This window comes from Serratia sp. CY43202 (assembly GCF_052168755.1).
GTDB classification, from domain to species: Bacteria; Pseudomonadota; Gammaproteobacteria; order Enterobacterales; family Enterobacteriaceae; genus Serratia; species Serratia bockelmannii.
This window is the reverse complement of record NZ_JBJNMB010000009.1, coordinates 112,154-168,802: the sequence shown is the minus strand read 5'-3', so window position 1 is coordinate 168,802 and position 56,649 is coordinate 112,154. Positions and strand designations below refer to the sequence as shown.

52 protein-coding genes (2 of these 52 only partly in view) are annotated in these 56,649 nt (G+C 60.9%); 41 read left to right on the top strand and 11 right to left on the bottom strand.

Annotated elements, in window-relative coordinates; translation table 11 throughout:
- The 7 genes from ydcS to ACJ8J5_RS19360 form a co-directional block, all read left to right on the top strand.
- Positions 1-354, top strand: the 3' end of a protein-coding gene (ydcS, locus tag ACJ8J5_RS19390) for a putative ABC transporter substrate-binding protein YdcS (protein WP_025303928.1). The gene continues 801 nt to the left of window position 1, outside the view; 354 of the gene's 1,155 nt are visible here — the last part of the coding sequence; its start codon lies off the left edge, out of view; its stop codon occupies positions 352-354.
- Positions 355-407: 53 nt separating this feature from the next.
- Complete coding sequence (locus ACJ8J5_RS19385) at positions 408-1,436, top strand: ABC transporter ATP-binding protein (protein ID WP_015378790.1); 1,029 nt, start codon at positions 408-410, stop codon at positions 1,434-1,436.
- 1 nt (position 1,437) lies between these two features.
- Complete coding sequence (locus ACJ8J5_RS19380; protein WP_033644105.1) at positions 1,438-2,382, top strand: ABC transporter permease; 945 nt, start codon at positions 1,438-1,440, stop codon at positions 2,380-2,382.
- Positions 2,372-3,178, top strand: a complete 807-nt coding sequence (locus tag ACJ8J5_RS19375) for an ABC transporter permease (RefSeq protein WP_004941378.1) — start codon at positions 2,372-2,374, stop codon at positions 3,176-3,178. Before ACJ8J5_RS19380 ends, ACJ8J5_RS19375 begins: the two co-directional genes overlap by 11 nt.
- A 35-nt stretch (positions 3,179-3,213) precedes the next feature.
- Positions 3,214-4,638 (top strand): aminobutyraldehyde dehydrogenase, encoded by a 1,425-nt coding sequence (gene patD / locus ACJ8J5_RS19370; protein WP_197769677.1) that lies wholly within the window; start codon positions 3,214-3,216, stop codon positions 4,636-4,638.
- An 85-nt stretch (positions 4,639-4,723) separates the two neighbouring features.
- Entirely contained in the window at positions 4,724-6,634 is a 1,911-nt protein-coding gene (locus ACJ8J5_RS19365; RefSeq protein ID WP_197811323.1) for an NAD(P)-binding protein, read from the top strand.
- Positions 6,631-7,815: a c-type cytochrome gene (locus ACJ8J5_RS19360; protein ID WP_197811322.1), complete on the top strand. Its 1,185-nt coding sequence runs from the start codon at positions 6,631-6,633 to the stop codon at positions 7,813-7,815. Before ACJ8J5_RS19365 ends, ACJ8J5_RS19360 begins: the two co-directional genes overlap by 4 nt.
- Before the next feature lie 37 nt (positions 7,816-7,852).
- On the opposite strand, the gene hmpA is transcribed toward ACJ8J5_RS19360, so the two are convergent.
- A complete protein-coding gene (gene hmpA, locus ACJ8J5_RS19355; RefSeq protein WP_197769676.1) occupies positions 7,853-9,043 on the bottom strand; it encodes an NO-inducible flavohemoprotein in 1,191 nt (396 codons plus the stop codon).
- 357 nt (positions 9,044-9,400) lie between these two features.
- Here hmpA and glyA point away from each other — a divergent pair, with 357 nt between their 5' ends.
- A complete protein-coding gene (gene glyA / locus ACJ8J5_RS19350) occupies positions 9,401-10,654 on the top strand; it encodes a serine hydroxymethyltransferase (protein ID WP_025303922.1) in 1,254 nt (417 codons plus the stop codon).
- A gap of 156 nt (positions 10,655-10,810) precedes the next feature.
- A complete protein-coding gene (locus tag ACJ8J5_RS19345) occupies positions 10,811-11,956 on the top strand; it encodes a 3-phenylpropionate MFS transporter (RefSeq protein WP_141967200.1) in 1,146 nt (381 codons plus the stop codon).
- Here the strand turns inward: ACJ8J5_RS19345 and csiE are convergent, their stop codons facing one another.
- Positions 11,957-13,222 carry a stationary phase inducible protein CsiE gene (csiE, locus tag ACJ8J5_RS19340; RefSeq protein ID WP_334273983.1) on the bottom strand — a complete coding sequence of 422 codons (1,266 nt, stop codon included), beginning with the start codon at positions 13,220-13,222 and terminating at the stop codon, positions 11,957-11,959.
- Between the two features lie 182 nt (positions 13,223-13,404).
- Here csiE and ACJ8J5_RS19335 point away from each other — a divergent pair, with 182 nt between their 5' ends.
- Together ACJ8J5_RS19335 and ACJ8J5_RS19330 are read left to right on the top strand one after the other, a co-directional pair.
- On the top strand, positions 13,405-14,040 hold the full coding sequence (locus tag ACJ8J5_RS19335; protein ID WP_334273984.1) for a DUF1007 family protein: 636 nt from the start codon (positions 13,405-13,407) through the stop codon (positions 14,038-14,040).
- Positions 14,031-15,053, top strand: a complete 1,023-nt coding sequence (locus ACJ8J5_RS19330; RefSeq protein WP_334273986.1) for a nickel/cobalt transporter — start codon at positions 14,031-14,033, stop codon at positions 15,051-15,053. The genes ACJ8J5_RS19335 and ACJ8J5_RS19330 overlap by 10 nt, the downstream gene beginning before the upstream one ends.
- Positions 15,054-15,109: 56 nt before the next feature.
- Here the strand turns inward: ACJ8J5_RS19330 and suhB are convergent, their stop codons facing one another.
- The gene (gene suhB / locus ACJ8J5_RS19325; protein ID WP_025303917.1) at positions 15,110-15,913 is read right to left on the bottom strand and encodes an inositol-1-monophosphatase; all 804 of its coding nucleotides are present in this window, start codon (positions 15,911-15,913) and stop codon (positions 15,110-15,112) included.
- 119 nt (positions 15,914-16,032) lie between these two features.
- On the opposite strand from suhB, the gene trmJ reads away from it, so the two are divergent.
- From trmJ to ACJ8J5_RS19215, 22 genes are all read left to right on the top strand, one after another.
- Complete coding sequence (gene trmJ, locus ACJ8J5_RS19320) at positions 16,033-16,767, top strand: tRNA (cytosine(32)/uridine(32)-2'-O)-methyltransferase TrmJ (protein ID WP_025303916.1); 735 nt, start codon at positions 16,033-16,035, stop codon at positions 16,765-16,767.
- A 193-nt stretch (positions 16,768-16,960) separates the two neighbouring features.
- Entirely contained in the window at positions 16,961-17,455 is a 495-nt protein-coding gene (gene iscR / locus ACJ8J5_RS19315; protein ID WP_004941404.1) for a Fe-S cluster assembly transcriptional regulator IscR, read from the top strand.
- Positions 17,456-17,509: 54 nt separating this feature from the next.
- A complete protein-coding gene (iscS, locus tag ACJ8J5_RS19310; protein WP_016929764.1) occupies positions 17,510-18,724 on the top strand; it encodes a cysteine desulfurase in 1,215 nt (404 codons plus the stop codon).
- Between the two features lie 24 nt (positions 18,725-18,748).
- Entirely contained in the window at positions 18,749-19,135 is a 387-nt protein-coding gene (gene iscU, locus ACJ8J5_RS19305; protein WP_004941408.1) for a Fe-S cluster assembly scaffold IscU, read from the top strand.
- A 54-nt stretch (positions 19,136-19,189) separates the two neighbouring features.
- Complete coding sequence (gene iscA, locus ACJ8J5_RS19300) at positions 19,190-19,513, top strand: iron-sulfur cluster assembly protein IscA (RefSeq protein ID WP_004941410.1); 324 nt, start codon at positions 19,190-19,192, stop codon at positions 19,511-19,513.
- Positions 19,514-19,575: 62 nt separating this feature from the next.
- Positions 19,576-20,097 (top strand): co-chaperone HscB, encoded by a 522-nt coding sequence (gene hscB, locus ACJ8J5_RS19295; RefSeq protein ID WP_060439408.1) that lies wholly within the window; start codon positions 19,576-19,578, stop codon positions 20,095-20,097.
- Between the two features lie 32 nt (positions 20,098-20,129).
- Positions 20,130-21,980 (top strand): Fe-S protein assembly chaperone HscA, encoded by a 1,851-nt coding sequence (hscA, locus tag ACJ8J5_RS19290; protein WP_025303914.1) that lies wholly within the window; start codon positions 20,130-20,132, stop codon positions 21,978-21,980.
- 2 nt (positions 21,981-21,982) lie between these two features.
- Positions 21,983-22,318 carry an ISC system 2Fe-2S type ferredoxin gene (gene fdx / locus ACJ8J5_RS19285; RefSeq protein WP_004941417.1) on the top strand — a complete coding sequence of 112 codons (336 nt, stop codon included), beginning with the start codon at positions 21,983-21,985 and terminating at the stop codon, positions 22,316-22,318.
- A 32-nt stretch (positions 22,319-22,350) separates the two neighbouring features.
- Positions 22,351-22,551, top strand: a complete 201-nt coding sequence (iscX, locus tag ACJ8J5_RS19280; protein ID WP_006327336.1) for a Fe-S cluster assembly protein IscX — start codon at positions 22,351-22,353, stop codon at positions 22,549-22,551.
- An 83-nt stretch (positions 22,552-22,634) separates the two neighbouring features.
- Positions 22,635-23,930 carry an aminopeptidase PepB gene (gene pepB / locus ACJ8J5_RS19275; RefSeq protein ID WP_025303913.1) on the top strand — a complete coding sequence of 432 codons (1,296 nt, stop codon included), beginning with the start codon at positions 22,635-22,637 and terminating at the stop codon, positions 23,928-23,930.
- An 88-nt stretch (positions 23,931-24,018) separates the two neighbouring features.
- Positions 24,019-24,849 carry an enhanced serine sensitivity protein SseB gene (gene sseB / locus ACJ8J5_RS19270; RefSeq protein WP_265536183.1) on the top strand — a complete coding sequence of 277 codons (831 nt, stop codon included), beginning with the start codon at positions 24,019-24,021 and terminating at the stop codon, positions 24,847-24,849.
- 162 nt (positions 24,850-25,011) lie between these two features.
- Complete coding sequence (gene ndk, locus ACJ8J5_RS19265; protein WP_004941424.1) at positions 25,012-25,437, top strand: nucleoside-diphosphate kinase; 426 nt, start codon at positions 25,012-25,014, stop codon at positions 25,435-25,437.
- A 236-nt stretch (positions 25,438-25,673) separates the two neighbouring features.
- Complete coding sequence (locus ACJ8J5_RS19260; protein WP_004941426.1) at positions 25,674-26,870, top strand: bifunctional tRNA (adenosine(37)-C2)-methyltransferase TrmG/ribosomal RNA large subunit methyltransferase RlmN; 1,197 nt, start codon at positions 25,674-25,676, stop codon at positions 26,868-26,870.
- Between the two features lie 98 nt (positions 26,871-26,968).
- On the top strand, positions 26,969-27,718 hold the full coding sequence (gene pilW / locus ACJ8J5_RS19255) for a type IV pilus biogenesis/stability protein PilW (protein WP_142591384.1): 750 nt from the start codon (positions 26,969-26,971) through the stop codon (positions 27,716-27,718).
- Complete coding sequence (gene rodZ / locus ACJ8J5_RS19250) at positions 27,708-28,682, top strand: cytoskeleton protein RodZ (RefSeq protein ID WP_025303910.1); 975 nt, start codon at positions 27,708-27,710, stop codon at positions 28,680-28,682. Before pilW ends, rodZ begins: the two co-directional genes overlap by 11 nt.
- Before the next feature lie 45 nt (positions 28,683-28,727).
- Entirely contained in the window at positions 28,728-29,849 is a 1,122-nt protein-coding gene (ispG, locus tag ACJ8J5_RS19245; protein WP_197826827.1) for a flavodoxin-dependent (E)-4-hydroxy-3-methylbut-2-enyl-diphosphate synthase, read from the top strand.
- 139 nt (positions 29,850-29,988) lie between these two features.
- Positions 29,989-31,263 carry a histidine--tRNA ligase gene (gene hisS, locus ACJ8J5_RS19240; RefSeq protein WP_025303909.1) on the top strand — a complete coding sequence of 425 codons (1,275 nt, stop codon included), beginning with the start codon at positions 29,989-29,991 and terminating at the stop codon, positions 31,261-31,263.
- A 13-nt stretch (positions 31,264-31,276) separates the two neighbouring features.
- Positions 31,277-31,897 (top strand): YfgM family protein, encoded by a 621-nt coding sequence (locus ACJ8J5_RS19235; protein ID WP_019452355.1) that lies wholly within the window; start codon positions 31,277-31,279, stop codon positions 31,895-31,897.
- Positions 31,898-31,908: 11 nt separating this feature from the next.
- Positions 31,909-33,090 carry an outer membrane protein assembly factor BamB gene (gene bamB / locus ACJ8J5_RS19230; RefSeq protein WP_060424928.1) on the top strand — a complete coding sequence of 394 codons (1,182 nt, stop codon included), beginning with the start codon at positions 31,909-31,911 and terminating at the stop codon, positions 33,088-33,090.
- Between the two features lie 255 nt (positions 33,091-33,345).
- Positions 33,346-34,836 carry a ribosome biogenesis GTPase Der gene (der, locus tag ACJ8J5_RS19225; RefSeq protein ID WP_004941442.1) on the top strand — a complete coding sequence of 497 codons (1,491 nt, stop codon included), beginning with the start codon at positions 33,346-33,348 and terminating at the stop codon, positions 34,834-34,836.
- Positions 34,837-34,935: 99 nt separating this feature from the next.
- Complete coding sequence (locus ACJ8J5_RS19220; protein WP_033648913.1) at positions 34,936-35,892, top strand: AEC family transporter; 957 nt, start codon at positions 34,936-34,938, stop codon at positions 35,890-35,892.
- Positions 35,893-35,905: 13 nt separating this feature from the next.
- Positions 35,906-36,127 (top strand): zinc ribbon domain-containing protein, encoded by a 222-nt coding sequence (locus ACJ8J5_RS19215; protein WP_049296119.1) that lies wholly within the window; start codon positions 35,906-35,908, stop codon positions 36,125-36,127.
- 4 nt (positions 36,128-36,131) lie between these two features.
- Here ACJ8J5_RS19215 and ACJ8J5_RS19210 read toward each other — a convergent pair whose 3' ends face one another.
- The 3 genes from ACJ8J5_RS19210 to ACJ8J5_RS19200 all read right to left on the bottom strand — a co-directional run bounded on the left by ACJ8J5_RS19210 (position 36,132) and on the right by ACJ8J5_RS19200 (position 38,643).
- The gene (locus ACJ8J5_RS19210; RefSeq protein ID WP_016929750.1) at positions 36,132-36,473 is read right to left on the bottom strand and encodes a protealysin inhibitor emfourin; all 342 of its coding nucleotides are present in this window, start codon (positions 36,471-36,473) and stop codon (positions 36,132-36,134) included.
- Complete coding sequence (locus ACJ8J5_RS19205) at positions 36,473-37,498, bottom strand: M4 family metallopeptidase (protein ID WP_025303904.1); 1,026 nt, start codon at positions 37,496-37,498, stop codon at positions 36,473-36,475. The genes ACJ8J5_RS19210 and ACJ8J5_RS19205 overlap by 1 nt, the downstream gene beginning before the upstream one ends.
- Before the next feature lie 62 nt (positions 37,499-37,560).
- On the bottom strand, positions 37,561-38,643 hold the full coding sequence (locus tag ACJ8J5_RS19200; RefSeq protein ID WP_334273995.1) for a LacI family DNA-binding transcriptional regulator: 1,083 nt from the start codon (positions 38,641-38,643) through the stop codon (positions 37,561-37,563).
- A 359-nt stretch (positions 38,644-39,002) separates the two neighbouring features.
- Here ACJ8J5_RS19200 and ACJ8J5_RS19195 point away from each other — a divergent pair, with 359 nt between their 5' ends.
- On the top strand, positions 39,003-40,313 hold the full coding sequence (locus ACJ8J5_RS19195; RefSeq protein WP_099816858.1) for an MFS transporter: 1,311 nt from the start codon (positions 39,003-39,005) through the stop codon (positions 40,311-40,313).
- A gap of 11 nt (positions 40,314-40,324) precedes the next feature.
- On the top strand, positions 40,325-42,691 hold the full coding sequence (locus tag ACJ8J5_RS19190) for a glycoside hydrolase family 31 protein (RefSeq protein ID WP_334273997.1): 2,367 nt from the start codon (positions 40,325-40,327) through the stop codon (positions 42,689-42,691).
- A gap of 5 nt (positions 42,692-42,696) precedes the next feature.
- On the opposite strand, the gene xseA is transcribed toward ACJ8J5_RS19190, so the two are convergent.
- Positions 42,697-44,073 carry an exodeoxyribonuclease VII large subunit gene (gene xseA / locus ACJ8J5_RS19185; RefSeq protein ID WP_043138416.1) on the bottom strand — a complete coding sequence of 459 codons (1,377 nt, stop codon included), beginning with the start codon at positions 44,071-44,073 and terminating at the stop codon, positions 42,697-42,699.
- A 170-nt stretch (positions 44,074-44,243) separates the two neighbouring features.
- Here xseA and guaB point away from each other — a divergent pair, with 170 nt between their 5' ends.
- Both guaB and guaA read left to right on the top strand, forming a co-directional pair.
- Entirely contained in the window at positions 44,244-45,707 is a 1,464-nt protein-coding gene (guaB, locus tag ACJ8J5_RS19180) for an IMP dehydrogenase (RefSeq protein WP_038629838.1), read from the top strand.
- A gap of 102 nt (positions 45,708-45,809) precedes the next feature.
- On the top strand, positions 45,810-47,387 hold the full coding sequence (gene guaA, locus ACJ8J5_RS19175; RefSeq protein WP_043138057.1) for a glutamine-hydrolyzing GMP synthase: 1,578 nt from the start codon (positions 45,810-45,812) through the stop codon (positions 47,385-47,387).
- 271 nt (positions 47,388-47,658) lie between these two features.
- On the opposite strand, the gene ACJ8J5_RS19170 is transcribed toward guaA, so the two are convergent.
- Positions 47,659-48,021 (bottom strand): winged helix-turn-helix transcriptional regulator, encoded by a 363-nt coding sequence (locus tag ACJ8J5_RS19170; protein ID WP_141967233.1) that lies wholly within the window; start codon positions 48,019-48,021, stop codon positions 47,659-47,661.
- Between the two features lie 122 nt (positions 48,022-48,143).
- Here ACJ8J5_RS19170 and ACJ8J5_RS19165 point away from each other — a divergent pair, with 122 nt between their 5' ends.
- Positions 48,144-48,977, top strand: a complete 834-nt coding sequence (locus ACJ8J5_RS19165) for an enoyl-CoA hydratase/isomerase family protein (RefSeq protein ID WP_060434370.1) — start codon at positions 48,144-48,146, stop codon at positions 48,975-48,977.
- A gap of 14 nt (positions 48,978-48,991) precedes the next feature.
- Here ACJ8J5_RS19165 and ACJ8J5_RS19160 read toward each other — a convergent pair whose 3' ends face one another.
- Positions 48,992-50,773, bottom strand: a complete 1,782-nt coding sequence (locus ACJ8J5_RS19160; protein WP_192973975.1) for a hybrid sensor histidine kinase/response regulator — start codon at positions 50,771-50,773, stop codon at positions 48,992-48,994.
- Positions 50,770-51,402 (bottom strand): response regulator transcription factor, encoded by a 633-nt coding sequence (locus tag ACJ8J5_RS19155; RefSeq protein WP_049204885.1) that lies wholly within the window; start codon positions 51,400-51,402, stop codon positions 50,770-50,772. The genes ACJ8J5_RS19160 and ACJ8J5_RS19155 overlap by 4 nt, the downstream gene beginning before the upstream one ends.
- A gap of 175 nt (positions 51,403-51,577) precedes the next feature.
- On the opposite strand from ACJ8J5_RS19155, the gene ACJ8J5_RS19150 reads away from it, so the two are divergent.
- Positions 51,578-51,892 (top strand): hypothetical protein, encoded by a 315-nt coding sequence (locus ACJ8J5_RS19150; protein WP_025303891.1) that lies wholly within the window; start codon positions 51,578-51,580, stop codon positions 51,890-51,892.
- 195 nt (positions 51,893-52,087) lie between these two features.
- Positions 52,088-55,165: an autotransporter outer membrane beta-barrel domain-containing protein gene (locus tag ACJ8J5_RS19145; RefSeq protein WP_334273998.1), complete on the top strand. Its 3,078-nt coding sequence runs from the start codon at positions 52,088-52,090 to the stop codon at positions 55,163-55,165.
- A 141-nt stretch (positions 55,166-55,306) separates the two neighbouring features.
- On the opposite strand, the gene rluF is transcribed toward ACJ8J5_RS19145, so the two are convergent.
- The gene (gene rluF / locus ACJ8J5_RS19140) at positions 55,307-56,176 is read right to left on the bottom strand and encodes a 23S rRNA pseudouridine(2604) synthase RluF (protein WP_025303889.1); all 870 of its coding nucleotides are present in this window, start codon (positions 56,174-56,176) and stop codon (positions 55,307-55,309) included.
- A gap of 274 nt (positions 56,177-56,450) precedes the next feature.
- Here rluF and ACJ8J5_RS19135 point away from each other — a divergent pair, with 274 nt between their 5' ends.
- Positions 56,451-56,649, top strand: the 5' end (the start) of a protein-coding gene (locus ACJ8J5_RS19135) for a type IV secretion protein Rhs (protein WP_072022355.1). 335 nt of this gene lie beyond the right edge of the window; the window shows 199 of its 534 coding nt (coding positions 1-199); it begins with the start codon at positions 56,451-56,453; its stop codon lies off the right edge, out of view.

The window sequence follows — 56,649 nt, the reverse complement described above, 5'->3', positions numbered from 1 at the left end:
AAGGGCGAGGGGCAGCCGATCGCCACCGTGTTCCCGAAAGAGGGCGTGACCGGCTGGGCGGATACCACCATGTTGCACAGCGACGCCAAACACCCGAGCTGCGCCTACCAGTGGATGAACTGGTCGCTGGAGCCGAAGGTGCAGGGCGACGTGGCGGCCTGGTTCGGGTCGGTGCCGGCTTCGCCGGCGGGCTGCAAGGCCAGCGCGCTGCTGGGTGAGAAGGGCTGCGAAACCAACGGCTTCAACCAGTTCGACAAAATCGCCTTCTGGAAAACGCCGCAGGCGCAGGGCGGCAAGTTCGTGCCGTACAGCCGTTGGACCCAGGACTACATCGCCATCATGGGCGGCCGCTAAGCCGCGGGGCGCAGCCCGCTGCGCCCGAATCACATCCGTATGGAGCACAGAAAATGACCATTGCCGTGCAATTCATCGATGTTTCGCGGACTTTCGGCGATGTTCGCGCCGTGGATCGGGTATCCATCGATATTCAGGACGGGGAATTCTTCTCCATGCTCGGGCCGTCCGGCTCGGGCAAAACCACCTGCCTGCGCCTGATCGCCGGCTTTGAACAGCTCACTTCCGGCTCGATTCGCATCCACGGTCAGGAAGCCGCCAACCTACCGCCGTACCAGCGCGACGTGAACACCGTGTTTCAGGATTACGCGCTGTTTCCGCACATGTCGGTGCTGGAAAACGTCGCCTACGGTCTGATGGTGAAGGGCGTCGCCAAACGCGAGCGGCTGGCGCGGGCGCAAGAGGCGCTGGAGAGCGTGGCGCTCGGTTTCGTTGCCGAACGCAAACCGGCGCACTTGTCGGGCGGCCAGCGTCAGCGCGTGGCGTTGGCGCGCGCGCTGGTCAATCGGCCGCGGGTGCTGCTGCTGGACGAGCCGCTCGGCGCGCTGGATCTCAAGCTGCGCGAGCAGATGCAGGGCGAGCTGAAGAAGCTGCAGCGCCAGCTGGGCATCACCTTTATCTTCGTCACCCACGATCAAAGCGAAGCGCTGTCGATGTCCGATCGGGTGGCGGTGTTCAATAACGGCCGCATCGAACAGGTGGATACGCCGCGCGAGCTTTACATGCGGCCGAAGACGCCGTTCGTCGCCGAGTTCGTCGGCACCTCCAACGTGGTACGTAGCGAGCTGGCGCAGCGCCTGCTCGGCGAAAGTCGAACCTTCTCGATCCGGCCGGAACATATCCGCCTGCTGGAGCAAGGCGGCGCGGCGCAGGACGAGATCCAGGTGCAGGGCACGCTGCAGGAAATCCATTACCAGGGCGCGGCCACGCGGTATGAAATCGCGCTGAACGGCGGCGAAAAGCTGCTGGTCAGCCAGGCCAATCCGCAGTGGATCGCCGAAGGGCAACAGCGGCAGATCGGCCAGCCGATCGTCGCCTGCTGGCCGCGCGCGGCGATGGTGCCGCTGCTGGAGGAGAGGTGAGATGGACATGAGCATCGATTCCCCTTCGGCGCGCGGCGGCACCGTGCGCGCGCTGTCGACCTGGCTTTATCGCCGGCCGACGCTGTATCTGCTTTTGCTGCTGGTGCCGCCGCTGCTGTGGTTCGGCGCGGTGTACCTCGGTTCGCTGCTGACGCTGCTGTGGCAAGGATTTTACACCTTCGACGATTTCACCATGGCGGTGACGCCGGATCTGACCTTCGCCAACCTCGCGGCGCTGTTCAACCCGGCCAACTACGACATCATCCTGCGCACGCTGACCATGGCGGTGCTGGTGTCGCTGGCCAGCGCGGCGCTGGCGTTCCCCATCGCCTATTACATGGCGCGTTACACCAGCGGCCGCGTCAAGGCGTTCTTTTACATCGCCGTGATGATGCCGATGTGGGCCAGCTATATCGTCAAAGCCTATGCCTGGACCCTGCTGCTGGCGAAAGACGGCGTGGCGCAGTGGTTCCTGCAGCACCTGGGGCTGGAGCCGCTGTTGGCTTCGTTGCTGACGGTGCCCGGCGTCGGCGGCAACACGCTGTCGACCTCGGGGCTGGGGCGTTTTCTGGTGTTCGTCTATATTTGGCTGCCGTTCATGATCCTGCCGATCCAGGCGGCGCTGGAGCGCCTGCCGCCCTCGCTGCTGCATGCCTCAGCGGATCTGGGCGCGCGACCGGCGCAGACTTTCCGCCACGTTATTTTGCCGCTGGCGGTGCCGGGTATCGCCGCCGGATCGATCTTCACCTTCTCGCTGACGCTGGGCGACTTTATCGTGCCGCAGCTGGTGGGGCCGCCGGGCTATTTCATCGGCAGCATGGTGTACGCCCAGCAGGGCGCGATCGGCAATATGCCGATGGCTGCGGCCTTTACGCTGGTGCCGATCGTCCTGATCGCCATCTACCTTTCCATCGTCAAACGTCTGGGGGCTTTCGATGCACTCTGAACGCGCGCCCTTAGGGCTGAAGCTGGCCGCCTGGGGCGGACTTGTCTTCCTGCATTTCCCGTTGGCGATCATCGCCATCTATGCCTTCAACACCGAGGATGCGGCCTTCAGCTTCCCGCCGAAGGGCTTCACGCTGCACTGGTTTAACGTCGCCGCCGGGCGGCAGGACATCCTCGATGCGGTACTGCTGTCGGCGCAGATCGCCTGCCTGGCGACCGCCATCGCGCTGGTGCTCGGCACCCTGGCGGCGGCGGCGCTGTATCGGCGCGATTTCTTCGGCAAGGACAGCATTTCGCTGCTGCTGCTGCTGCCGATCGCGCTGCCGGGGATCGTCACCGGCCTGGCGCTGCTGGCGGCGTTCAAGGCGCTGAACATCGAGCCGGGCATCCTGACCATCGTCGTCGGCCATGCGACGTTCTGCGTGGTGATCGTGTTCAACAATGTCATCGCCCGGTTCCGCCGCACCTCGTACAGCTTGATCGAAGCGTCGATGGATCTCGGCGCCGACGGCTGGCAAACCTTCCGTTACGTGATCTTGCCGAACCTCGGCTCGGCGCTGCTGGCCGGCGGCATGCTGGCGTTTGCGCTGTCGTTCGACGAAATCATCGTGACCACCTTTACCGCCGGCCACGAGCGCACGCTGCCGCTGTGGCTGCTGAACCAGCTCGGCCGCCCGCGCGACGTGCCGATCACCAACGTGGTGGCGCTGTCGGTGATGCTGTTGACCATGCTGCCGATCCTCGGCGCTTACTACCTGACCAAAGGTGGAGAAAGCGTCGCCGGCAGCGGCAAATAATTTCCTTACCCGACCTCTGATAAAAGGATAACCCTATGCAAAGCCAACTGTTGATTGACGGCCAACTGGTGAATGGCCAGGGCGCGACCCAGCCGGTGTATAACCCGGCGACCGGCGAAGTGATCGCGCAGGTGGCGGAGGCCAGCCCGGAGCAGGTCGATCGCGCGGTGCTGGCGGCGGATGCCGCGTTCGTCGCCTGGGGGCAAACAACGCCGAAGGAGCGCGCCGAGCATCTGCTCAAGCTGGCAGATCTGATCGACGAGCATGCCGAGACCTTCGCCAGGCTGGAGTCGCTCAACTGCGGCAAGCCTTATCACTGCGTATTGAATGACGAACTGCCGGCGGTGGCCGACGTGTTTCGCTTCTTCGCCGGGGCCAGCCGCTGCCTGACCGGCATGGCCGCCGGCGAGTATCTGGCCGGGCATACCTCGATGATCCGCCGCGATCCGCTCGGCGTGGTGGCTTCGATCGCCCCGTGGAACTACCCGCTGATGATGGCGGCCTGGAAACTGGCGCCGGCGCTGGCGGCGGGCAACTGCGTGGTGATCAAGCCGTCGGAGCAAACGCCGCTGACCACTTTCAAACTGGCCGAACTGGCCGCCGGGCTGTTCCCGCCGGGCGTGCTCAACGTGCTGTTCGGCCGCGGCGCCGGCGTCGGCGATCGGCTGACCGGGCATGACAAGGTGCGCATGGTGTCGCTGACCGGCTCGATCGCCACCGGCGAGCACATCATCGCCCACACCGCCGCCGGCATTAAGCGTACCCATATGGAGCTGGGCGGCAAGGCGCCGGTGCTGGTGTTCGACGACGCCGATCTGCAGCAGGTGGTGGACGGCATTCGCGGCTTCGGTTTCTACAACGCCGGGCAGGATTGCACCGCCGCCTGCCGCATCTACGCGCAGAAAAGCATTTATCCCGAGCTGGTGAAGCGGCTGGGCGAGGCGGTGGCCAGCCTGAAGATTGGTGCGCCGGACGACGAGAGCACCGAACTGGGGCCGTTGATTACCGCCCAGCATCTGGAGCGGGTGGCCGGTTTTGTCGAGCGCGCCAAAGCGTTGCCGCACGTGCAGGTGGTGACCGGCGGCGAGAAGGTGAAAGGGCCGGGTTACTATTTCCAGCCGACGCTGTTGGCCGGCGCGCGCCAGGACGATGAGATCGTGCAGCGCGAAGTGTTCGGCCCGGTGGTGACGGTGACGCCGTTTGACGATGAAGAGCAGGTGCTGGCCTGGGCGAATGAATCCAACTACGGGCTGGCGTCGTCCGTGTGGACCCGCGACGTGGGCCGCGCGCATCGCTTAAGCGCCCGGCTGCAATATGGCTGCACTTGGGTGAACACCCACTTCATGCTGGTGAGCGAAATGCCGCACGGCGGCCAGAAACTGTCCGGCTACGGCAAGGATATGTCGATGTACGGGCTGGAGGATTACACCGCCATTCGTCATGTGATGTTCAAACATTGATTTTACAATAATTATCCGCACAATAGCGCGGCCTTCGGGCCGGCCTCGGCCGGCCGATGATAATAAAAATTGAAAGGAAGCCTATATGGGTATCACCCGACGCGATTTTCTCAACGGGGTGGCGATCACCATCGCCGCCGGGTTGACGCCGCTGCAAATCTTGCGCGCGTCGCCGCAAACCGCCAATCAAACCCTGTACTATCCGCCAGCGCTGACCGGGCTGCGGGGCAACCATCCGGGCTCGTTCGAGCATGCGCACCAGCTGGGGCGCGACGGCAAAACCTTTGATTTCGGCAGCGTGCCCGCCGTTGAAGAGTTCGATCTGGTGGTGGTCGGCGCCGGCATCAGCGGGTTGGCGGCCGCCTGTTTCTGGCAGCAGCTGAAAGGCGAGCGGCAGCGCATTCTTTTGATCGACAACCATGACGACTTCGGCGGCCACGCCAAGCGCAACGAATTCAACACCGACGACGGCATGCTGCTCGGCTACGGCGGCAGTGAATCGCTGCAGTCGCCACGCTCCAACTTCAGCCCGGTGGCGATGGGGCTGCTGCGCAAGCTCGGCGTCGATATCGACCAACTGGAGCAGGCGTTTGACACCACCTTCTACCCGGATCTGAACCTGAGCCGTGGGGTTTACTTCGATCGCAAGAACTTCGGCGTCGACAAGGTGGTGAGCGGCGATCCGGGCCGCACGGTGGCGGACGACATTCCGCGCGATCGCCTCAACGGCCGCTCTTATGAAGCGTTCATCGGCGATTTCCCGCTGCCGGAAAGCGATCGCCAGGCGCTGATCGCGCTGCATACGGTGGAGAAAGATTATCTGCCGGAGATGACGCTGGAGCAGAAGGTCGAGTGGCTGGATACCCACAGCTACACCCAGTTCCTGCGTGAAAAAGTGGGCCTGAGCGAGCTGGCGATCCGGTATTTCCAACAGACCACCAACGACTTCCAGGCGGTGGGCATCGACGGCACCTCGTGCAGCGATGCGCGCATCTGCGATCTGCCGGGCCTCGGCGGCATGAATCTGCCGCCGCTGGACGAAGAGTCGCAGGCGGATCTCGACGATCCTTACGTGTTCCACTTCCCGGACGGCAACGCCACGCTGGCGCGCCTGATGGTGCGCAAACTGATCCCGGCGGTGGCGCCGGCCGGCAAAGACATGAACGACGTGGTGCTGGCCAAATTCGACTACAGCCAGCTCGATCGGCCGGAGTCGCCGGTGAAGCTGCGTTTAAACAGCACCGGGCTGCACGCGGCCAACGTCGGCGACAAGGTGGAAGTCACCTATATGACCGGCGAGAAGATGACCAAAGTGCGCGCCGGGCAGGTGGTGATGGCCGGCTACAACATGATGATCCCGTATCTGGTGCCGGAGATGTCGCACGAGCAGCAGGAGGCGCTGAAGCAGAACGTCAAGGCGCCGCTGGTGTACAGCAAGGTGGTGATCCGCAACTGGCAGCCGTTCATTAAGCTGGGCGTGCACGAAATTTATTCGCCGGCCGCGCCGTACAGCCGCGTGAAGCTGGACTACCCAGTGAGCATGGGCGGGTACCAGCACCCGCGCGATCCGGATCGGCCAATCGGCCTGCATATGGTCTATGTGCCGACGCTGCCGGGCAGCGGCCTCAGCCCGCGCGAGCAGTCGCGCAAAGGGCGCGCGCTGCTGCTGGGCACGCCGTTCGAGGTGCACGAGCAGATGATCCGCGAACAGCTACAGGGCATGCTGGGCGAGGCCGGTTTCGACCATCAGCGCGACATTCAGGCGATCACCGTCAACCGCTGGTCGCACGGTTACTCCTACTTCCTCAACGGGCTGTTTGACGACGAAGACGAAGCCAAGAAAATCATCGAAACGGCGCGGCAGCCGATCGGCAAGATCGTTATCGCCAACTCCGATTCCGACTGGAGCCCGTACGCCAACTCGGCGATCGATCAGGCGTGGCGCGCGGTGAACGAACTGGCCTACGGCAAGGTTGCCGCCAAGGAGGGAGCATGAGTCTGCGTTCGCTGTACCTGTTGAGCCTGCTGGCGGCCGGCGGCTCGGCCCAGGCGATGTCGGCCGGGGAATACGTCGCCAAAGCCGGCGACTGCACCGCCTGCCACACCGCGCCGGGCGGCGCTGAACTGGCGGGCGGCATGAAGTTCCCGACGCCGCTCGGGGCTATCTACGCCACCAACATCACGCCGGACAAGCTGCACGGCATCGGCGCCTATTCGTTCGAGGAGTTCGATCGCGCCATGCGCCAGGGGGTAGCCAAAGACGGCCACCGGCTCTACCCGGCGATGCCGTACACCTCCTACGCCAAAATGAGCGCGGAAGACATGCGCGCGCTGTATGACTACCTGATGAATGAGGTGCCGGCGCAGAACGTCGCCAACCGGGACAGTGACATCAGCTGGCCGCTGTCGATGCGCTGGCCGCTGGCGGTGTGGAACTCGCTGTTCCACGACGACCAGCCGTATCAGGCAGATCCGCAGCAAAGCGCCGAGTGGAACCGCGGCGCCTATCTGGTGCAGGGCGCGGGCCATTGCGGCAGCTGCCACACGCCGCGCGGCTGGGCGATGCAGGAGAAGGGCCTGGATGGCAAGGCGCCGGTATTCCTGAGCGGCGCCGAGCTGGACGGCTGGTACGCCTCCAATCTGCGCGGCCTGCCGCCGGAAGAGGTGACGGCGCTGCTGAAAACCGGGCGCAGCCGCCATGCGGCAGTCGCCGGGCCGATGAGCGAGGTGGTAACCCACAGCACGCAGTATCTCAGCGACGGCGATCTGAACGCCATCGCGGTGTACCTGCGCAGCCTGGCGCCGGACGCCGCCGCCAAAGCCGCTGCGCCAGCCACGCAGGCGGATAACCCGGGCGGAAAGGCGACCTATGCGATGTACTGCTCGACCTGCCACGGCAATAAGGGGGAGGGCACTGACTTCGCCATTCCGGCGCTGGCGGGCAATGCCACGGTAACGGCGGACAATCCGCTGACCGCGCTGCGGGTGGTGCTGGAGGGGGCGCATACGCCGATCACGCAGCAGGCGATGGCGTTTGACATGCCGGCTTATGGCTGGGCGTTGAACGATCGGCAGGCGGCCGATCTGATGAGCTACCTGCGGGGAAGCTGGGGCAACCAGGCGGCGCCGGTGACGGTGCAGCAGGTGCAGGACGCGCGCCAACTGCAGGCGAAATAAAGAGGGAGCGCGGTCTGACGGCCGCGCTCCGCAAGCATTACAGCACCTTATGCGGGCCGAAGCATTCGTAGTGGATGCGTTCGGCCTCTACGCCCATCTCCAGCAGCTGTTTGCCCACGAACTGCATGAAGGCCACCGGGCCGCAGAAGTAATAGTGCATCTGCGGATCGGCCAGGCTGCCTTGCAGCGCGCTCAAATCCATCAATCCGCGGCTGTGGTAGTCGCGGCCTTCCACGTCATCGGCACCCGGCTCGCGGTACCACACATGGCGGCTCAGATTCGGCATACGCCCGGCAATATCCGCTACCTCATCGGCAAAGGCGTGCACGCTGCCGTTTTCCGCCGCGTGCAGCCAGTGGACCTGCGCCTGATGTTGGTTGTCGTGCAGGGTGTTGAGCATGCCGAGCATCGGGGTTTGGCCGACGCCGGCGGAGATCAGCGCCACCGGCGTGGTCGGCGCCACGTCGAGGAAGAAGTCGCCGTGCGGCGGGGCGATGTAGATCACGTCGCCTTCCTGCGCCTGCTGGTGCAGGTAGTTGGACACTTTCCCCTGATCTTCGCGCTTCACCGCGATGCGGTAGAACTCGCCGTTTGGCGAGGTGGTCAGCGAGTACTGGCGAATTTCCTGATGCTCCAGGCTGTCGTGCTTGATGTAGATCGCCAGGTATTGCCCCGGTTTGAAGTCCGCCACCCGGCCGCCGTCCACCGGCGCCAGCACGAAACTGCAGATCACGTCGCTCTGCGGCTGTTTCTTCAGGATGCGGAATGCGCGCAGATCGCGCCAGCCGCCGTTGTCGGTTTCGCTCTGCTGATAAATCTGCTCTTCACGCTGGATAAATACGTTGGCCAGCACGCCGTAGGCCTTGCCCCAGGCGTCCAGGACTTCCTGGCCCGGGCTGAACATTTCGTCCAGGGTCGCCAGCAGGTGACCGCCGACGATGTTGTACTGCTCCGGCTGGATATTGAAGCTGGTGTGCTTCTGCGCGATGCGCTCCACCGCCGGCAGCAGCGCCGCCAGGTTCTCGATGTTGGCAGCATAGGCGCAGATGGCGTCGAACAGCGCCTGACGCTGATCGCCGTTGCGCTGGTTGCTCATGTTGAAAATGTCTTTCAATTCCGGGTTGTGCGCGAACATGCGATCGTAAAAGTGGGCGGTCAGCTTCGGCCCGGTCGCAGCCAGCAGGGGAATGGTGGATTTCACGGTGGCGATGGTTTGGCTATCCAGCATGGAAGCGCTCCTTGGGTTGGGATCTTGACGATAATTGTAATGATGTATTTTAAATGCATCTTATTGGGTTCCGCGTCGCTTGTAAATACCCTTGTTTTCGTTGCGGTGTTCTTCGGGCGTCGATCGCGCTCACAGAACATGAAAAAAGCGCATCGTTCGCATGAGGAAATGTCCGTTGATAAACGACGGCATTTAGCGGATCAAAGCCTTGCGCCACCTTATGCCAATCGTTTGCGTAAAAACCTCTGTCAAGACCTATCTTCGGTGGGGCGAAACGGTTTACACTGTGGCCCAGAACCCAAACGGGTAGTTATTTGGTGATTTTTTAGTTAGCTGATTTAAGTCAGGAGATGCCGGATGTTAAAGCGTGAAATGAACATTGCCGATTACGATGCGGAACTGTGGCGTGCCATGGAGCAGGAAGTGGTGCGTCAGGAAGAGCACATCGAGCTGATCGCGTCTGAGAACTACACCAGCCCGCGCGTGATGCAGGCTCAGGGTTCCCAGCTGACCAACAAATACGCTGAAGGCTATCCGGGCAAGCGTTACTACGGCGGCTGCGAATACGTGGATATCGTTGAGCAGCTGGCTATCGATCGTGCCAAAGAATTGTTCGGCGCCGATTACGCCAACGTGCAGCCGCACTCCGGCTCCCAGGCTAACTTCGCCGTGTACACCGCGCTGCTGCAGCCGGGCGACACCATTCTGGGCATGAACCTGGCGCACGGCGGCCACCTGACCCACGGTTCCCCGGTTAACCTGTCCGGCAAACTGTATAACGTGGTGCCTTATGGCATCGACGACAAAGGTCAAATCGACTATGACGATCTGGCCAAACAGGCGCAAACCCACAAGCCGAAAATGATCATCGGCGGCTTCTCCGCATACTCCGGCGTGGTTGACTGGGCCAAAATGCGCGAAATCGCCGACAGCATCGGCGCTTACCTGTTCGTCGACATGGCGCACGTGGCGGGCCTGATCGCCGCCGGCGTGTACCCGAACCCGGTACCGCACGCACACATCGTCACCACCACCACCCACAAAACCCTGGCGGGTCCGCGCGGCGGCCTGATCTTGGCGAAGGGCGGCGACGAAGAGCTGTACAAGAAGCTGAACTCCGCCGTGTTCCCTGGCGGCCAGGGCGGCCCGCTGATGCACGTGATCGCCGGCAAGGCGGTGGCGCTGAAAGAAGCGATGGAGCCTGAGTTCAAGGTTTACCAGCAGCAAGTGGCGGTCAACGCCAAGGCGATGGTGGACGTGTTCCTGCAGCGCGGCTACAAAGTGGTCTCCGGCGGCACCCATAACCACCTGTTCCTGCTGGATCTGGTCGATAAAAACCTGACCGGTAAAGAAGCGGACGCCGCCCTGGGCCGCGCCAACATCACCGTCAACAAAAACAGCGTGCCGAACGATCCGAAGAGCCCGTTCGTCACCTCCGGCGTGCGTATCGGCACCCCGGCCGTGACCCGTCGCGGCTTCAAAGAGGCTGACGTGCGCGAACTGGCCGGTTGGATCTGCGATGTGTTGGACAACATCAACGATGAAGCCACCATCGAACGCACCAAGAAGAAAGTACTGGATATCTGCGCCCGCCTGCCGGTTTACGCATAATCCCGCTTTTGCCTGATAAAACCCGCTGCGGCGGGTTTTTTTGTGGCCGCTCTCGGTAAACTGTGAGCTGTCTTGCACTCTAACGCATTGAAGTGGAATGAAGATTGCGGGGCGGTGTGAGCTCTGTCAAAGTATTGCCCTCACTCCGGAGGGATCATGGTTCTGCAATCCACGCGTTGGCTCGCGCTCAGCTATTTCACCTACTTCTTTTCCTATGGCATCTTCTTACCGTTCTGGGGCGTGTGGCTGAAAGGCGAAGGCATCGCGCCGGAAACCATCGGCATATTGCTCGGCGCCGGTTTGGTGGCCCGCTTCCTCGGCAGTTTACTGATTGCACCCCGCGTTAAAGATCCCTCTCATTTAGTCTCCGCCCTGCGCCTGCTGGCGCTGCTGACACTGGCTTTCGCGGTTGGCTTCTGTTTCGGCAACGGTTGGGGCTGGCTGATGCTGGTGATAGCGGGGTTCAACCTGTTCTTCTCGCCGCTGGTGCCGCTGACCGACGCGCTGGCCGGCACCTGGCAAAAGCAGATCCGTATGGACTACGGCCGGGTAAGGCTGTGGGGCTCGCTGGCGTTCGTCATCGGCTCGGCGCTGACCGGGCAGCTGGTGGCGGTGTGGGGCCATAACGCCATTCTCTACAGCCTGATCTTCAGCGTGCTGGCGATGCTGCTGGGCATGTTGCTGAAGCCGAGCGTCATGCCGCAGGGCGAAGCACGCACGCACAGCGATACCGAACGTTCGCTGTGGGCACTGCTGAAAGAAGGGCCGGTCTGGCGCTTCCTGCTGTGCGTCACGCTGCTGCAGGGGGCGCACGCCGGCTACTACAGCTTCGGCTCCATTTACTGGCAGGAGGCGGGCTATTCGGCCTCGACCATCGGCTATCTGTGGTCGCTGGGCGTGGTGGCGGAGGTGATTATTTTCGCCAGCAGCAACGTGCTGTTTCGCCGCTGGAATGCGCGCAACCTGCTGCTGCTTTCCGCCTGCTGCGGCGTGTTGCGCTGGAGCCTGATGGCCTACAGCACTGAGTTGGGCTGGCTGCTGCTGATCCAGATCCTGCATTGCGGCACCTTCACCGTCTGCCATCTGGCGGCGATGCGCTTTATCGCCGCGCGCCAGGGGCAAGAGGTGATCCGGCTGCAGGCGGTGTATTCGGCGCTGGCGATGGGCGGCGGTATCGCCGTCATGACGGTCATTGCCGGGTTCCTGTTCGAACATTGGCAGGGTGGGGTATTCTGGGTGATGGCGGCGGTCGCGGTGCCGGCCTTGTTCATCCGGCCGCCGGCGGTCAGCGTCAGCCGCTGATTAAGGCGCTTCCAGCAGCGCGCGGATGGCCTGGCGCTGCCGTGTTTCCAGCGGCAATTCGGTATAGATCAACGGCGGGTGCGGATCGCTGTGCACCGCCGCATAAGGGGTGATCACCAGCATGACGCCCTGCGGCGCTCCGCCGCGCAGATAGTCGCTCAACGGCAGATACTTGATGTTCAGCGGCAGCAGCGTGAGCTCGCGGATCTGGTATTCCACTTCCTCTTCCAACTGCGGGTTATCCAGCGTCAGCAGCAGCACCTGTTTTTCCTGCAGCGCGTTGTCCTGCATCAGCCAGGCGCCGAAGCTGATGGCCACCAGGCCCGCCTCCTCGTTGGAAAAATGCACGCCGTATTCCTGTTCCAGCGGTTTCAACGCTTCCTGCGTGGTGCGCATTAGCCGCGGGTATTTGCGCACCACTTCTTCCAGCAGCATATTGTCGATGCCGATGGCGAAACGGCAGCGCTCCAGCGCCGGCGCCAGGTGAGCGAACAGCTGGCTGACCAGCTCCGTCTTGCTGCTGAAGGCCATGCCGGAAAGCTGCTGGAAACGCTCGACCATGCTGTCGATCGCCGCCATCAATCTCTGCTCTTGCGCCGAGTCATTGCTGTGGTAGCTGTGATTTTTCAACATGGTGAAGGTCAGCGCCAAAAAATCGCGCTCGTCTGCCTGCGGCGGCTGGTTAAACAGCCGGTTGCAGGCCTGATGCAGCCAGGCGGCGGCTTGCTGCTCCGGCTTTTGCCGCAGCCAGTCGCGTTGAACGGCGTCGAAATGCGGATGGCGCTGCAGGCGATTTTGCCAGGCGCAGTAGAGCAGATAATGCTGCAGGAATTGGCGGTCGCGCGCATCGAAGCGGCGGTTGAGCAGCGGCTCGCAGGCGTCGATCGCCTCTGTCAGCGCAGACGCCGGGGCGGCGTCGGCCGCCAGCGCGTGCCGCAGGCGCGGGGCGAAATCACCTTCAACAAACTGCGGGCTGCAGCGCAGTGCCCGCCGCAGCCAATGGATCAGGCACAGACGCTGGTTGAGCGCGCTGCCCCGCAGGTGGTAGCCATGGTCGGGATCGACGGCGATCTCCAGGTGATGGAAACTCTGGATTTCACTGGCCACCTCGGCTATATCTTGCCGGGTTATCGGGGGGGCAACGCCGTTGATTCGGCTTAGGGTCTCCAGCTGTAACTCGGGCTCCGGCGTGTACAGCATCAGCAGCAGATGGCAGCGCCGTTGTTGTCCGGAGAGCGCGGGCACGGGAGAGGTGTCCAGGCTCATTATCACCTTCCGGCATAAAAGGTTGCGATTATGCCTAAGCATAGCAAAAGGCTTTGTGACGGCAGGGTTACCGCGCAGCTTTTACTTCGGCTTACAACTTTCGTCACAAATATCGCCGGGAGAGGCGGGCCGTTCGGTATTTATTTGTGTTACGTTATAACAAATACAGGTAAGGCAGGATAATGATGAAGTTACGTCGTCTTTTGGCTGCTTTGGGCGCCGTGTTCAGCGCCGGTGCGATCGCGCATCCGCACAGCTTTATCGACATGAATACCACCTTCGTCGCCAAAGACCAGCGGCTGGTCGGCCTGAAAATGGTGTGGGTGATGGATGAAATCACCTCGGCGGATCTGCTTTACGATGCGAAAAACGCCAAGAGCGATTCGGAAGTGTGGAAAAAGCTGGCGGCGGAAGTGATGGCCAACGTGCTGGGGCAGCACTATTTCACCGATCTTTACCGCGACGGCAAGCCGGTGAAATATCTGAACTTGCCCAGCGAATATCACCTGTCGCGCCAGGGCAATCAGGCGGTGCTGGAGTTCGTGCTGCCGTTGGCCGAACCGCAGCCGCTGGCGGGCAAGCCGTTCGAACTTTCTACTTACGATCCGACTTATTTCGTGGATATGACCTATAAAGACCAAAATGCACTGCATCTGCCGCCGGAGATGGCGCAGCAGTGCAGCTACAAGCTGATGACGCCGCAGCCGAATGCGTCGCTGCAGGCCTATGCGCTGTCGCTCGACAAGAACGACTCGCCCGGCGAAGACCTGGCGCTGGGGCAACAGTTCGCCCAGCGGGTGACGCTGCAATGTCGTTAAATCTCTCGCAACCGACGACGAGCCGGCGTCACTGGGCCTTCGGCCTGTGGCCGCTGCTGCCGTTCACACTGGTGCTGGCGGCCGCCGCGCTGCTGGCGTGGCACTATTGGCCGCAGCTGCTGATGCAGAGCGTGGTGTGGCAAAAAGCGCTGCACCAGCAGATGGCGGGGCTGTTGCAGCAGGTGAAGGCCGCGCCGCAGCAGGCCGGGTTGGCGCTGATGCTGTTCAGCCTCGGCTATGGCGTCTTGCATGCGCTCGGCCCCGGCCACGGCAAAGTGGTGATCGCCACCTATCTGGCTACCCATCCGGCGCGGCTGAAAAGCAGCCTGAAGCTGACCTTCGCGGCTTCGCTGGTGCAGGGCGGGGTGGCGATCGCGCTGGTCACGCTGATGCTGGTGGTGTTACAGCTCTCTTCGCGCCAGCTGCACCAAAGCAGTTTCTGGCTGGAGAAGGGCAGTTTTATTCTGGTGATGCTGCTTGGCGTGCTGCTGAGTTGGCGCGCGCTGAAACGCCTGTTTGCGGCGATTAAGGCGATGCGCCCGGCGCCGGCGCTGCGCATCAACAGCCTGACGCCATTGGCGGCGGATCATGTGCACAGCGCCAATTGCGGCTGCGGCCACCGGCATCTGCCGAGCGACAGCGAGCTGCAGGCGGGAAGCGACTGGCGCACTCAGGCCGCCATCGTGCTGGCGATGGGCATGCGTCCCTGTTCGGGGGCGATTTTAGTGCTGCTGTTCTCCAAGGTGATCGGCGTGTTCAGCTGGGGAGTGATCTCCGCGCTGGCGATGGCGTTCGGCACCTCGTTGACCATCTCCATTCTGGCGCTGCTGGTGCATTACAGCCGCCGGCTGGCGGTGCGCCTCAGCCGTTCGCGCGCGCCCGCCGCCTGGAGCGCGGTGGCCTGGGGCTCGCTGGCGCTGGCCGGCGGTCTGATCCTGTTGGCTGCCGGGCTGTTGCTGTATGTCAGCGCGCAGCCGGAATTCGGCGGCGGCATCCGCCCCTTCTCCCGCTAACGGGCATAAAAAAAGCGCTGCATCGGCAGCGCTTTTTTTCGATTCGCTTCTGGCGATTAACGCTTCAGCGCTTCGCTCAGTTCTTCACGCATGGTGGCCAGCATGGCTTTCACCACGCGTGGGTTACCTGCGACCAGGTTACCTGAGCTGAAGTGGTTGTGGCCGCCGACGAAGTCGGTCACCAGGCCGCCGGCTTCACGCACCAGCAGCTCGCCCGCCGCGAAGTCCCACGGCTTCAGGCCGATCTCGAAGAAACCGTCTACGCGGCCGGCGGCCACATAGGCCAGATCCAGCGCGGCGGAACCGGTGCGACGGAAGTCTGCGCACTGGGTGAACAGCTTGCCGACGATGTTGATGTAAGGCGTTGCGTGCTGTTTGACTTTGAACGGGAAGCCGGTCGCCAGGATGGTGCCATCCAGATCTTTGGCGTTGGTACCGCGCAGGCGGTAGCCGTTGAGCTGTGCGCCCTGACCGCGAGTGGCGGTGAACAGTTCGTTGCGCATCGGATCGTAAACCACGGCCACTTCAGTACGGCCTTTGATGCGTACGGCGATGGAAACGGAGAAATGAGGGAAACGTTTGATGAAGTTTGCAGTGCCATCCAGTGGATCGATCACCCATTGCACATCGCGATCTTCGCCGATCAGCTCACCGCGTTCTTCGCTCACGATACTGTGTTGCGGATAAGACTTGCGGATGACGTCGATGATCAGATGCTCTGCATCTCGATCGACGTTGGTGACGAAGTCATTGGTCCCTTTCTGGCTCGCTTCTACAGCGTCCGGGGTTTCGTAGTTTTTGGCAATCAGGTTACCGGCCTTGCGCGCAGCGCGCACGGCGATAGTCAGCATCGGATGCATGGGTATCTTCCAACTAGGATGTTAAAGAACAGGAAACGGCGCGAAGTATAGCAGCTGTTCGGCAAATTGCCTACGGCTGTGTTAAGATGCTGCGATTTTCCGCCACGCTCAGAGTTTGTATGCTGCACAATATCCGCATTGTTCTGGTAGAGACTTCACATACCGGCAACATGGGCTCGACCGCCAGAGCCATGAAAACCATGGGGTTAACCAACCTTTATCTGGTTAATCCGCTGATCAAACCCGATTCTCAGGCCATCGCCCTGGCTGCCGGCGCCAGCGACGTGATCGGCAACGCCACCATCGTCGATACCCTCGATGACGCCATCGCCGGCTGTAGCTTGGTGGTGGGCACCAGCGCACGTTCTCGCACCTTGCCGTGGCCGATGCTGGAGCCGCGTGAATGCGGCGTGCGCGCGGTGCACGAGGGCGAGCACGCGCCGGTGGCGCTGGTGTTCGGCCGCGAACGCGTCGGGCTGACCAACGATGAATTGCAGAAGTGCCACTACCACGTCGCCATTCCGGCCAACCCGGACTACAGCTCGCTGAACCTGGCGATGGCGGTGCAGATCCTGGCGTATGAAGTGCGCGTGGCTTACCTCGATCGCCAACAGGCGGGCGCGCCGCAGCTGGAAGAGACGCCGTATCCGCTGGTGGATGACCTCGAGCGTTTCTATCAGCACCTGGAGCAGACGCTGCAGCGCACCGGCTTTATTCGCCCGTCCCATCCGGGCCAGGTGATGAGCCGCCTGCGCCGGCTGTTCACCCGCGCGCGCCCGGAAGGGCAGGAGCTGAATATCCTGCGCGGCATGCTAACCTCGATCGAGAAACAGGATAAACATCAAGGTAATTAATTGATGTGGCATAACGGTGGGCGACAATAGTATTAGTTATCCAAAGGTTATAACATGTATTTTATATACCTTTGTTCTTGCTAAGTTCAAAACGTGCTAATACTTGAGTTAATTACTAGGTTAAATAGTTGACTGTTTTACTCAGGAATGTCAGACTTTCGGCCATATTTGACCAACAGGTAACCATTGAGCTATGAGACTGACATCCAAAGGCCGTTATGCCGTAACCGCTATGCTTGACGTAGCGCTGCATTCCCAGGAAGGGCCGGTGCCACTGGCGGACATTTCCGAACGCCAGGGTATTTCGCTCTCTTATCTGGAACAATTATTCTCCCGTCTGCGCAAGAATGGCCTGGTGGCCAGCGTGCGCGGTCCGGGCGGTGGTTATCTGCTGGGTAAAGACGCGGGTGAGATCGCCGTTGGCGCTGTCATCACTGCCGTCGATGAATCGGTAGATGCAACCCGTTGCCAGGGCAAAGAAGGCTGTCAGGGCGGCGATCGCTGCTTGACCCACGCCCTGTGGCGCGATCTGAGCGAGCGCATCAGCGGGTTCCTGAACAACATTACGCTGGCAGAACTGGTCAATAACCAGGAAGTGCTGGTGGTGGCGGATCGTCAAAACAACGATACGCGCCGCACGGCCAACGGTCGTCCGCAAGAAACTATCAACGTTAATCTGCGCGCATAAGCAGCTGGCGAAATTATTTTAGTTTTTGGAAGTGATGTACGGAGCACAAGAGCAATGAAATTACCGATTTATCTGGATTACTCAGCAACGACGCCGGTTGACCCGCGCGTTGCTGAGAAGATGATGCAGTTTTTGACCCTGGACGGCACTTTCGGCAACCCGGCTTCCCGTTCCCACCGTTTCGGTTGGCAGGCGGAAGAGGCGGTAGACATCGCCCGTAACCAAATCGCCGAACTGGTGGGCGCCGACCCACGCGAAATCGTCTTCACCTCCGGGGCGACCGAATCCGACAACCTGGCGATTAAAGGCGCTGCCAATTTCTACCAGAAAAAAGGCAAGCACATCATCACCAGCAAAACCGAACACAAAGCCGTGCTGGACACCTGCCGTCAACTGGAGCGCGAAGGGTTTGAAGTCACCTACCTGGCGCCACAGAGCAACGGCATCATCAGCCTGCAGGATCTCGAAGCGGCGCTGCGCGATGACACCATCCTGGTCTCCATCATGCACGTCAACAACGAAATCGGCGTGGTGCAGGACATCGAAGCGATCGGTGAAATGTGCCGTGCGCGCGGTATCATCTACCACGTTGACGCCACCCAGAGCGTGGGCAAACTGCCTATCGATCTGAGCAAGCTGAAAGTCGACCTGATGTCGTTCTCCGGCCACAAAATCTATGGCCCGAAAGGCATCGGCGCGCTGTACGTGCGTCGCAAGCCGCGCATCCGCATCGAAGCGCAGGTGCACGGCGGCGGTCACGAGCGCGGCATGCGTTCCGGCACCCTGCCTGTCCACCAGATCGTCGGCATGGGCGAAGCTTACCGCATCGCCAAAGAAGAGATGACCGAAGAGATGGCGCGTCTGCGCACCCTGCGCGATCGTCTGTGGAACGGCGTGAAAGATATGGAAGAAGTGTATCTGAACGGCGATCTGGAGCACGGCGCACCGAACATCCTGAACGTCAGCTTCAACTACGTTGAAGGCGAGTCGCTGATCATGGCGCTGAAAGACCTGGCCGTTTCTTCCGGTTCAGCCTGTACCTCCGCCAGCCTCGAGCCGTCCTACGTGCTGCGCGCGCTGGGCATGAGCGATGAATTGGCGCACAGCTCGATCCGTTTCTCCCTGGGGCGTTTCACCACGGAAGAAGAGATCGACTACACCATTCAACTGGTGCGTAAATCCATCGGCCGTCTGCGCGATCTGTCCCCACTGTGGGAGATGTTCAAGCAGGGCGTGGACATCAACAGCATCGAATGGGCGCATCATTAATTCTCAGGTTTCAGGAGCAAGGTCATGGCTTACAGCGAAAAAGTAATCGATCATTATGAAAACCCGCGTAACGTGGGTTCTTTCGACAACGAAGATCCTACCGTCGGCAGCGGCATGGTAGGGGCGCCGGCTTGCGGCGACGTGATGAAGCTGCAAATCAAGGTTAACGATGAAGGCATCATCGAAGACGCGCGCTTTAAAACTTATGGCTGCGGTTCCGCCATCGCCTCCAGCTCGCTGGTGACCGAATGGATGAAAGGCAAGTCGCTCGATCAGGCTGAAGCGATCAAAAACACCCAGATCGCCGAAGAGCTGGAATTGCCGCCGGTCAAAATTCACTGCTCGATCCTGGCTGAAGACGCCATCAAAGCAGCGATTGCCGACTATAAGAGCAAGCATAGCGCCAAGTAATTTGTCTGAATCGGCCCGGCCGCGCCGGGCTTTGATGTGAAGTGTGAGGTTGTGATGTCTATTACCATGAGCGACAGCGCTGCGCAGCGTGTTCAGGCGTTTTTGACGAACCGCGGCAAGGGTCTCGGCCTGCGTCTGGGAGTGCGAACTTCCGGCTGCTCCGGGATGGCCTATGTGCTGGAATTTGTTGACGAAGCCAACGATGACGACATCGTGTTTGAAGACAAAGGCATCAAGGTGATCATCGACGGCAAGAGCCTGGTCTACCTTGACGGCACCGAGCTTGATTTCGTTAAGGAAGGCCTGAACGAAGGCTTCAAGTTCAACAACCCGAACGTCTCAAGCGAGTGCGGCTGCGGCGAGAGTTTCAACGTCTGACAGTCCATCGTGTTCCCCCGTTTCGGCGGGGGAACTTCATCCGCTAACGCCCAGAGCACGCTATGGATTACTTTACTTTATTCGGGCTGCCCGTTCGCTACACCGTGGACGGCAGCCTGCTTGCGTCCCGCTTCCAGGATCTGCAGCGCCAATTTCACCCCGATCGTTTCGCCAACCAGCCGGAGCGCGAACGCCTGATGGCGTTGCAGCAGGCGGCGACCATCAACGAAGCCTACCAGTCGCTGAAGCACCCGTTAAAACGCGCGGAGTATATGCTATCTTTGCACGGCTTCGATCTGGGCAACGAACAGCATACGATGCGCGACACCGCCTTTCTGATGGAACAGCTGGAGCTGCGCGAAGAGCTCGACGCCATTGAGCGCAAGCCGGAGGCGGAAAGCCTGCTGGCCGATTTCGGCGCGCGGCTGGCCACCTCCATCAAGCAGCGCAGCGCGCTGATGCTGCAGCAGTTGGACAGTGAACAGTGGGCGGATGCCGCCGACACCGTGCGCAAGCTGCGCTTTTTGGACAAACTCCAGCAACAGGTTGAACAACTCGAAGAAAAACTGCTGGGTTTTGAGTAACACCTTCTGATTCTGATTGTGGAAGCTTCAACATGGCCTTATTACAAATTAGTGAGCCTGGCCTCAGCGCCGCGCCGCACCAGCGACGCCTGGCCGCCGGCATCGACTTAGGCACCACCAACTCGCTGGTCGCCACGGTGCGCAGCGGGCAAGCGGAAACGCTGGCCGACGATCAGGGACGCCATTTGCTGCCTTCGGTGGTGCATTATCAGGCGGACGCGCAGCGCGTCGGCTGGGATGCGCGCCAACAGGCGGCGCAGGATCCGGCCAATACCGTCAGCTCCATCAAACGCATGATGGGTCGCTCGTTGGCGGACGTGCAGCAACGTTACCCGAACCTGCCGTATCAATTTCAGGCCAGCGACAACGGCCTGCCGCTGATCGTCACCGCCGCCGGCCCGGTTAACCCGGTTGGCGTCTCCGCCGATATCCTGCGGGCTCTGTCCGCGCGCGCGCAAGCGGCGCTGGAAGGCGAGCTGGATGGCGTCGTGATTACCGTTCCCGCTTACTTCGACGACGCGCAGCGCCAGGGCACCAAAGACGCGGCGCGTCTGGCCGGCCTGCACGTCCTGCGCCTGCTGAATGAGCCGACCGCGGCGGCGATTGCCTACGGGCTGGATTCCGGTCAGGAAGGGGTGATCGCGGTTTACGATCTGGGCGGTGGCACCTTTGATATCTCCATTCTGCGCCTCAGCCGCGGCGTGTTCGAAGTGCTGGCCACCGGCGGCGATTCCGCGCTGGGCGGCGACGATTTCGATCACCTGCTGGCCGACTGGCTGCGCGAGCAGGCCGGCGTGGCCGATCGCAGCGATCACGGTGTGCAGCGCCAACTGCTGGACGCCGCCATCGCCGCCAAAATCGCGTTGAGCGATGCCGACAGCGTGTGCGTTGAGGTAGCCGGCTGGCAGGGCGAGGTGACCCGCGCCCAGTTCGAAGCGCTGATCGCTCCGCTGGTGAAACGTACGTTGATGGCCTGCCGCCGCGCGCTGAAAGATGCCGGCGTCGCCGCCGACGAGGTGCTGGAAGCGGTGATGGTCGGCGGTTCCACCCGCGTGCCGCTGGTGCGTGAGCAGGTGGGGGCCTTCTTCGGCCGCACGCCGCTGACGTCGATCGATCCGGATAAAGTGGTCGCCATCGGCGCCGCGATCCAGGCCGACATCCTGGTGGGCAACAAGCCGGACAGCGACATGCTGCTGCTGGACGTGATCCCGCTGTCGCTGGGCCTGGAAACCATGGGCGGTCTGGTGGAGAAAGTGATCCCGCGCAACACCACCATTCCGGTGGCGCGCGCGCAGGAGTTCACCACCTTTAAAGATGGCCAGAGCGCGATGATGATCCACGTGCTGCAGGGCGAGCGCGAGCTGGTGCAGGATTGCCGTTCGCTGGCGCGCTTCACGCTGCGCGGCCTGCCGCCATTGCCTGCTGGGGGCGCGCACATTCGCGTCACCTTCCAGGTGGATGCCGATGGTCTGCTGAGCGTCACCGCGATGGAGAAATCCACCGGCGTTGAAGCCTCGATCCAGGTCAAGCCGTCATACGGTCTGTCGGACAGCGAAATCGCCGGCATGATCAAGGATTCGATGGCCAACGCGCAAAGCGACGTGGGCGCGCGCAAGCTGGCGGAGCAACGCGTGGAAGCCGCGCGGGTGCTGGAAAGCCTGCAGGGTGCGCTGGCCACCGACGCCGCGCTGCTGAGCGAGGCGGAAAGCCAGGCGATCGCCGCCGCGACCCAGGCGTTGCAGCAGGCGGCGCAGGGTGAAGATCCCGCCGCTATCGAAGACGCCATCAAAACATTAGATGCACAAACGCAAGATTTTGCCGCGCGCCGCATGGACGCTTCCATTCGCCGCGCGCTGGCTGGCCATTCTGTGGATGAGGTTTAACCATGCCTAAAATTGTTTTCCTGCCCCATCAAGACCTTTGCCCGGAAGGGGCGGTTCTGGAAGCCGAAAAAGGGGAGTCGATCCTCAACGTTGCGCTGCGCAACGGCATTGAAATCGAGCACGCCTGCGAGAAATCCTGCGCCTGCACCACCTGCCACTGCATCGTGCGTGAAGGCTTCGATTCGCTGGAAGAGAGCAGCGAGCTGGAAGACGACATGCTGGACAAAGCCTGGGGGCTGGAGCCGGAAAGCCGTCTGAGCTGCCAGGCGCTGGTCGCCGACGAAGATCTGGTGGTCGAAATGCCGCGCTACACCGTCAACCACGCGCGTGAGCATTAATTGTTAGCCGCAGCGTCAACCCGGAGATCATAATGGGACTGAAGTGGACCGACAGCCGTGAAATCGGCGAAGCCCTGTACGACCAATACCCGGACACCGATCCGAAAACCGTGCGTTTTACCGACATGCATCAGTGGATCTGCGATCTCGAAGAGTTCGACGACGATCCGCAGGCTTCCAACGAAAAAATACTGGAAGCGATCCTGCTGGTCTGGTTAGATGAAGCGGAGTAAATAGCGTAACGGGCTGCCATGGGCGGCCCGTTTATTTTGTATCCGACAAGATTAATAAAAGAATAATCCGGAGTAAGAAGGCTATGACAACAGAATTCATGCAGGTCACGCTGTCGCAACAACCTGCCGACGCCCGCTGGGGCGAGAAAGCGCTGCTGAGCACCAACGGCGAAGGGATGACCATCCACCTGACCGGGGCCGACAAGCTGGGCGCGATCCAGCGCGCGGGCCGCAAAATTGATGGCCAGGGCATCAAAAACGTCAAGCTGGCCGGCGACGGTTGGGATTTGGAAAACAGCTGGGCGTTCTGGCAAGGCTATCGCGGGCCGAAAGGGCAGCGCAACGTCGAATGGGCTGAACTGCCGGAAGCCGCGCGTCAGGAGCTGGATAAGCGCCTGAAGATCGTCGACTGGGTGCGTGACACCATCAACATGCCGGCGGAAGAGCTGGGGCCGGAGCAACTGGCGACCCGCGCTGTCGATTTGATGTGCGACGTCGGCTGCGATGCCGTCAGCTACCGTATCACCAAGGGCGAAGATCTGCGCGAGCAGAACTATGCTGGCATCCACACCGTCGGCCGCGGTTCCGAACGCCCGCCGGTGCTGCTGGCGCTGGACTTCAACCCGACCGGTAACCCGGACGCGCCGGTGTTCGCTTGCCTGGTCGGCAAGGGCATCACCTTCGATACCGGCGGTTATAGCCTGAAACAGAGCGCCTTTATGGATTCGATGAAGGCTGACATGGGCGGTGCGGCCACCATCACCGGCGCCCTGGCGCTGGCGGCGGCGCGCGGCCTGAAGCAGCGCGTGAAGCTGTACCTGTGCTGCGCCGACAACATGGTCAGCGGCAACGCCTTCAAACTGGGTGACATCATTCGCTACCGCAACGGCAAAACCGTTGAGGTGATGAACACCGATGCGGAAGGGCGCCTGGTGCTGGCCGACGGCCTGATCGACGCTTCTGAGCAGAATCCGCAGCTGATTATCGATTGCGCCACCCTGACCGGCGCGGCCAAAACCGCAGTGGGCAACGACTACCACGCCCTGTTCAGCTTCGACGATGCGCTGGCGCAGGAACTGTTGAGCAGCGCCGCCGCCGAGCAAGAGCCGTTCTGGCGTCTGCCCCTGGCCGAGTTCCACCGTAGCCAGCTGCCGTCCAACTTCGCCGAGCTGAACAACGTAGCCGGCCCGGCCTACACCGCCGGCGCCAGCACCGCGGCGGCCTTCCTGTCGCACTTCGTCAAGAATTACCAACAGGGCTGGCTGCACATCGACTGCTCCGCCACCTACCGCAAAGGCGCGGTGGATCAGTGGTCGGCCGGCGCGACCGGTTTGGGCGTGCGTACCCTGGCCAACCTGCTGCTGAGCAAAGCCAAATAATTGAACGCCCGCCGCATCGGGCGCTAGAATGCGCATTATCTTCGGGGCCCAGCATGCTGGGCCTCGCTATTTGATCCTGGAGTTTGCCATGAGTGCCCATCATCACGATGCCGCCCCGAGCGAGAACGAACTTGAACGCCTGCTGAAGCTGGCGGTGACGGAGCCGGCCCACCGCCCGGCGTTCTTCCGTGAACTGCTCGAGGCCACGGTGCTGATCCTCGGCGACAGCGAGCAGGTGCAGCAGGACGGCGACATCGCGCTGAACGCGGATACGCCGGTCAATATCCAGCATTGGGAAAAGCAGGACGGCGGCAGCATCATTCCGTTCTTCACCTCGCTGGAAGCACTGCAGAAGGCCGTTGAGGACGAACAGCCGTTCATCGCCATGCCGGCGCGGGTGCTGTTCGAAATCACCCTGGGCGCGGATCTGTTCCTCAACCCGAAGGCGGAGTACGGCAAAGAGTTCTATCCGGAAGAGGTGGCGATGCTGCTGGCGACCGGCGGCGTCGTCAAACCGGTGGAGCATTACGTCGATAAAGAGACCCAGATCCTGCTGGGGCAGCCCGAGGAATATCCGTCGGCGATGGTGGATGCGTTGACCACGCTGTTCAGCCAGCGCAAACCGGTGCGCCGCGCGTTTCTGGCGCTGATGCATGACCAGGCGGCGGACGAGAAGCCGAATCTGCTGGTCGGACTGGAAGTGGACGCCGAGCCGGCGGAGATCGAGGCGCTGATCAACGAGGCCGGCAGCGTCGCCAGCGAAACGGCGCCGAACGACGAACCGGTGGATTTCTGCCTGGTGTCGGAGAACGAGCGCGGCATCAGCCACTATCTGATCTCCCATACGCAGCCGTTTTATCAGCGCCGCTGGGGCAGTTGGCTACGCAATTTGATCCCGTCTACCGACAAGACCCAGTAGCGCCGCCGCGTGGTCGAAAATGCCCCATGAAGATCATATTTTTTTAATGAAATGTTGATTTTCCCGTAGGCAAGCGTTAACGGCGCACATATAATCTGCGCCACTTGAGAAGGCCGGCAACATTGCAGACCGGCCTGTTTTGGAAGTCATACAGAGGCCATCATGACCGTAGAACGTACCTTTTCCATCGTTAAACCAAACGCTGTAGCCAACAACGACATCGGCGCTATCTACGCGCGTTTCGAGCGCGCCGGTTTCAAAATCATCGCCGCTAAAATGCTGCGTCTGACTCGCGAACAAGCTGAAGGCTTCTACGCTGAGCACAAAGGCCGTCCATTCTTCGACGGTCTGGTTGAGTTCATGACCTCTGGCCCAATCATGGTGCAGGTTCTGGAATCTGAAAACGCCGTGCAGCGCAACCGCGACATCATGGGCGCAACCAACCCGGACAACGCACTGGCCGGCACCCTGCGCGCCGACTACGCGGACAGCTTCACCGCTAACGCCGTTCACGGTTCCGACTCCGTTGAATCCGCACAGCGCGAAATCGCTTACTTCTTCAACGAAAGCGAAATCTGCGCACGTTAATCGCGCGTTTCTGAGCTGATAGCCAGGCATTCACCGGCTGAAACAATAAAAATGCCCTGAATGCCTTTCAGCCATAGAAACCCGCTACTAAAATTTGTACAATGCCGCGCCCCTGATAAGACGACTTGTCAGGGGCGTGTTTTTAGTGCCGCCACCCGAATCTCGCGGGCTGAAATGCACAACTTACTTTCCATTCTTTAGCGCCATAACGTGTAATAACGAGGCCAGAGATCATTATGTTAGAACCCATCACGTCCGAGCACACCGTGTCTGAAAATAATTCGCTGACTACCCCCTCCGTTAACGTGGAGCAACCGGCTGCGGCCAAAATCAACCTGCTGGATCTGAACCGCCAGCAAATGCGCGAGTTCTTCGCCGAAATGGGCGAGAAGCCGTTCCGCGCCGATCAGGTGATGAAGTGGATTTACCACTACTGCTGCGACGATTTCGAGCAGATGACCGACATCAACAAAGTCCTGCGCGGCAAGCTGCAGCGCGTGGCGGAAATCCGCGCGCCGGAAGTGGCGGAAGAACAGCGTTCGGCCGACGGCACCATCAAGTGGGCGATTAAAGTCGGCGATCAGCAGGTCGAAACCGTGTACATCCCGGAAGCCGACCGCGCGACGCTGTGCGTCTCCTCGCAGGTAGGCTGCGCGCTGGAGTGCAAATTCTGTTCGACGGCGCAGCAGGGCTTCAACCGCAACCTGCGCGTGTCGGAAATCATTGGCCAGGTGTGGCGCGCGGCGAAAATCATCGGCGCGCTGAAGGTGACCGGCCAACGTCCGATCACCAACGTGGTGATGATGGGCATGGGCGAGCCGCTGCTCAACTTGAACAACGTGGTGCCGGCGATGGAAATCATGCTGGACGACTTCGGCTTTGGCCTGTCCAAACGCCGCGTGACCCTGTCTACTTCTGGCGTAGTGCCAGCGCTGGACAAGCTGGGCGACATGATCGACGTGGCGCTGGCGATTTCGCTGCACGCGCCGAACGACACCATCCGCGATGAGATCGTGCCGATCAACCGCAAATACAACATCGAGACCTTCCTGTCCGCAGTGCGTCGCTATCTGGAGAAATCCAACGCCAACCAGGGCCGCGTGACCGTCGAGTACGTGATGTTGGATCATATCAACGACAGCACCGACGATGCGCATCAGCTGGCGGAAGTGCTGAAAGACACGCCGTGCAAGATTAACCTGATCCCATGGAACCCGTTCCCGGGCGCCCCCTACGGCCGCAGCTCCAACAGCCGGGTGGATCGTTTCTCCAAGGTGTTGATGGAATACGGCTTTACGACTATTGTTCGTAAAACCCGTGGTGACGATATCGACGCCGCCTGCGGGCAACTGGCGGGTGAAGTGATCGACCGTACCAAGCGTACCCTGAAGAAGAAAATGGCCGGGGAACCTATCAACGTACGGGCGGTCTGAATCCTATAGCACCATTTTTTGTTATCTAACAGCCTGTTATGCGCAAGCATGTCGCTGGCGGGCGTTAGCTGACGGCCGATAAGGAAATGAATGCGGGCATGAAGCTGAAACTGTGGGGTATGTGGCTGGCGGCCGGGTTGTTGGCCGGGTGTTCCGGTTCAGCGCCGGAAAAGGAAGCACAAGTCTCTGAGGCGGGCCAGACGCGGTTGCAACTGGGCCTGGAGTACCTGCAGCAAGGCGACATGGACGCCGCGCGCCAGAACCTGGAAAAGGCGCTGGACGCGGCCCCACAGGATTACCGCACGCAGTTGGGCATGGCGCTCTACGCGCAGCGGAACGGTGAAAACACCGAGGCCGAACAGCGTTATCGGCAAGCGCTCAAACTTGCGCCGGGCAATGGCACCGTATTGAATAATTACGGTGCGTTTCTTTGCGGTTTAGGGCAGTATGTACCGGCGCAACAGCAGTTTAGCGCTGCGGCGCTGGTGCCCGATTATGGCCAGGTCGCCGACAGCCTGGAAAACGCAGGTTACTGTTTTCTCAAGGCCGGACAAAACGATGAGGCGCGCACGCTGTTGAGCCGCGCGCTAAAAGTCGATCCGGACAAAGGCACTCCGCTGTTGGCGGAGGCCGAAAAGCAATTTGGAGAAGGGAAGCGCGCCCAGTCGCAACTTTTATTGGATGTTTATCAGCATGTTCTGCCGGCCAGCGCCAGCAGCTTATGGTTACAGATTCGTTTCGCCGCGTCAGCCGGCCGCCAGGATAGCGTTCAACGCTATGGCAAGCAGCTAGCGCGAAGTTTTCCACAATCCAAACAGTACCAGCAGTTCTTAGCTAATGAATACTGAAGCCTCCCAAGATAAAACCGTATCCATGACGACGGGCCAGCGCCTGCGTCAGGCCCGTGAGCAACTCGGGCTGAGCCAACAGACCGTTGCAGAACGCCTGTGTCTCAAAATGTCCACCGTGCGCGATATCGAGGAAGACAGCGTGTCTGCTGACCTCGCGTCCACCTTCGTGCGCGGCTACATCCGTTCCTACGCCAAGCTGGTGCATTTGCCGGAAGACGAACTGCTGCCGATGCTGGCCAAGCAGGCGCCGTTGAAGATGGCGAAAGTGGCGCCGATGCAAAGCTTCTCGCTGGGCAAGCGCCGCAAGAAACGCGACGGCTGGCTGATGAGCTTCACCTGGCTTATCGTGTTCGTGGTGATCGGCCTGACCGGCGCTTGGTGGTGGCAAAACCACAAGGCGCAGCAGGAAGAGATCGCCACCATGGCCGATCAATCCTCGGCGCAGCTTTCACAGAATAACGAAGGGCAGTCCGTGCCGCTGACCGACGGCAATGCCGACGCCGGCACCAACGTGCCGTTGGTCGACAACAGCGCTACGCCGGCTGATACCGGCGCAGCGGCTCAGACGCCTGCGGCGACCGCCCAGGCGCCGAGCGCGGCCCAGCAGCAGCCTGCCGTGGTGTCGCCAAGCCAGACAACCCTGCCGGAAACCGCGCCGGCGGCACAAGCGCCGTTGCCGACCGCCGATGCGGGCGTGGCTGCGCCGGCGGCCGATCCGAACGCGCTGGTGATGGATTTCTCCGCCGACTGCTGGCTGCAGGTGACCGACGCGAGCGGTAAAACGCTGTTCAGCGGCACCCAGAAGCAAGGTGGCAAGCTGAACCTGACCGGCACTGCGCCGTATAAACTGACCATCGGCGCGCCGGCGGCAGTTCAGATCCAGTATCAGGGTAAACCGGTTGATTTAAGCCGGTTCGTTAAGTCAAACCGTGTTGCTCGCCTGACCGTCGCCGCGCAGTAATCGCGCGGCTGGTCGTGATGTCAGAGCAGCAATGGAGAGTAAGTAATGCATAACCAAGCGCCCATCAACCGTCGAAAATCTACACGCATTTACGTCGGCAAGGTGCCTATTGGTGATGGCGCGCCGATTGCCGTGCAGTCGATGACCAACACCCGTACCACCGATGTTGAAGCAACGGTTAATCAGATCAAAGCGCTGGAGCGCGTGGGCGTCGACATCGTCCGCGTTTCGGTTCCTACCATGGACGCCGCCGAGGCGTTCAAACTGATCAAGCAGCAGGTCAACGTGCCGCTGGTCGCCGATATCCACTTCGATTATCGCATCGCGCTGCAGGTTGCCGAATATGGCGTAGACTGCCTGCGCATCAACCCGGGCAACATCGGCAACGAATCGCGCATTCGCTCGGTGGTGGACTGCGCCCGCGACAAGAACATCCCGATTCGCATCGGCGTCAACGGCGGCTCGCTGGAGAAAGACCTGCAGGAAAAGTACGGCGAACCTACGCCGGAAGCGCTGTTGGAATCCGCCATGCGCCACGTGGACATCCTCGATCGTCTCAACTTCGACCAGTTCAAGGTCAGCGTCAAGGCGTCGGACGTGTTCCTGGCGGTGCAATCCTATCGCTTGCTGGCGTCGCGCATCGATCAGCCGCTGCATCTGGGCATCACCGAAGCCGGCGGCGCGCGCAGCGGGGCGGTCAAATCGGCCATCGGCCTGGGCATGCTGCTGTCTGAAGGCATCGGCGATACCCTGCGCATCTCGCTGGCGGCGGATCCGGTTGAAGAAGTGAAGGTCGGTTTCGACATTCTGAAGTCGCTGCGCATCCGCGCGCGCGGCATCAACTTCATCGCCTGCCCGACCTGTTCGCGTCAGGAGTTCGATGTGATTGGCACGGTGAACGCGCTGGAGCAGCGCCTGGAAGACATCATCACGCCGATGGACGTCTCGATCATCGGTTGCGTGGTGAATGGCCCGGGCGAAGCGCTGGTGTCCACCATGGGCGTGACCGGCGGCCACAAGAAGAGCGGCTTCTATGAAGACGGCGTGCGCCAGAAAGAGCGTTTCGACAACGAACAGATGATCGACCAGCTGGAAGCGAAAATTCGCGCCAAGGCCGCGATGATGGACGAAAGCAACCGCATCACGGTCAACCTGCTGGAAAAATAAGCGTTATCGCTACACGGCGGGCCAGTTGGCCCGCTTGTTTATGAGCCTGAAGGGCAGAAAACCGCATCCGCGTTGAATACCGGGCGGCAAAGTCCCTATAATCGGGTTCATTTTTACAGACAACGGACAGAGAACTCACGTGGCAAAGAACATTCAAGCCATTCGCGGCATGAACGACTACCTGCCGGAAGAAACGGCATTATGGCAGCGTATTGAAGGCACCCTCAAGCAGGTGCTGGGCGGCTACGGTTACAGCGAAATCCGGTTGCCGATTGTAGAGCAGACCCCGTTATTCAAACGCGCGATCGGCGAAGTGACCGACGTCGTGGAAAAAGAGATGTATACCTTCGAAGACCGCAACGGCGAAAGCCTGACGCTGCGTCCGGAAGGGACGGCCGGCTGCGTGCGCGCCGGCATCGAACATGGTCTGCTGTACAATCAGGAACAGCGTCTGTGGTACATCGGCCCGATGTTCCGCTACGAGCGCCCGCAGAAGGGCCGCTATCGCCAGTTCCATCAGCTGGGCGCGGAAGTGTTCGGCCTGCAAGGCCCGGATATCGACGCTGAGTTGATCCTGCTGACCGCCCGCTGGTGGAAAGCGCTGGGCATCGCCGAGCACGTCAAGCTGGAGCTGAACTCGATCGGTTCGCTGGAAGCGCGCGCCAACTACCGCGACGCGCTGGTGGCGTTCCTGGAGCAGCACGTCGAGGTGCTGGACGAAGACTGTAAACGCCGCATGTACAGCAACCCGCTGCGCGTGCTGGACTCCAAGAATCCTGAGGTGCAGGCGCTGTTGAACGACGCGCCGCGCCTGTCCGAGTACCTGGACGAAGAATCCCGTGCTCACTTCGCCGGTCTGTGTGAACTTTTGGCGCAGGCAGGTATCCCATATACCGTTAACGAGCGCCTGGTGCGCGGTCTGGATTACTACAACCGCACCGTGTTTGAGTGGGTGACCACCAGCCTGGGCGCGCAGGGCACCGTCTGTGCGGGCGGCCGTTACGACGGCTTGGTCGAGCAATTGGGCGGCCGTGCCACCCCGGCGGTCGGTTTCGCCATGGGCCTCGAGCGCCTGGTGTTGCTGGTGCAGGCGGTTAACCCGGAATTCAAGGCGCCGTCGGCTATCGACGTGTACGTCATCTCTTCCGGCGCGGGCACCCAGAGCGCGGCGATGCAGCTGGCTGAACAGGTGCGCGATGCGGCGCCGCAGCTGAAGCTGATGACCAATTACGGCGGCGGCAACTTCAAGAAGCAGATCACCCGTGCGGACAAATGGGGCGCGCGTATCGCGCTGATCCTGGGTGAGAGCGAAGTGGCGGCGCAGCAGGTGGTGGTGAAAGACCTGCGCAGTGGTGAACAAGAAACGCTGGCGCAAAGCGAAGTCGCTGCGCGTCTGGCTTTGATGTTAGGTTAAGGAGAAGGACACCGTGGAAGTCTATACCACTGAAAACGAACAAGTCGACGCACTGCGTCGGTTCTTTGCCGAGAACGGCAAAGCGCTGGCGGTGGGCGTGGTGCTCGGAATTGGTGCCCTGGTTGGCTGGCGTTACTGGCAGAGCCATGAAAACTCCAACATGATGGCGGCATCGCAATCCTATCAGGAAGCCAGCGATCGGCTGGCGGCCGGCAAGCCCGATGACGTGGCTGCCGCGGAGAAATTTGTCCAGGCTAACAGCAACAGCTACGGCGTATTGGCCGCGCTGCAGTTGGCCAAGCACTTTGTCGAACAGAATGATTTCGCCAAGGCGGAACAACAACTGGCGCTGGCGCAGGGCCAGACCAAAGACGACAACCTGTTGGCGATGATCGACCTGCGTCTGGCGCGCGTCCAGCTGCAGGAGAAAAAGCTGGATGAAGCGCTGAAAACGCTGGATGGCGTGAAAGGCGAAGGCTGGGCGGCGATGATGCAGGATGTGCGCGGCGATGTGCTGCTGGCCAAGGGCGACGCCAAGGGCGCGCGCGAAGCTTACAGCAAAGGCATTGAGTCCAACGCTTCTCAGGCGCTGCAGGTTCTGCTGCGCATGAAATTGAATAACTTGTCCAGCTAAGGGGAATTCCCATGCAATTGCGTAAAACACTCTTGGTCGGACTGGTTTCCGCTGCCTTGCTGAGTGGTTGCTCGCTGTTTAACAGCGAAGAAGACGTGGTTACCATGTCGCCGTTGCCGAAAGTTGAAAATCAGTTTACGCCGAACAAGGCGTGGAGCACCTCGGTGGGCGACGGTATCGGTGAGTATTACTCCCACCTGCGTCCGGCCTATCAGGACAGCACCATTTACGCCGCCGATCGCTTCGGCATCGTGAAAGCGATGGACGCCGACAGCGGCAACGAGAAGTGGAAGGTCAATCTCTCGGAGAAGACCGGTTTCTTCTCCAGCAACCTGTCTGCGCTGCTGTCGGGCGGCCTGACGGTCGCGGGTGACAAGGTTTACGTCGGCAGCGAAAAAGCGGTGGTTTACGCATTGAACACCGCCGACGGCGCCATCGCCTGGCAGACCAAAGTGGCCGGCGAAGCGATCTCCCGTCCGGTTGTCAGCGACGGCATGGTGTTGGTGCACACCTCCAACGGCATGCTGCAGGCGCTGAACGAGGCCGACGGCGCGGTGAAATGGACGGTTAACCTGGACATGCCTTCGCTGTCGCTGCGCGGTGAATCCGCGCCGGCCGTCGCCTTTGGCGCCGCCATCGTCGGCGGTGACAACGGCCGCGTCAGCGCCGTGCTGATGCAGCAGGGTCAACTGATCTGGCAACAGCGCATTTCTCAGCCGAGCGGCGCGACCGAAATCGATCGCCTGAACGACGTGGACACCACGCCGGTGATCGTTGACGGCGTGGTCTACGCGCTGGGCTACAACGGCAACCTGACGGCGCTGGATCTGCGTTCCGGCCAGATCATCTGGAAACGCGAGCTGGGTTCGGTGAACGATTTCATCGTCGACGCGGGCCGCATCTACCTGATCGACCAAAACGATCGCGTCGTCGCGCTCAGCACCGAAGGCGGCGTGACCGTGTGGACGCAGAGCGATCTGCTGCACCGCAACCTGACGCCGCCGGTGATGTATAATGGCTATCTGGTGACCGGTGACGCCGAAGGCTATCTGCACTGGATCAACACCACCGATGGCCGTTTTGTCGCCCAGCAGGAAGTGGACAGCTCCGGCTTCCTGTCTGCGCCGATGGTGGCCGGCGACAAGCTGGTCATCCAGGCTCGCGGTGGGAAAGTTTACGCTTTCACCCGCTAACGCCGCTCGTCGTGACCCTTCTTGCGCCCGAAAGATTTCGGGTTGCAGCCAGGCGGCAAGCGCATGAGTCCTCGGGAGCTTAGTGAGCTAAGTGACCGAGGCGAAGGTGCGCAGACAACGCCGCTGTGGCGCGAAAGATGAAGGGGAAAACGGCTCCTGAATGTTCAGGGGCCGTTTCGTATTTTATAAGCTGCACCGCTGGTGTCTATCCACAGTGCAGTAACGCATTGATTATTAAGTAATGAGGCTTCAACAATGATACCTGTCGTCGCGCTGGTCGGGCGCCCGAATGTGGGTAAATCCACCTTGTTCAACCGTTTAACCCATACGCGTGATGCGCTGGTGGCGGATTTCCCGGGGCTGACGCGTGACCGCAAGTATGGTCGTGCTGAAATCGAAGGCAATGAATTCATCATCGTCGATACCGGCGGTATCGACGGCACCGAAGACGGCGTCGAAACGCGCATGGCCGGTCAGTCGCTGCTGGCGATCGAAGAAGCGGACATCGTGCTGTTCATGGTCGACGCCCGCGCCGGCCTGATGCCGGCGGATCAGGGCATCGCCCAGCACCTGCGCAGCCGCCAAAAGGCGACCTTCCTGGTGGCCAACAAGACCGACGGCCTGGACCCGGACACCGCCACCGCCGATTTCTACTCGCTCGGCCTGGGTGAAGTGTTCGCTATCGCCGCTTCTCACGGCCGTGGCGTGACCCAGCTGATTGAACACGTGCTGGTGCCGTTCGTGCCGGAAAAACCGGAAGACGTCGAGCTGACCGAGGAAGAGGCCAATGCCGCTTACTGGGCCGAGCAAAACGGTGAAACGCTGGAAGGCGAAGAAGACGAAGAGCCGGAAGAAGCGTTCAACCCGCAGGATCTGCCGATCAAACTGGCGATCGTCGGCCGCCCGAACGTCGGTAAGTCTACGCTGACTAACCGCATCCTCGGCGAGGAGCGCGTGGTGGTGTATGACATGCCGGGCACCACCCGCGACAGCATCTACATTCCGATGGTGCGCGACGAACGCGAATATGTGCTGATCGACACCGCCGGGGTGCGTAAACGCGGCAAGGTGACTGAAACCGTCGAGAAGTTCTCGGTGATCAAGACCCTGCAGGCGATTGAAGACGCCAACGTGGTGCTGCTGGTGATCGACGCGCGTGAAGGCATCTCCGATCAGGATCTCTCGCTGCTCGGCTTTATCCTCAACAGTGGGCGCTCACTGGTGATTGCGGTCAACAAGTGGGACGGCATGAGCGAAGAAGATCGCGAGCACGTGAAAGAGATGCTCGACCTGCGTCTGGGCTTCGTCGACTTCGCGCGCGTGCACTTTATTTCCGCCCTGCACGGCAGCGGTGTCGGCAACCTGTTCGAATCGGTACAGGAAGCGTACGAGTGCGCAACCCGCCGCGTAAACACCTCGATGCTGACCAAAATCATGCAGATGGCGGTTGACGATCACCAGCCGCCGTTGGTGCGCGGCCGCCGCGTGAAGCTGAAATATGCCCACGCCGGCGGTTATAACCCGCCGATCGTGGTGATCCACGGCAACCAGGTCAGCGATCTGGCCGATTCGTACAAGCGCTATCTGATGAACTACTTCCGCCGCTCGCTGAACGTGATGGGGACGCCGATCCGCATCCAGTTCAAAGAGGGTGACAACCCGTTCGCCGGCAAACGCAACCTGCTGACGCCGACCCAGATGCGTAAGCGCAAGCGCCTGATGAGCCACCTGAAAAAGAGCAAGTAATTGCTCATGAGGGGCGCGGCAGTAATGCCGCGCCCCTTTTTTATTGGCCCGAAATCGTTTTATTATCTGAAGATTACCTCGCCTGCCTGAAGGAACACCATGTCCTGGGAAACCTGGAGTTTTGCGTTTAACGTCACCGTGCCGAATCTGCTGATGATGCTGCTGGGGATCCTGCTGCGCCATTGGCGCCTGATGGATGACCGCTTTGTCGACGGCGCGACCCGCCTGGTGTTCAATCTGGCGCTGCCGTGCCTGCTGTTTTTCAGCATCGCCACCAACCACCCGCAGCTGCTCGGCAACCTGCCGCTGGTGCTGTTCGGCGCGGTCGGCACGCTGGCGACCTTCCTGCTCTTGGAGCTGGCGGCCAAGTGGCTGGTGAAAGAACCGCGTGAGCGCGGGGTGTTCGTGCAGGGCGGTTTCCGCGCCAATACCGCCATCGTCGGCCTGGCCTACGCCATGACCGCCTATGGCAGCGAAGGCATTGCGCTCGCCTCGCTGTACCTGACGGTGACGGTGATCCTGTTCAACATACTGTCGGTGATCACCCTCACGCGCAGCCTACAGGGTGGGCAGGGCAAGAAAATCAGCCACCTGTCGCTGCTGCGCAGCATCGTTACCAACCCGCTGATCATCGGCCTGGTGTGCGGGCTGCTGTATGCGCAAACCGGGCTGGGCATCCCGACCGTGATCCGCCAGACCGGCAGCTATATCTCCGCGCTGTCGCTGCCGCTGGCACTGCTGTGCACCGGCGCCAGCCTGGATTTTCGCGCCATGTTCCGCTCGTCCAACGTGGCGGCGCTGTCGTCGGCGGCCAAGCTGTTTCTGGTGCCGTGCCTGATGACGCTGGCCGGCTGGCTGTGCGGGTTTCAGGGTGCGGCGCTGGGCATTATCTTCCTGTTTTCCGCCACGCCGACCGCTTCGGGCAGCTATGTGATGACGCGCGCCATGGGCGGCAACGCCACGCTGGCGGCCAACATTATCGCTATCACCACCGTCGGGTCGTTCTTCACCACCGCGTTGGGGATCTATTTCTTGCGCTCATGGGGCGCGATTTAACCTGGGAGCCGTTATGGATGCGCATTGTCCGCACTGTCGTCAAACCATGAAGTGGGTAGCGGGTCATTACCATTGTGAAGCCTGCCTCTGCGATTATCGGCAGCTGGCGAGCTGCCCGGAGTGCGGGCAGCCGCTGCAAGAATTGAAAGCCTGCGGGGCGGTGGATTACCTGTGCCAGAACGGGCACGGGCTGATCTCCAAAAAACGGGTGAATTTCAGCTATCAGCCGCTGTAAGCCCTCACTCATCCACCTGGCCGGTTTTCCACAAATCCACCAGCGCCTGCGGCGCGCTGCTTTCCGGGATTAACAGCACGATCTCGGTGCTCAGGGTGGGGCTGGTGTAGTTGATCTGTACGCGGTAGTAGCGCTGGTCGCCGCAGCCGGGGGAGTTGGGTTGGCCCTCTTCCTGGGCGTACGGCAGTGTCTGATTCAGCAACTGATTCAGGCGCTGCCGTTGCTCCGGCGTGATATCGGCCAGCGCAATGCGGCGCTGGCCCGCCAGTTTGGGAATGTAGGCGAAGCCTCCCTCGCGCGCCAGCTCAATGACCGTATCCTGATTGAGCGTCGGCAGCGGTTTCATTACTCCACCCCCACCTGATGCCAGGCCTGTTGCACCTTGTCCGCCACGCTCTGGTCGAAACGCGCTAGCGCATGTTTCACCGTGGCGCGGGCGAAGGTGGCGAAGTCGGCGTTTTGCGGCAGCGCTTTGTCGCACACCGTGTCATACCAGACGTAGCCGGCTTTTTCCCAAGCGAAGCCGCCCAGCGCGGTTGCCGCCAGGTAGAACGCGCGGTTGGGAATGCCGGAGTTGAGGTGTACGCCGCCGTTGTCTTCCTTGGTCTGGATATAATCCTTCATGCTGGCGGGCTGCGGGTCTTTGCCCAGCAGCGGATCGTCGTAGGCGGTGCCGGGTGCCGACATCGAGCGCAGCCCTTTGCCTTTGATGCCCTTGGCGAGCAGCCCGGCGCCGATCAGCCAGTCGGCTTTATCGGCGGTTTGCTGCAGGTGGAACTGCTTGACCAACGAGCCGAATACGTCAGACAGCGACTCATTGAGCGCCCCGGACTGCTGGTAGTAGATCAGCCCGGCTTCGCTCTCGGTCACGCCGTGCGCCAGCTCGTGGCCGACCACGTCGATGGCGATGGTGAAACGGTTGAAGATCTCGCCGTCGCCGTCGCCGAACACCATCTGCTGGCCGTTCCAGAAGGCGTTTTGGTACTCCTTGCCGTAATGTACGCTGCCGACCAGCGGCAGCCCTTTATTATCCAGCGAATTGCGCCGGTAGGCCTGCCAGAAGAAATCGTAGGTGACGCCGAGATAGTCGTAGGCCTCGTCCACCGCCACGTCGTGGTTGCTGGGCTGCCCCTCCTTGCGCACCTGTTTGCCGGGCAGTTGGGTGCCGTTCTGGGCGTCGTAGATATCGCGGAGCGCTTCGCCGGCTCGGGCGTTTTTCTCGGTCGGTGAACGCAGCGGCTTGTTGCCGAGCAGGCTTTGCACGTGGTTCAGGGTGTGCAGCGCGCAGTCGCGCTGCGGGGCGTTACCGTGTTCAATAATGCGGCGCAGCATGTAGGGAGGAATGACGGAACGCATGCGCTGGGCTGGCATAGTGGCTCTCCTTAGGCAAAAATTTTACCTCATCGAATGAATGCACTGTGCCTAAGTGTAGCCTACTCGTCATAAAGCCTGTGGTTATGCGTGCTCACCGCCGGCGCGGTCTTGTGCGGGCTGATGCGCCGCACCGAGGCGCGTACCGCCAACCGGCCATGCAGCAGCAGGTTGCACGGCGGCGCGTCGGCGCGCAGCATGCGCCGCTGCAGCAGCTGGATCGCCTCGTAACCCAATTCGTCGCGCGGCACCTGCACCGAGGTCAGCGGCACATCGTGGATTTCCGCCAGGTTGAAGCCGTCGGTGCTCATCACCGAGACGTAGCCCGGCACGTTCAGCCCCCGCTTGTTGAGCGCCTTGACCGCCCCGACCGCCATGTAGTCGCCGCCGGCCAGGATCGCCGTCGGCAGCGGGGAGTGGCCGTGGAGGCCATCGAGATAGGTGGTCAGCGCCTGCTCGGCCTCTTCACTGCCGAAGCCGGAGGTGGTGACCAGATGGCTGCCATCGTCGAACGGCAGATGATGCCGGGCGTAGGCCTGCCGAATGCCCGCCAGCCGCAGCTCCATGGTGTGGCGGCGCAGACACTGCAGATTGAGGATATGGCTATGCCCCTGCTGAAATAGGTAGCTGGCGGAATAGTCGCCGATCAGCTGATGATCCGGCGAGACGCTGTCCAGCCGCATCTGCCGATCGCTGCAGTTGATCAGCACGCAGGGCTTGTGCAGATCGGCGGCCAGGGTGTGGATATGCTCGTCGTCGATGCCGATGATCAGCGCCGCTTCGGTGTGCGGGTCGCTCATCTTTTCCAGAAACAGCGCGCCGTCGCTGTGTTGCTCTTCCAGCCCGCAGTAGCGGATGCGCACCTCGTGCTCCATCAGCGCGGCGGCGATACCCTGAATGACCTTGTAGTAGAAGATGTCGGTGCGTACGTCGAACGCGCGCTGCGGCGCGAACACCATCACGTTGTTCAGCATCAGCCGGCCGCTGGAAATACCCTGCAGAATGCCGTTTTGCTGCGCACAGTCCAGCACCTTGCGGCGCGCCTCGGCGCTGGTGTTGGCCTTGCCCGCCAGCACGCGGGAAACGGTGCTGATCGACAACCCGGTTTGGCGAGCGATCTCCTGAATTTTCAGCTTTCCGTTCATTCTGTGATCTCCTTCAAATTCGTCCATGAGAATATTTTCACCGCGGATTTTCAGCGTCTTGACCGGCTTTCATGCCCATTATGACTATTTTTTCACCCACCTGTGAAAATCTTTGCAAAAAACCCCGTTTCGCTGCGCGCTCTCGCTGAGTAGTCTGCATTGGTACACCAATTTTAGCGACCTGTCAGTCCAATTTTAACGGTGTGCGAAAAAGAAAACAAAAAATAAATCATGGGGTTGTGATTGTCTTTCGGCCAATGATACGGCGCCGACCCGCTTTCACCGTCCCGTGTTTGATAGCACAACGTACCCTACCAAAACGCGCGTCGCCGTAGCCGGCGGCCGCGGGGAGAGAACCGATGAGTGTGGAGATCAATCAGGCGGTCGCGCAGAGCGGCCGGCGCAAGTTCAAATCGCTGCGCTGGTGGATGCTGGCGCTGTTCTTGCTGGGCGTCACGGTCAACTACATCACCCGCAACTCGCTGGGCATTTTGGCGCCGGAGCTGAAAACCAGCCTGAACATGAGCACCGAGCAATATGCCTGGGTGGTGGCGTCGTTCCAGCTGGCCTACACGGTGTTTCAGCCGATCTGCGGCTGGCTGATCGACGTTATCGGCCTGAAGATGGGCTTTCTGATCTGCGCCGGCATTTGGGCGGTGGTATGCATGTTGCACGCCGGCGCCGGCAGCTGGCTGCAACTGGCCATTCTGCGCTTCTTCATGGGAGGCGCGGAGGCGGCGGCCACCCCGGCCAACGCCAAGGCGATCTCCGATTGGTTCCCGAAGAAGGAGCGGCCGATCGCTGCCGGCTGGGCGGGCGTCGGTTTCTCCATCGGCGCCATGCTGGCCCCGCCGATCATCGTCATCGCTCACGTCTCCTTCGGCTGGCAAGGCGCCTTCCTGTTCTCCGGCGGGCTGGCGCTTATTTGGGTGGTGCTGTGGTGGCTGTTCTACCACTCGCCGCAGCAGCACCCGAACCTCAGCCAGCAAGAGTTGGATCTGATCCGCGAAGACAACGAGCCGGTACTGCCGAAGCTGCCGTTTCTCACCTCGCTGGCCAGCCTGTGCAAGAACAAGAAATTTTACGGCATCGCCATCCCGGCCTTTCTCGCCGAGCCGGCCTGGGCGGTCTTCAGCTTCTGGGTGCCGCTGTACCTGGCCACCGAACGCGGCATGGATCTGAAACAGATCGCGATGTTCGCCTGGCTGCCGTTCCTGGCGGCGGATATCGGCAGCGTCGCCAGCGGCTATCTCACCACCCTGTACCGCAAATGGTTCGGCTGCAGCCGCGTTAACTCGGTGGTCGCCAGCTCGGTGACCGGCGCTTTCCTGATGGTGTCGCTGGCGTTTGTCGCGATCACCCAAGATCCCTATGTGGCGATCGCGCTGATCTCGATCGGCGGGTTCGGCCATCAGGTGATCTCCTGCATGCTCAGCGCCCTGGTGGTGGAATCGTTCGATAAGAACCAAATGGCGACGGTCAACGGCATGCGCGGCTCCAGCGCCTGGATCGCCAGCTTCCTGTTCACGCTCCTGATCGGCGCGGTATCCGACACCCTCGGCTTCAACCCGCTGTTTATCGCGATGGGCTTCTTCGATTTGATCGGCGCCCTGTTCCTGATTGCCCTGATTGCGGAGCGCGGCGGTAAGAAAACTCCTTCACACAGCTAAGTGGAATATTTATGAAAACGTTGAAAAATTGGACGCTGGCGGCGCAGCATGCCGACCACGTCGAGTTGCTGGTCGATGAACGCCACCGTTTCTGCCTGTACGTGCTGGAAGACGGTCTGTTCCGCGTGTTGATCAAACGTGATGGCGGGCTGGCGCTGGATCGCACCTGGAGCATCGCGCCGCAGGAGGATGTGCCTTGGGAAGGGCGCGATCGGCTCAGCGTCGCCGGTTTCAGCCTGCCGGGCTATCAGCTGCGCCGGGAGGGCGATCGGCTGGTGGTCAGCACGCCGCTGCTGCGCGTGACGGTGCATCAGCCGCTGTGGCTGGCGTGGGAGTATTGCAATGCCGACGGCGAGTGGCGGCCGCTGGCGTCGGATCGGCCAACCAGCGCCTACCTGCTCAATGCGCACGGCGACGGCGTGGCGCATTACCAGCGGCGTTTCGCCGATGAGCGCTATTACGGCCTGGGGGAGAAGGCCGGCGATCTGGAACGCACCGGCCGCCGCTTTGAGATGCGCAATCTGGACGCCATGGGCTACAACGCCGCCAGCACCGATCCGCTGTACAAGCACATTCCGTTTACCATCACCCGTGGGCCGGAGGCGAGCTTTGGCCTGTTCTACGATAACCTGAGCAACTGCTGGCTGGATCTGGGCAACGAGATAGACAACTACCACGCGGCCTACCGCCGCTATCAGGCCGAAGCGGGCGATCTGGATTACTACCTGTTCCTCGGGCCGAAGGTTTTGGACGTCACCAAGGCCTTCGTGCGCCTGACCGGCCGCACCCACTTCGGGCCGAAGTGGAGCCAGGGCTACAGCGGTTCGACCATGCACTACACCGACGCGCCGGACGCCCAGCAGCAGCTGCAGCAGTTCATCGCGCTGTGCCGTCAACACGCCATACCCTGCGACTCTTTCCAGCTGTCGTCGGGCTACACCTCGATCAATAACAAGCGCTACGTGTTCAACTGGAACTACGACAAGGTGCCGCAGCCCAAGCTGCTCAGCCAGGCGTTTCACGACGCCGGCCTCAGGCTGGCGGCCAACATCAAGCCGTGCCTGCTGCAGGATCACCCGCAGTATCAGGCGGTGGCGGCGCAGGGGCTGTTTATCCGCGATTCGCAAAGCGACGCGCCGGAGCGCTCCAGCTTCTGGGACGACGAAGGATCGCACCTCGACTTCACTAACCCGGCGACGGTGCGCTGGTGGCAGCAGGGTGTCACGCAGCAGCTGCTGGAGATGGGCATCGATTCCACCTGGAATGACAACAACGAGTACGAAGTGTGGGATGGCGAAGCGCGCTGCCACGGCTTTGGGCGGCCGATCGCCATCAAGCATATCCGACCGGTGATGCCATTGCTGATGATGCGCGCCTCGATGGAGGCCCAGCAGCGCTTCGCGCCGCAGCGGCGGCCGTACCTGATCTCGCGCTCCGGCTGCGCCGGCATGCAGCGCTATGTGCAGACCTGGAGCGGCGACAACCGCACCAGTTGGCAGACGCTGCGCTACAACATCCGCATGGGGCTGGGCATGAGCCTGTCCGGGCTGTATAACCTCGGCCACGACGTCGGCGGCTTCTCCGGCGACAAACCGGACGCGGAGCTGCTGGTGCGCTGGGTGCAAAACGGCGTGATGCATCCGCGTTTCACTATCCACTCCTGGAACGACGACGCCACGGTCAACGAGCCCTGGATGTACCCGGCCGCCACCCCGGCGGTGCGCGAGGCGATCAATCTGCGTTATCGGCTGCTGCCGTATTTCTACACCCTGCTGTGGCAGGCCTGCGTTGACGACGAGCCGATGCTGCGCCCGACCTTCCTCGATCACGAACAGGATGCGCGCACCTTCGGCGAGAACGACGATTTTCTGATTGGCCGCGATCTGCTGGTGGCCAGCGTGGTGGAACCGGCGCAGCGCCGGCGTTCGGTGTATTTGCCGGACAACGGCGAAGGCTGGTACTGCTTCTACAGCGGCCAGTGGTTCGGCGGCGGCCAGACGGTGGCGCTGGCGGCGCCGCTGGAGCGCCTGCCGTTGCTGGTGCGTGCCGGGGCGGCGCTGCCGCTGTCGCAGCGGCTGGCGCATGTGGACGTGGCCGCCGACGATCGGCGCGAGCTGCGGCTGTTTCCGCTCAAGGGCTGCGGTGCAAGCAGTGGGTTGTTGTTTGAGGACGACGGTGAAAGCGACGGCTGGCGGCAGGGCGATGCGCTGTGGCTGCGCTGGGAAATGCGCTGCGACAATCAGCGCATTATGCTGGATATCACGACGGAAGGGCGTTTCCGCCCGGCTTGGCGCACGCTGGCGCTCAGCCTGCCGGAAGGTGAAACGCGCGCGCTGTGGGTGAACGGCGAACCGGGCGAGCGTTTTACGCTGGAGTAGGGGGGTTACTCGGTCGCGCGCTTCTTGCGCGGCTTTTTGGCGACGGTGATGGTTTTCACCTCGCTTTCCACCCAGCCGTCCTGCAGGCGGGTTTTCAGCAGTTCGCCGACCTGCGCCTGCTTGGTGGTTTTCAGCAGCTCACCGCGCGGGGTTTGCGTCACGCTGTAGCCGCGCGCCAGCGTCGCCAGCGGGCTGACGGTCTCCAACTGGCTGCAGGCCACGCCGAAGCGCTGGCGGTAGGCGTTGAGCTGGCGCTCCATCGCCTGCTGCAGACGGTATTCCTGCTGCTGCACGCGTTGTTGGTAGCGGTGAATACGGCCCTGCGGCTGCACCTGCGCCAGCCGCTGCTGGGCGCGTTCGCTGCGGCGGGCGGCCAGGCGCAGCTGTTGCTGCATGCCGTCTTCCATCCGGCGCTGCAGCTTGAACAGCAGCGTCTGCTGGCGCGCCAGGCGCAGATGCGGATGCTGCTGCTGTAAACGGTGGTGAATGCGGGTGAACTGCTGCTGGCGCTGCGCCAGGTAGTAATCCATCGCCATCTCCAGCCGCTGCTGCTGCGACTGCAGCTGGCGCAACAGCTCAAGCTGATTGCGGCTGACCAGTTCGGCGGCGGCGGAAGGGGTCGGCGCGCGCAGATCGGCGACGAAGTCGGCGATGGTGACGTCGGTTTCATGGCCGACGGCGCTGACGATCGGAATGCGGCTGGCGAAGATCGCCCGCGCCACGCGTTCGTCGTTGAAGCTCCACAGATCTTCCAGCGAACCGCCGCCGCGGCCGACGATCAGCACGTCGCATTCATCGCGGCGGTTGGCGGTCTCGATGGCGCGCACGATCTGCATCGGCGCTTCCGCGCCCTGCACCGAGGTGGGGTAGATGACGATCGGCAGCGATGGATCGCGCCGCTGCAACACCTGCAGGATATCGTGCAGCGCCGCGCCGCTGGCGGAGGTGATCACCCCGACGCGTTTGGCCGGGGCGGGCAGCGGCTGCTTGAACTGCTGATCGAACAGCCCTTCGGCGCTCAGGCGCTGTTTCAGCTGCTCGAACTGTTGCTGCAGCAGGCCGTCGCCGGCGGGCTGCATGCTCTCGGCGATCAGCTGGTAGTCGCCGCGCGGTTCATACAGCGTGATGCTGGCGCGCACCAAGACCTGCTGGCCGTTTTGCGGCCGGAAGGTGACGCGGCGATTGCTGTTGCGGAACATCGCGCAGCGTACCTGGGCGCGGTCGTCTTTCAGGGTGAAATACCAGTGGCCGGAGGCGGGCTGGGAGAGGTTGGAGATCTCGGCGGAGAGCCAAATCTGCCCCATTTCCATTTCCAGCAGTTGGCGAACCGTCTGATTCAGGCGGCTTACGGTAAAAATGGAAGGCGAAACAGGTAGCGACATGTGACCCAGATCAAATTTCAAAACAATCACTTAATTGGTCGATACTACATGGCTGAAAAAGGTAATCAAGACTTTTTGTAAGAAAGTGCTGGAGGCAACCGATTCCGCTCTGTATAATGCCGCGGCAATATTTTATCTTTTTCACAGCCCACCCTGGTGAGATATTGCCCATGCTACGTATCGCTAAAGAAGCTCTGACGTTTGACGACGTCCTCCTGGTTCCAGCCCACTCCACGGTTCTGCCTAACACCGCAGAGCTCGGCACTCAACTGACCAAAACCATCCGCCTGAACATCCCTATGCTGTCCGCAGCCATGGATACCGTGACCGAATCCGGCCTGGCCATCGCGCTGGCGCAGGAAGGCGGCCTGGGCTTCATCCACAAAAACATGTCCATCGAGCGCCAGGCTGAAGAAGTCAGCCGCGTGAAGAAGCATGAAAGCGGCGTAGTTACCGACCCGCAGACCGTTACCCCGTCCACCACGCTGCAGGAAGTGAAAGAGCTGACCGCGCGCAACGGCTTCGCCGGTTACCCGGTCGTTACCGAAGACAACGAGCTGGTCGGCATCATCACCGGCCGTGACGTGCGCTTCGTGACCGATCTGTCTCAGCCGGTGACTGCGGTGATGACGCCGAAAGATCGCCTGGTCACCGTGAAAGAAGGTGAAGCGCGTGACGTGGTGCTGCAGAAGATGCACGAAAAGCGCGTAGAAAAAGCGCTGGTGGTGGACGACAGCTTCCACCTGCTGGGCATGATCACCGTTAAAGACTTCCAGAAAGCGGAACGTAAGCCGAACGCCTGTAAAGACGAGCACGGCCGTCTGCGCGTGGGCGCGGCGGTCGGCGCCGGCGCCGGCAACGAAGAGCGCGTTGACGCGCTGGTGGCGGCAGGCGTTGACGTCCTGCTGATCGACTCCTCGCATGGCCACTCCGAAGGCGTGTTGCAGCGCATCCGCGAAACTCGCGCCAAATACCCGGATCTGCAGATCGTCGGCGGCAACGTCGCGACCGCAGCGGGCGCCAAAGCGCTGGCTGAAGCCGGCGTGAGCGCGGTGAAAGTGGGTATCGGCCCTGGCTCCATCTGCACCACCCGCATCGTGACCGGCGTGGGCGTACCGCAGATCACCGCCATCGCCGACGCGGTGGAAGCGCTGGAAGGCACCGGCATTCCGGTTATCGCCGACGGCGGCATCCGCTTCTCCGGCGACATCGCCAAAGCGATCGCCGCGGGCGCATCCTGCGTGATGGTCGGCTCTATGCTGGCGGGCACCGAAGAATCCCCGGGCGAAATCGAGCTGTATCAGGGCCGTTCGTTCAAATCTTACCGCGGCATGGGCTCGCTGGGCGCGATGTCCAAAGGTTCTTCCGACCGTTACTTCCAGACCGATAACGCCGCCGACAAACTGGTGCCGGAAGGTATCGAAGGCCGCGTCGCCTATAAAGGCATGCTGAAAGCCATCGTGCACCAGCAGATGGGCGGCCTGCGCTCCTGCATGGGCCTGACCGGCTGCGCCACCATCGACGATCTGCGCACCAAGGCGGAGTTCGTGCGCATCAGTGGCGCCGGCATTCAGGAAAGCCACGTGCACGACGTGACCATCACCAAAGAGTCGCCGAACTACCGCATGGGCTGATGCCTTAACCTCTCCTGAGTGAGAGGCCGGGGTGGGGCGCCAAGCCCCATCCCGAAACACACATTTTCGCTCTTTTTCTCTTGTTGCTGGAATTCGCCTCACATGACACAAAATATCCATAAGCATCGCATCCTGATACTGGACTTCGGTTCGCAATACACTCAACTGGTCGCCCGCCGCGTGCGCGAAATCGGCGTTTACTGCGAACTGTGGGCCTGGGACGTTAGCGAAGCGCAGATCCGCGAATTCAACCCAAGCGGCATCATCCTGTCCGGCGGCCCGGAAAGCACCACCGAAGCCGGCAGCCCGCGCGCCCCTGACTACGTGTTCAACGCCGGCGTGCCGGTGCTGGGCGTGTGCTACGGCATGCAGACCATGGCGATGCAGCTGGGTGGCCATGTGCAGGGTTCCAACGAACGCGAGTTCGGCTACGCGCAGGTGGAAATCGTCAAAGAGAGCGCGCTGCTGCGCGACATCGAAGACGCCATCAGCCCGGCCGGCAAACCGCTGCTGGACGTGTGGATGAGCCACGGCGACAAAGTGACCGCAATCCCGTCCGACTTCGTGACCATCGCCAGCACCGATACCTGCCCGTTCGCTATTATGGCCAACGAAGAAAAACGCTTCTACGGCGTGCAGTTCCACCCGGAAGTGACCCACACCCGCCAGGGCCAGCGCATGCTGGAGCGCTTCGTACTGGACATCTGCCAGTGTGAAGCCCTGTGGACCCCGGCCACCATCATTGAAGATGCGGTCGAGCGCATCCGCGAGCAGGTGGGTGAAGACCACGTGATCCTCGGCCTGTCCGGCGGCGTCGACTCCTCCGTGACCGCGATGCTGCTGCACCGGGCCATCGGCAAACGCCTGACCTGCGTGTTCGTCGACAACGGCCTGCTGCGCCTGAACGAAGCCAAGCAGGTGATGGAAATGTTCGGCGACCACTTCGGCCTGAACATCGTGCACGTTGAGGCGGAAAACCGCTTCCTGACCGCACTGGCGGGCGTGGACGAGCCGGAAGCCAAGCGTAAAATCATCGGCCGTGTGTTCGTTGAAGTGTTCGACGAAGAAGCCTGCAAGCAAGAGCAGGTGAAATGGCTGGCACAGGGCACCATCTACCCGGACGTGATCGAATCCGCCGCTTCCGCCACCGGCAAAGCGCACGTGATCAAATCGCACCACAACGTGGGCGGCCTGCCGAAAGAGATGAAGCTGGGCCTGGTCGAGCCGCTGAAAGAGCTGTTCAAAGACGAAGTGCGCAAGATCGGCCTGGAGCTGGGCCTGCCGTACGACATGCTGTTCCGTCACCCGTTCCCGGGCCCGGGTCTGGGCGTGCGCGTGCTGGGCGAAGTGAAGAAAGAGTACTGCGATCTGCTGCGCCGCGCCGATGCCATCTTCATCGAAGAGCTGCACAAAGCCGACCTGTACAACAAAGTCAGCCAGGCGTTCACCGTGTTCCTGCCGGTGCGTTCGGTCGGCGTGATGGGCGACGGCCGCAAATACGACTGGGTGGTCTCCCTGCGTGCGGTAGAAACCATCGACTTCATGACCGCGCACTGGGCGCACCTGCCGTATGACTTCCTCGGCCGCGTCTCCAACCGCATCATCAACGAAGTGGACGGCATCTCCCGCGTGGTGTACGACATCAGCGGCAAGCCGCCGGCGACGATTGAGTGGGAATGATTTAACACTTCCCGCAGCCTGTTCGTAAACAAGCCTAAGTGACTAAAACCCTCTGTTTTTACAGAGGGTTTTTCTTTATATGGCCAAACATTTTCTGCCTGATGCCAGCCATAAGTAAAGCCGAACATCGTTTGTGGTCTAAATATGGCCTATATTCAGACCTTGGTATGATTGATAGCGCCTGGGGCATGAAGAAAGTAGAGACCATCGGTTACGTTAAAAAGAACGCGGCCATGCTCGATCTCTCTGAACCTATCTATGGGGGATCGCATCACTCGCCCTGCTCATCATACTTACGTTGGCACTCCTGAATCGCCTCGATATTCCCTAACGTCCAGTCGAACAGTATCGAGAACGGCCCCTGCAGGGATTTGCCAAGCGGCGTCAGCGAATACTCGACGCCAAGCACCCGCCCGTCCAACACTTTGCGATGCACCATGCCGTTGCGTTCCAGCTTGCGCAGGGTCTGGGTCAGCACGCGTTGTGTGACGCCATCCAAACGGCGCTTGATGGCGTTGAAGCGCTGCGGTTCACGCAGCACTTCCAGCACCATCATGGACCATTTATCGGCAATCTGATCGAGGACGATGCGGCTTGGGCAGTCGGCGCGGTAAACAAGGTCGGTCTTATCCATCGGTATCCTCCTGCATCCCTGGGATGCTTAAGGTGCGTAATTGACGCCAGGTATGCAAAGTATACCATTCGACACACGGCGTGAAAAACCCGCACTTGTACCCCAGGTAAAAGGACATTGAGATGACAGATACAGATTTCAGCAAGCTCAGGCTGTCTCATGCGCACGGCGTGATGACGATCGCTATCGATAACCCACCGGTAAACGTGCTTGATGTGGCGCTGATGTCGGAAATCAGCCGTTTATTGCTGGCGGTGCGTGACGATCCGGATACGCGGGTGTTGGTGTTCCAGAGCGCGAACCCAGCGTTCTTTATTGCTCACGTCGACATGACCTTGATCGATGAGCCGCACGCTTTCGACGAACTGGCGAGCAACGCGCCGGAGGGGCTAAATCCGTTCCAGGCGTTTGGCGAGCTGCTGCGTAGCCAGCCGCAGGTCACTCTCGTTAAGCTGGCCGGGCTGGCGCGCGGCGGTGGCGCCGAGTTTGTGGCGGCGGCCGATATGGCTTTCGCGGCACGGGAAGCGGCGGGGCTGGCCCAGTGCGAGGCCTTGATGGGCATTACGCCCGGCGGCGGTGCGACGCAGTATCTGACGAGCCGAATGACGCGCGGCCGCGCTCTGGAAGTGATCCTGGGCGCCGATCTCATCGATGCCGCTACCGCAGAACGCTACGGCTGGATTAACCGCGCCTTGCCTGCCGCCGAGCTGGATGATTTCGTCGAGCAGTTAGCGCGCAATATCGCGGCATTGCCTGCGGGGGTGATTGCGGCGGCCAAACAGGCGATGCCTGCACCGGATCTGCAGGCCGGTTTTTATCGCGAGCACGACGCCTGGGCGGGATTGTTCGCACGCCCGGCCGCGGAGCGGTTGATCCGCGGTGGGCTGAAAGCCGGTGCGCAAACCCCGGAGGGGGAGCGCAACCTTGAAGGCCTGCTGCGGCATCTTGCCCGCTAAGGCACCGCCTCGCGCTAGCCCGCCCCCCACTGCGTCAGCAGCGCATGCAGCCTGGCCGGCTCCAGCGGCTTGCGCAGCACCAGATAGCCTTCCTGCTCGGCCTCTTGCAATATCTGTGAGTTGAACTCGCCGCTGACCATCGCGCCGCTCACGTCCGGCAGGCGTTCGAACAGCGCTTTCAGGATGTCGAAACCGCTCTCGCCGGAGCGCAGGCGCTGGTCGCACAGCACGGCGAACGGCGTAAAACCGTCCTCGACAATGGCGAAGGCTTCCTCGGCGGAGGCCGCGCAGCGCACGGTGATGCCCCAGGTGCTCATCAGGCTCTCCCAGGCGGAGGTCACCAAGGGATCGTCGTCCACCACCAGGCAGGCGCCGCGCAGCGGCGCATAGCGGATAGGCGTGGCGGTGTTGTCGTAGGCGGCCGCGGTGTCCGGCGCTTTGTCTTCGCCGCTGTATTGCGTGAAGCGCATCCAGAAGCGCGAACCTTTGCCTTCGACGGAGTGCATGCCGTACTTCACCTTCATCAGCTTGGCGCAGCGCGCCACCACCGCCAGCCCCAGCCCGTGGCCGGCGCTGTCGATTTTCCACGCCAGTTCAGGGCGGTAGTAAGGGGAGAAGATTTTGCTTTTCTCTTCGTCGGCGATGCCCACGCCGGTGTCCCACACTTCCACCAGGCACTCGGGGCCGCGTGGGCGGATGGCGATCAACACGCCGCCCTGTTGCGTATAGCGCAGGGCGTTTTGGATCAGGTTGATCAGCGATTGCCGCACCAGCAGCGGATCGCCCATCACGCTGATACGCCGTCTAGGCCGCCAGGTGCGCAGCGCCAGGGCGCGGCTGTTGGCCTCTTCGCGGAACAGGGTGACCACCGAGTCGAGCAGGGCGCCGATATCCACATGGGTGGCGGCGGTACGCACGTTGCCGGATTCGATCTTGCTGAGATCGAGCAACGAATTGAACATCAAATGCACCGAACGCACGCTCTGCTGCAGATCCAGCAGTTGCGGCGTCAGGCTGTCGTCCCGGTTTTTGTGGATGATGGCTTCGATCAGAAAACCCATGGCGTGCACCGGCTGGCGCAGATCGTGGCTGGCGGTGGTCAGGAACTGGTTCTTGTCCAGCAGCGCCTGTTCCGCCTCTTCTTTAGCCTGGCGGAACTGCTCCGCCAGGCGCGAGCTTTGTTCTTCGAGCAGCGCCTGCTGGATAAAGAACGCATGCGAGGTTAATGCGTGGCGGTAAATGGCGAAGCCGTACAGCAAGTTCAGCATCAGTACGATGAACATCACGTCTTCCAGCCGCCAGATGATGCCGAGGTTCAGCAGCCCCCAGGAGGCGAAGAAAAAGCGGGTAAAGGTGCTGATGACGGGCGTCAGGTGCGTTGCGTTGGCGGCGACGATCGCAGCGATGCTGATATTGAGCAGCAGGAAAAAGTCAAAGTTATGGGTCTGCGGCGTAATTAAATAGAGTGATGAGATCCCCAACCCGTGAATAAACGCCACCTTATTAATGCGCGGCAGCCAGCGGCGCAGCACGGTGTCTTCATCATTTTCTTTGGCCTCATGCAGATAGCGACGATGTCCTATTCGGATCGCCACGGCGCATAGCAGGTAAACGATGATCCAGGTAATGGTTGGGCCGAGTTCATCACCCAGCAAATAAATCCAGATGGCGAACGGAATGCCGACGAAGGGCACGGCGGTGAAGCTGAACACCAGCCGCATGAAGGTGTTGTCCAGCAGGCGGATCTGCGCGCGTGGAGAGATGCCATCATTTTGTAAATGCTGGAAAAACCTCATGACGACGGATCCCGTTTGCCGTGCAACAGCGTGATAGCTTCCACCCGGCTGTTGACGCCGATCTTTTTCAAGATATTGCTGATATGCTCTTTGACGGTGGGTTCTGAAATAGACAGTTGCGTCGCAATTCTTTTATTTGGCAGGCCGCGCAGCATCATAGTTAATACGTCTAATTGCCTCGGCGTTAAATTGAATTTATTTAAATGGTCATGGTTGTTTTTAATGGCGGCTTCATTGCCTTCCGGGAACCATTCCTGATTGTTATTCAGCGCAAAAACCGCCCTGGCGAATAATTCTGGCGGTTCATTTTTTAACACGAACCCATGCCCGCCGGCATTGTGCACTTTCTGCCAGATATCGTTATTCTCGTCGCCGCTGACCACCAAAATCCGCACCTGCGGATAACGTTGTTTTACTTCTTTGAGTAATTTCAACGCCGTACCGGAAGAGAGCCAAAAATCAATCACCAGTAAACGCGGTGGGCCATTTTCCCTAATATGGCGGTAGCAATTCTCTTCATTGGTCACCACATGCGCCTGTTTGAATCGGCAATGCGTGCTGAGAAAATTGGCGATGCCGCTTGCTACCAATGGATGGTCATCAACGACCAACGCATAATCCTGCCCCAAAGGATTCTCCTTTCGCCTTCAAATATCAGATAGGTCTGATGAATTATTATCAACCCTCCCTACTTTAGGAGGGTTTTTTCGTTTAGGAAAGGGAAATATATTATTCGAGGATTTGGATAAGAGAAAACATAAAGCTAATCGGTAATTTTAACTGATTGGTTATAAAGGATAATTTATGAAGAAACCACTTATCGCTTTAACCGTTACGATGATGATAGCCGGTTGTTCCACCCTGAAAACCGATCAGGCCATTCCATTACTGCAGGCGGAAACCGCCAAAATGCTGGGCCTGGGCTCATCGGACGAAATTACCGTGACCAACGTCAATGGCGCACAGCCAGATGCGCTGGGCGGCCAAAAACTTTCTTATCGCGCCACCACGGAAAAAGGCCGTATTTTTGATTGCTCATCGCTGATGATGCCGGGAATTTTAGGTTCGTCGCCGTCGCTGAGCGCGCCGACCTGTACGCCGGTGGTCACGCATAAATAATTCGCTTCGGGGGCGGTATTGCCGCTTCCTGGTTTTCCATCGTCGGAGCGTCAGCGCCGGGGGGCAATAAGCTTTTGCTTCGACGATCACTAAACCGGCGTGCGCGAAATAACGCCTCACACCTCCTCTAGTGTATTGAGTTTTCCTATAACAATAAATTTCGCGACATCACGCTAACGAGTACGGAGATAGCCCGTGAATGACAAGACATCGCACCCTTTAGCGGTTAGTACACCGCTTTCCAAACTTTACCTCGCTCTATTTTCTGCGCCGCTGTTGATGCTGGCGCCCGCCGATATCGCTCGCGCAGACGATGCCATTTTTGACGGCGACTCAAAAATTACCGAATCATTGGCCTACACCGGGGACGTTTACGTCGGCCGCAATCAAAGCGGCAATCTGCTGATCGAGAATGGCAAGATCAGCGCCTATAACATCAATATTGGCCGGATGTTCAACGGCCAAATTCATGACAGCGTAGTCACGGTCCGCGGGCCGAACGCCGAGCTGAACGCGGTGAACGATCAGTTCGTGCTGCGTGGCGGCCTGAATCTGGGGCGGGGCACCTTGCGGGTTGAAGACGGTGCGCTGGCCAGCGCGAAAGAGATCGTGGTCGGCACCACCCGTGGCTATGACAGCCACCTTATCGCCACCGGCGCCGGTTCTCGCGTCACCAGCAATTTTCTCAGCGTCGGCACCGATTTAGGGGCACGATCCACGCTGGCGATTGAAGACGGCGCGGTGCTGAATACCGCCTTTGACGCACGCATCGGCAATGGCAGCGGGCCGGGCGAGAGCGATATGCTGAGCCCGAAAGCCACGGTCACGGGGGCTAATTCCCAATGGAACGTCGGCCGTGCGCTCACGCTTTACGGCGATCTGGACGTGCTGAACGGCGGCGTGGTCAACGTCGGTAATATTCAGGTGGCGGGCGTCTCCGGCGCGCGTAAAACCGCCGAGCTGACGATCGCCGGCAGCGGCTCACGGTTTACCAGCGGCAGCAGCGTCAACGTCGGCGATTACGGCAATGGCGTGTTGGCGGTCATGGACGGCGGGACATTCTCCGCCGGCGGCAACGAAGTGGTGCTGGGCAAGACCGGTTCCGGTTCTAACCGCGGCGCGCTGATTATCGGCAGCCGCGGCAACATGGATACCGGCACCGGGTTGACCGAGCCGACGCTCGGCGCGGCGGGCGCTGCTGGCACTATCGATGCCCAGACGGCGATCGCCCTGCGGGGCGGATTGTTCCGCAGCTATGTGTACTTTAACCATACCGACGGTAATTACGTCTTCAGCAACAAGATGAGCGGCGAAGGCGAGGTGATCAACACCGCCGGGCACACGACGCTGAACGGCGATCTCACTGGCCTGCAGGCAAACGTCACCGCGCGCGGCGGTAAGCTCATCATCGCCAGCGACATCAATACCCAGAAAGAAGACGACATTTTCGAGATCCAAACCCTCAGCGCCGAAAACGGCGGCACGCTGATCCTCAATGCGACGGCGGGTTCCGACGTCAATAACGGGCAGGGCTACAGCAGCGCCGCGTCGATCAAGGCCGGCGGCACGCTGGGCGGCAACGGCACGCTGGGCCAGACCGAGATCCTGTCCGGCGGCCATATCTCGCCCGGCGACGGCAATATCGGCACGCTGACGCTGAAACGCTACCTGAACTTTATCGGCGAATCCTTCTATGACGTCGATATCGCCGGCGACGGCCGCAGCGACCAACTGCTGGTGGCGGGCAAAACCACCATCAGCGATCGGGCCAAGGTGCAGGTGACGGCGCTGGATCCGCAAACCAGCTATAAAACTGGCCAAAGCTACCGCATTCTGACCTCGGACGGCGGCATTGACGGCCAGTTCGCGTCGGCGGTTTCCAAGTCCGCCTTCCTCGATGTGGCGTTGAACCACAGCGCCAACGCCGTGGATCTGACCATCGCGCAGAAAGACACGGGCGGTGAAAACCCTGGCGGCGAGAACCCGGGTGGGGAAAACCCAGGCGGTGAGAATCCAGGCGGTGAGAATCCAGGGGGCGAGAATCCGGGCGGGGAAAACCCAGGGGGCGAGAATCCAGGGGGCGAGAATCCGGGCGGAGAAAACCCAGGCGGTGAAAATCCGGGGGGCGAGAATCCAGGCAGCGGCAAACCGGGCATTTTCCAAACGGTGGCCGAGAGCGGCAACCAGTGGAATACCGCTGGCGCGCTCTCGACGCTGGCGCAGAGCGGCCCTTCGCTGGCGCTGTATAACTCGCTGCTGCTGCTGAGCGCGCCGGAAGCGCGCGAGGCGTTCAATCAGCTGTCCGGTGAAGTCTATCCGTCGATGCAGTCTAACCTGATCGCCGGCAGCACCCAGCTGTTCAACGTGCTGAACCAGCGCATGCTGCGCCTGTTCGACAATGACAGCCTGCCGATACCGCCGTTGGCGATGTCGCTGGTGCAACCGGCGCAGGCGCAAAACAGCGGCGTTTGGGGGCAAACCTTCAGTTCCTGGGGCAAAAACAGCGGCAACGGCAACGTGGGCAAGCTGGATGGCAACACCACCGGCTTCCTGTTGGGGGCGGATCGCAAGCTGGCGGACCATAACGTGCGCATCGGCGGCTACTTTGGTTACAGCCGCGGCGACTACGACGTCGACAGCCGCCGTTCCAAGGCCGATACCGACAACTACCACCTCGGCCTGTATGCGGCGGGGCAGCAGGATGCGTTCTCGCTGCGCGGCGCGCTGGGTTACACCTGGCATAAGATTGAAGGCAAGCGCAACGTCGATTTCAGCGGCTTCTCGGATCGGCTGAAGTCGGATTATGACGCGAACTCGCTGCTGGCGTTCACCGAAGCGGGTTACCGTTTCGGCCAGCCGGAGATGAACGTCGAACCGTTCATCAACCTGAGCTACATCCGCCTGCATACCGACAGCTTCCAGGAGTCGGGTGGCGCGGCGGCGCTGAGCGTGCGCAATGAAACGATGAACACCTTCTACTCTACGCTCGGGGTGCGCGGCGTGACCGAACTGCCGAAGAACGTCAGCCTTTACGGCTCACTCGGCTGGCAGCACGCCTACGGCGATAAGAACACTTCATCGCGCATGGCGTTTGCTGGCAGCGACGCGTTCGTCACGCAGGGCCAGGCCGTGGATGACAACGTGATGGTGGGCGATATCGGTGTGAGCGTGAAACTGTCGCACGCCGCGACACTGGATGTCGGCTATCAGGGGCAATTTGGCGCCGATACTCGCGTTAATTCGGTCAACGCCAACCTGCGCTGGTCGTTCTGATTTTTCCTCTAGACTTCTCTGGTACTTGCAGGCCCGCTTGATGCGGGCCTTTTTTATGGTGAGAACGCAGTGGCGGCCTGTGGCTGACTTTTATGATGAAAAAGCCCGCGCAAAGGCGGGCTGAGCGAGGGAGAAAGGGCGTTAACGCCCTTTTTTCTTGCGCCCTGGCTGGGTAAAGCGCTTGCGGCCGGCTGGCGCAGCGGCTTTGTCGGCGCCTTTCGGCCCGCCGGCGTTCGGTTTTTTCGCAGGGGCAGATTTGGCCGGGGCTTTCTTCGTCGGTTTAGCCTCGGACGAAGAGCCTTCAATCAGCTTGAACAGCTCAATCAGCTCGTCATCGGTCAGATCGCGCCACTCGCCCAGCGGCAACCCTTTCAGGCTGACGTTCATGATGCGCGTGCGTTCCAGCTTGGTGACCTCATAGCCGAAGTGTTCGCACATGCGGCGGATCTGGCGGTTCAGCCCCTGGACCAGCGTGATGCGGAACACGAACGGCGCCTCTTTCTTCACCTTGCACTTTTTGGTCACGGTGCCCAGCATCGGCACGCCGGCGCCCATGCCGCGAATAAACTCGTCGGTCACCGGCTTGTTGACCGTCACCAGATACTCTTTCTCATGATTGTTGCCGGCGCGCAGGATCTTGTTGACCAGGTCACCGTGGTTGGTCAGAAAGATCAGCCCCTGTGAATCCTTGTCCAAACGGCCGATCGGGAAGATGCGTTTGCTGTGGTTGACGAAGTCGGCGATGTTGTCGCGCTCGCCGTCTTCGGTGGTGGTGACGATGCCGACCGGTTTGTTCAGCGCGATCAGCACCAGATCTTCTTCATTGCGCGGTTCGATCAGCTGACCGTTAACCTTCACCACATCGCCGGCAAATACCTGAGCGCCAACGGTGGCGCGTTTACCGTTGATGAAAACGTTGCCCTGTTCGATGTATCGATCGGCGTCGCGGCGTGAGCAGATGCCACTCTCGCTAATGTATTTGTTCAGACGAATGGATGAGTTAGTCAGCATGGGATCTCCGTAAAACGCGGACTATACATTACCCGGATGACGCTGCGAAGCGAATCATGCAGGGGGGGCTGGATAAGGGTATCCTGACCGCGGCTACTACAAAGGTATTTGCAATATGTTTTTTTCGTTTAATTAATTATAGAAAATCGATGAGGATTTTTCTGCAAATTATTCAGGTTATAAATGGATTGTGCCAAATTAAACCATTTAAGCGTTCATGTATAGATTCATTTTAGAAAAGCATTAGGATATTGATAAATTCATGGAGGGATAAATGAACGCATTAGCCGAGGAAGGGACGTTACGACGTATGACCATGGGGGAAATTAAATTGGCTCGCCATATATATGGAAGCTCAATTATATATGGTCGTGTATGGATACACTGTGATAGCTATTTCCCGTTTGGCTTACAAAACAGAAGTTATGCCATGGCACCTAATGGCGAGTTATGGTTACGGAGGGAACTCTATA

What these genes read in the sequence shown, in the direction of transcription:
- ACJ8J5_RS19385 (WP_015378790.1), top strand. Translation starts at nt 408, where the DNA reads ATGACCATTGCCGTGCAATTCATCGATGTTTCGCGGACTTTCGGCGAT.
- ACJ8J5_RS19380 (WP_033644105.1), top strand. Translation starts at nt 1,438, where the DNA reads ATGGACATGAGCATCGATTCCCCTTCGGCGCGCGGCGGCACCGTGCGC.
- ACJ8J5_RS19375 (WP_004941378.1), top strand. Translation starts at nt 2,372, where the DNA reads ATGCACTCTGAACGCGCGCCCTTAGGGCTGAAGCTGGCCGCCTGGGGC.
- patD (WP_197769677.1), top strand. Translation starts at nt 3,214, where the DNA reads ATGCAAAGCCAACTGTTGATTGACGGCCAACTGGTGAATGGCCAGGGC.
- ACJ8J5_RS19365 (WP_197811323.1), top strand. Translation starts at nt 4,724, where the DNA reads ATGGGTATCACCCGACGCGATTTTCTCAACGGGGTGGCGATCACCATC.
- ACJ8J5_RS19360 (WP_197811322.1), top strand. Translation starts at nt 6,631, where the DNA reads ATGAGTCTGCGTTCGCTGTACCTGTTGAGCCTGCTGGCGGCCGGCGGC.
- hmpA (WP_197769676.1), bottom strand. Translation starts at nt 9,043, where the DNA reads ATGCTGGATAGCCAAACCATCGCCACCGTGAAATCCACCATTCCCCTG.
- glyA (WP_025303922.1), top strand. Translation starts at nt 9,401, where the DNA reads ATGTTAAAGCGTGAAATGAACATTGCCGATTACGATGCGGAACTGTGG.
- ACJ8J5_RS19345 (WP_141967200.1), top strand. Translation starts at nt 10,811, where the DNA reads ATGGTTCTGCAATCCACGCGTTGGCTCGCGCTCAGCTATTTCACCTAC.
- csiE (WP_334273983.1), bottom strand. Translation starts at nt 13,222, where the DNA reads ATGAGCCTGGACACCTCTCCCGTGCCCGCGCTCTCCGGACAACAACGG.
- ACJ8J5_RS19335 (WP_334273984.1), top strand. Translation starts at nt 13,405, where the DNA reads ATGATGAAGTTACGTCGTCTTTTGGCTGCTTTGGGCGCCGTGTTCAGC.
- ACJ8J5_RS19330 (WP_334273986.1), top strand. Translation starts at nt 14,031, where the DNA reads ATGTCGTTAAATCTCTCGCAACCGACGACGAGCCGGCGTCACTGGGCC.
- suhB (WP_025303917.1), bottom strand. Translation starts at nt 15,913, where the DNA reads ATGCATCCGATGCTGACTATCGCCGTGCGCGCTGCGCGCAAGGCCGGT.
- trmJ (WP_025303916.1), top strand. Translation starts at nt 16,033, where the DNA reads ATGCTGCACAATATCCGCATTGTTCTGGTAGAGACTTCACATACCGGC.
- iscR (WP_004941404.1), top strand. Translation starts at nt 16,961, where the DNA reads ATGAGACTGACATCCAAAGGCCGTTATGCCGTAACCGCTATGCTTGAC.
- iscS (WP_016929764.1), top strand. Translation starts at nt 17,510, where the DNA reads ATGAAATTACCGATTTATCTGGATTACTCAGCAACGACGCCGGTTGAC.
- iscU (WP_004941408.1), top strand. Translation starts at nt 18,749, where the DNA reads ATGGCTTACAGCGAAAAAGTAATCGATCATTATGAAAACCCGCGTAAC.
- iscA (WP_004941410.1), top strand. Translation starts at nt 19,190, where the DNA reads ATGTCTATTACCATGAGCGACAGCGCTGCGCAGCGTGTTCAGGCGTTT.
- hscB (WP_060439408.1), top strand. Translation starts at nt 19,576, where the DNA reads ATGGATTACTTTACTTTATTCGGGCTGCCCGTTCGCTACACCGTGGAC.
- hscA (WP_025303914.1), top strand. Translation starts at nt 20,130, where the DNA reads ATGGCCTTATTACAAATTAGTGAGCCTGGCCTCAGCGCCGCGCCGCAC.
- fdx (WP_004941417.1), top strand. Translation starts at nt 21,983, where the DNA reads ATGCCTAAAATTGTTTTCCTGCCCCATCAAGACCTTTGCCCGGAAGGG.
- iscX (WP_006327336.1), top strand. Translation starts at nt 22,351, where the DNA reads ATGGGACTGAAGTGGACCGACAGCCGTGAAATCGGCGAAGCCCTGTAC.
- pepB (WP_025303913.1), top strand. Translation starts at nt 22,635, where the DNA reads ATGACAACAGAATTCATGCAGGTCACGCTGTCGCAACAACCTGCCGAC.
- sseB (WP_265536183.1), top strand. Translation starts at nt 24,019, where the DNA reads ATGAGTGCCCATCATCACGATGCCGCCCCGAGCGAGAACGAACTTGAA.
- ndk (WP_004941424.1), top strand. Translation starts at nt 25,012, where the DNA reads ATGACCGTAGAACGTACCTTTTCCATCGTTAAACCAAACGCTGTAGCC.
- ACJ8J5_RS19260 (WP_004941426.1), top strand. Translation starts at nt 25,674, where the DNA reads ATGTTAGAACCCATCACGTCCGAGCACACCGTGTCTGAAAATAATTCG.
- pilW (WP_142591384.1), top strand. Translation starts at nt 26,969, where the DNA reads ATGAAGCTGAAACTGTGGGGTATGTGGCTGGCGGCCGGGTTGTTGGCC.
- rodZ (WP_025303910.1), top strand. Translation starts at nt 27,708, where the DNA reads ATGAATACTGAAGCCTCCCAAGATAAAACCGTATCCATGACGACGGGC.
- ispG (WP_197826827.1), top strand. Translation starts at nt 28,728, where the DNA reads ATGCATAACCAAGCGCCCATCAACCGTCGAAAATCTACACGCATTTAC.
- bamB (WP_060424928.1), top strand. Translation starts at nt 31,909, where the DNA reads ATGCAATTGCGTAAAACACTCTTGGTCGGACTGGTTTCCGCTGCCTTG.
- der (WP_004941442.1), top strand. Translation starts at nt 33,346, where the DNA reads ATGATACCTGTCGTCGCGCTGGTCGGGCGCCCGAATGTGGGTAAATCC.
- ACJ8J5_RS19220 (WP_033648913.1), top strand. Translation starts at nt 34,936, where the DNA reads ATGTCCTGGGAAACCTGGAGTTTTGCGTTTAACGTCACCGTGCCGAAT.
- ACJ8J5_RS19215 (WP_049296119.1), top strand. Translation starts at nt 35,906, where the DNA reads ATGGATGCGCATTGTCCGCACTGTCGTCAAACCATGAAGTGGGTAGCG.
- ACJ8J5_RS19210 (WP_016929750.1), bottom strand. Translation starts at nt 36,473, where the DNA reads ATGAAACCGCTGCCGACGCTCAATCAGGATACGGTCATTGAGCTGGCG.
- ACJ8J5_RS19205 (WP_025303904.1), bottom strand. Translation starts at nt 37,498, where the DNA reads ATGCCAGCCCAGCGCATGCGTTCCGTCATTCCTCCCTACATGCTGCGC.
- ACJ8J5_RS19200 (WP_334273995.1), bottom strand. Translation starts at nt 38,643, where the DNA reads ATGAACGGAAAGCTGAAAATTCAGGAGATCGCTCGCCAAACCGGGTTG.
- ACJ8J5_RS19195 (WP_099816858.1), top strand. Translation starts at nt 39,003, where the DNA reads ATGAGTGTGGAGATCAATCAGGCGGTCGCGCAGAGCGGCCGGCGCAAG.
- ACJ8J5_RS19190 (WP_334273997.1), top strand. Translation starts at nt 40,325, where the DNA reads ATGAAAACGTTGAAAAATTGGACGCTGGCGGCGCAGCATGCCGACCAC.
- xseA (WP_043138416.1), bottom strand. Translation starts at nt 44,073, where the DNA reads ATGTCGCTACCTGTTTCGCCTTCCATTTTTACCGTAAGCCGCCTGAAT.
- guaB (WP_038629838.1), top strand. Translation starts at nt 44,244, where the DNA reads ATGCTACGTATCGCTAAAGAAGCTCTGACGTTTGACGACGTCCTCCTG.
- guaA (WP_043138057.1), top strand. Translation starts at nt 45,810, where the DNA reads ATGACACAAAATATCCATAAGCATCGCATCCTGATACTGGACTTCGGT.
- ACJ8J5_RS19170 (WP_141967233.1), bottom strand. Translation starts at nt 48,021, where the DNA reads ATGGATAAGACCGACCTTGTTTACCGCGCCGACTGCCCAAGCCGCATC.
- ACJ8J5_RS19165 (WP_060434370.1), top strand. Translation starts at nt 48,144, where the DNA reads ATGACAGATACAGATTTCAGCAAGCTCAGGCTGTCTCATGCGCACGGC.
- ACJ8J5_RS19160 (WP_192973975.1), bottom strand. Translation starts at nt 50,773, where the DNA reads ATGAGGTTTTTCCAGCATTTACAAAATGATGGCATCTCTCCACGCGCG.
- ACJ8J5_RS19150 (WP_025303891.1), top strand. Translation starts at nt 51,578, where the DNA reads ATGAAGAAACCACTTATCGCTTTAACCGTTACGATGATGATAGCCGGT.
- rluF (WP_025303889.1), bottom strand. Translation starts at nt 56,176, where the DNA reads ATGCTGACTAACTCATCCATTCGTCTGAACAAATACATTAGCGAGAGT.